Origin of the sequence: Streptomyces odontomachicola (genome assembly GCF_039605595.1) — a bacterium.
Classification (GTDB): domain Bacteria; phylum Actinomycetota; class Actinomycetes; order Streptomycetales; family Streptomycetaceae; genus Streptomyces.
On sequence record NZ_JBCFOK010000013.1, the window covers coordinates 1 to 57,155 of the forward strand.

General features: G+C 73.5%; 49 protein-coding genes. 17 read left to right on the forward strand and 32 right to left on the reverse strand.

Going from position 1 to position 57,155, the window contains the following annotated elements; all coding sequences use genetic code 11:
• Positions 1–148: 148 nt before the first annotated feature.
• The 4 genes from ABEE00_RS22975 to ABEE00_RS22990 all read right to left on the reverse strand — a co-directional run bounded on the left by ABEE00_RS22975 (position 149) and on the right by ABEE00_RS22990 (position 3,534).
• Entirely contained in the window at positions 149–1,252 is a 1,104-nt protein-coding gene (locus ABEE00_RS22975) for a YlbL family protein (protein ID WP_345747512.1), read from the reverse strand.
• 26 nt (positions 1,253–1,278) lie between these two features.
• Positions 1,279–1,566: a hypothetical protein gene (locus ABEE00_RS22980; RefSeq protein ID WP_345747513.1), complete on the reverse strand. Its 288-nt coding sequence runs from the start codon at positions 1,564–1,566 to the stop codon at positions 1,279–1,281.
• A 269-nt stretch (positions 1,567–1,835) separates the two neighbouring features.
• Positions 1,836–2,294 carry a molybdenum cofactor biosynthesis protein MoaE gene (locus ABEE00_RS22985; RefSeq protein WP_345747717.1) on the reverse strand — a complete coding sequence of 153 codons (459 nt, stop codon included), beginning with the start codon at positions 2,292–2,294 and terminating at the stop codon, positions 1,836–1,838.
• Positions 2,295–2,433: 139 nt separating this feature from the next.
• The gene (locus ABEE00_RS22990; RefSeq protein ID WP_345747514.1) at positions 2,434–3,534 is read right to left on the reverse strand and encodes an SDR family oxidoreductase; all 1,101 of its coding nucleotides are present in this window, start codon (positions 3,532–3,534) and stop codon (positions 2,434–2,436) included.
• Between the two features lie 182 nt (positions 3,535–3,716).
• Here ABEE00_RS22990 and ABEE00_RS22995 point away from each other — a divergent pair, with 182 nt between their 5' ends.
• Together ABEE00_RS22995 and ABEE00_RS23000 are read left to right on the forward strand one after the other, a co-directional pair.
• The gene (locus ABEE00_RS22995) at positions 3,717–5,315 is read left to right on the forward strand and encodes a zinc-dependent metalloprotease (RefSeq protein WP_345747515.1); all 1,599 of its coding nucleotides are present in this window, start codon (positions 3,717–3,719) and stop codon (positions 5,313–5,315) included.
• Positions 5,312–5,839 (forward strand): NUDIX hydrolase, encoded by a 528-nt coding sequence (locus tag ABEE00_RS23000; protein WP_345747516.1) that lies wholly within the window; start codon positions 5,312–5,314, stop codon positions 5,837–5,839. The genes ABEE00_RS22995 and ABEE00_RS23000 overlap by 4 nt, the downstream gene beginning before the upstream one ends.
• Positions 5,840–5,933: 94 nt before the next feature.
• Here ABEE00_RS23000 and ABEE00_RS23005 read toward each other — a convergent pair whose 3' ends face one another.
• The 4 genes from ABEE00_RS23005 to ABEE00_RS23020 all read right to left on the reverse strand — a co-directional run bounded on the left by ABEE00_RS23005 (position 5,934) and on the right by ABEE00_RS23020 (position 9,949).
• The gene (locus ABEE00_RS23005; protein ID WP_345747517.1) at positions 5,934–6,692 is read right to left on the reverse strand and encodes an AIM24 family protein; all 759 of its coding nucleotides are present in this window, start codon (positions 6,690–6,692) and stop codon (positions 5,934–5,936) included.
• 26 nt (positions 6,693–6,718) lie between these two features.
• A complete protein-coding gene (locus tag ABEE00_RS23010; protein WP_345747518.1) occupies positions 6,719–7,423 on the reverse strand; it encodes an AIM24 family protein in 705 nt (234 codons plus the stop codon).
• An 11-nt stretch (positions 7,424–7,434) separates the two neighbouring features.
• Entirely contained in the window at positions 7,435–9,204 is a 1,770-nt protein-coding gene (locus ABEE00_RS23015) for a TerD family protein (protein ID WP_345747519.1), read from the reverse strand.
• A 193-nt stretch (positions 9,205–9,397) separates the two neighbouring features.
• Positions 9,398–9,949, reverse strand: a complete 552-nt coding sequence (locus tag ABEE00_RS23020; RefSeq protein WP_345747520.1) for a M48 metallopeptidase family protein — start codon at positions 9,947–9,949, stop codon at positions 9,398–9,400.
• A 299-nt stretch (positions 9,950–10,248) separates the two neighbouring features.
• On the opposite strand from ABEE00_RS23020, the gene ABEE00_RS23025 reads away from it, so the two are divergent.
• Positions 10,249–11,346 (forward strand): ThiF family adenylyltransferase, encoded by a 1,098-nt coding sequence (locus ABEE00_RS23025; RefSeq protein ID WP_345747718.1) that lies wholly within the window; start codon positions 10,249–10,251, stop codon positions 11,344–11,346.
• An 80-nt stretch (positions 11,347–11,426) separates the two neighbouring features.
• Positions 11,427–12,833 carry an ABC1 kinase family protein gene (locus tag ABEE00_RS23030; RefSeq protein ID WP_345747521.1) on the forward strand — a complete coding sequence of 469 codons (1,407 nt, stop codon included), beginning with the start codon at positions 11,427–11,429 and terminating at the stop codon, positions 12,831–12,833.
• A gap of 22 nt (positions 12,834–12,855) precedes the next feature.
• On the opposite strand, the gene ABEE00_RS23035 is transcribed toward ABEE00_RS23030, so the two are convergent.
• From ABEE00_RS23035 to ABEE00_RS23055, 5 genes are all read right to left on the reverse strand, one after another.
• The gene (locus ABEE00_RS23035; RefSeq protein ID WP_345747522.1) at positions 12,856–13,032 is read right to left on the reverse strand and encodes a hypothetical protein; all 177 of its coding nucleotides are present in this window, start codon (positions 13,030–13,032) and stop codon (positions 12,856–12,858) included.
• Between the two features lie 65 nt (positions 13,033–13,097).
• Complete coding sequence (locus tag ABEE00_RS23040) at positions 13,098–13,442, reverse strand: hypothetical protein (protein ID WP_345747523.1); 345 nt, start codon at positions 13,440–13,442, stop codon at positions 13,098–13,100.
• Complete coding sequence (locus ABEE00_RS23045) at positions 13,439–13,789, reverse strand: WhiB family transcriptional regulator (protein WP_345747524.1); 351 nt, start codon at positions 13,787–13,789, stop codon at positions 13,439–13,441. Before ABEE00_RS23045 ends, ABEE00_RS23040 begins: the two co-directional genes overlap by 4 nt.
• A gap of 147 nt (positions 13,790–13,936) precedes the next feature.
• The gene (locus ABEE00_RS23050) at positions 13,937–14,227 is read right to left on the reverse strand and encodes a hypothetical protein (RefSeq protein ID WP_345747525.1); all 291 of its coding nucleotides are present in this window, start codon (positions 14,225–14,227) and stop codon (positions 13,937–13,939) included.
• 145 nt (positions 14,228–14,372) lie between these two features.
• A complete protein-coding gene (locus ABEE00_RS23055; RefSeq protein WP_345747526.1) occupies positions 14,373–16,748 on the reverse strand; it encodes an ATP-dependent DNA helicase UvrD2 in 2,376 nt (791 codons plus the stop codon).
• 113 nt (positions 16,749–16,861) lie between these two features.
• Here ABEE00_RS23055 and ABEE00_RS23060 point away from each other — a divergent pair, with 113 nt between their 5' ends.
• Complete coding sequence (locus tag ABEE00_RS23060) at positions 16,862–17,104, forward strand: mycoredoxin (RefSeq protein WP_345747527.1); 243 nt, start codon at positions 16,862–16,864, stop codon at positions 17,102–17,104.
• 183 nt (positions 17,105–17,287) lie between these two features.
• On the opposite strand, the gene nudC is transcribed toward ABEE00_RS23060, so the two are convergent.
• The 6 genes from nudC to ABEE00_RS23090 form a co-directional block, all read right to left on the reverse strand.
• The gene (gene nudC, locus ABEE00_RS23065) at positions 17,288–18,232 is read right to left on the reverse strand and encodes an NAD(+) diphosphatase (RefSeq protein ID WP_345747528.1); all 945 of its coding nucleotides are present in this window, start codon (positions 18,230–18,232) and stop codon (positions 17,288–17,290) included.
• A gap of 121 nt (positions 18,233–18,353) precedes the next feature.
• Positions 18,354–19,820, reverse strand: a complete 1,467-nt coding sequence (locus tag ABEE00_RS23070) for a dipeptidase (RefSeq protein WP_345747529.1) — start codon at positions 19,818–19,820, stop codon at positions 18,354–18,356.
• 74 nt (positions 19,821–19,894) lie between these two features.
• Positions 19,895–23,647 (reverse strand): ATP-dependent DNA helicase, encoded by a 3,753-nt coding sequence (locus tag ABEE00_RS23075; RefSeq protein ID WP_345747530.1) that lies wholly within the window; start codon positions 23,645–23,647, stop codon positions 19,895–19,897.
• Positions 23,648–23,842: 195 nt separating this feature from the next.
• Positions 23,843–24,706, reverse strand: coding sequence for a hypothetical protein (locus ABEE00_RS23080; protein ID WP_345747531.1), 864 nt, complete (start codon positions 24,704–24,706; stop codon positions 23,843–23,845).
• An 81-nt stretch (positions 24,707–24,787) separates the two neighbouring features.
• The gene (locus ABEE00_RS23085; RefSeq protein WP_345747532.1) at positions 24,788–28,276 is read right to left on the reverse strand and encodes an ATP-dependent helicase; all 3,489 of its coding nucleotides are present in this window, start codon (positions 28,274–28,276) and stop codon (positions 24,788–24,790) included.
• Between the two features lie 183 nt (positions 28,277–28,459).
• Positions 28,460–28,867 (reverse strand): MGMT family protein, encoded by a 408-nt coding sequence (locus tag ABEE00_RS23090; RefSeq protein WP_451918647.1) that lies wholly within the window; start codon positions 28,865–28,867, stop codon positions 28,460–28,462.
• A gap of 158 nt (positions 28,868–29,025) precedes the next feature.
• Here ABEE00_RS23090 and ABEE00_RS23095 point away from each other — a divergent pair, with 158 nt between their 5' ends.
• Complete coding sequence (locus tag ABEE00_RS23095; protein WP_345747534.1) at positions 29,026–31,926, forward strand: flippase-like domain-containing protein; 2,901 nt, start codon at positions 29,026–29,028, stop codon at positions 31,924–31,926.
• An 88-nt stretch (positions 31,927–32,014) separates the two neighbouring features.
• Here the strand turns inward: ABEE00_RS23095 and moeZ are convergent, their stop codons facing one another.
• The 7 genes from moeZ to ABEE00_RS23130 all read right to left on the reverse strand — a co-directional run bounded on the left by moeZ (position 32,015) and on the right by ABEE00_RS23130 (position 41,354).
• The gene (gene moeZ / locus ABEE00_RS23100; protein WP_345747535.1) at positions 32,015–33,193 is read right to left on the reverse strand and encodes an adenylyltransferase/sulfurtransferase MoeZ; all 1,179 of its coding nucleotides are present in this window, start codon (positions 33,191–33,193) and stop codon (positions 32,015–32,017) included.
• 61 nt (positions 33,194–33,254) lie between these two features.
• Positions 33,255–34,013: a spherulation-specific family 4 protein gene (locus ABEE00_RS23105; RefSeq protein WP_345747536.1), complete on the reverse strand. Its 759-nt coding sequence runs from the start codon at positions 34,011–34,013 to the stop codon at positions 33,255–33,257.
• On the reverse strand, positions 34,001–34,951 hold the full coding sequence (locus ABEE00_RS23110; protein WP_345747537.1) for an NAD-dependent epimerase/dehydratase family protein: 951 nt from the start codon (positions 34,949–34,951) through the stop codon (positions 34,001–34,003). The genes ABEE00_RS23105 and ABEE00_RS23110 overlap by 13 nt, the downstream gene beginning before the upstream one ends.
• Positions 34,952–35,262: 311 nt before the next feature.
• Positions 35,263–36,636, reverse strand: coding sequence for a hypothetical protein (locus ABEE00_RS23115; RefSeq protein ID WP_345747538.1), 1,374 nt, complete (start codon positions 36,634–36,636; stop codon positions 35,263–35,265).
• Positions 36,633–38,585, reverse strand: coding sequence for a DUF3492 domain-containing protein (locus tag ABEE00_RS23120; RefSeq protein ID WP_345747539.1), 1,953 nt, complete (start codon positions 38,583–38,585; stop codon positions 36,633–36,635). Before ABEE00_RS23120 ends, ABEE00_RS23115 begins: the two co-directional genes overlap by 4 nt.
• 250 nt (positions 38,586–38,835) lie before the next feature.
• Positions 38,836–40,287 carry a DUF3152 domain-containing protein gene (locus ABEE00_RS23125; RefSeq protein ID WP_345747540.1) on the reverse strand — a complete coding sequence of 484 codons (1,452 nt, stop codon included), beginning with the start codon at positions 40,285–40,287 and terminating at the stop codon, positions 38,836–38,838.
• Positions 40,288–40,292: 5 nt separating this feature from the next.
• The gene (locus ABEE00_RS23130) at positions 40,293–41,354 is read right to left on the reverse strand and encodes an alpha/beta fold hydrolase (RefSeq protein WP_345747541.1); all 1,062 of its coding nucleotides are present in this window, start codon (positions 41,352–41,354) and stop codon (positions 40,293–40,295) included.
• A gap of 205 nt (positions 41,355–41,559) precedes the next feature.
• Here ABEE00_RS23130 and ABEE00_RS23135 point away from each other — a divergent pair, with 205 nt between their 5' ends.
• From ABEE00_RS23135 to ABEE00_RS23150, 4 genes are all read left to right on the forward strand, one after another.
• The gene (locus ABEE00_RS23135; protein WP_345747542.1) at positions 41,560–41,790 is read left to right on the forward strand and encodes a hypothetical protein; all 231 of its coding nucleotides are present in this window, start codon (positions 41,560–41,562) and stop codon (positions 41,788–41,790) included.
• A gap of 129 nt (positions 41,791–41,919) precedes the next feature.
• Positions 41,920–42,543, forward strand: a complete 624-nt coding sequence (locus ABEE00_RS23140) for a TetR/AcrR family transcriptional regulator (protein WP_345747543.1) — start codon at positions 41,920–41,922, stop codon at positions 42,541–42,543.
• A 193-nt stretch (positions 42,544–42,736) separates the two neighbouring features.
• A complete protein-coding gene (locus ABEE00_RS23145) occupies positions 42,737–42,967 on the forward strand; it encodes a DUF3107 domain-containing protein (RefSeq protein WP_345747544.1) in 231 nt (76 codons plus the stop codon).
• A 218-nt stretch (positions 42,968–43,185) separates the two neighbouring features.
• The gene (locus ABEE00_RS23150; RefSeq protein WP_345747545.1) at positions 43,186–43,482 is read left to right on the forward strand and encodes a hypothetical protein; all 297 of its coding nucleotides are present in this window, start codon (positions 43,186–43,188) and stop codon (positions 43,480–43,482) included.
• Between the two features lie 63 nt (positions 43,483–43,545).
• Here ABEE00_RS23150 and ABEE00_RS23155 read toward each other — a convergent pair whose 3' ends face one another.
• Complete coding sequence (locus ABEE00_RS23155; RefSeq protein WP_345747546.1) at positions 43,546–44,283, reverse strand: ferritin-like fold-containing protein; 738 nt, start codon at positions 44,281–44,283, stop codon at positions 43,546–43,548.
• Between the two features lie 407 nt (positions 44,284–44,690).
• On the opposite strand from ABEE00_RS23155, the gene ABEE00_RS23160 reads away from it, so the two are divergent.
• Both ABEE00_RS23160 and ABEE00_RS23165 read left to right on the forward strand, forming a co-directional pair.
• Positions 44,691–46,436, forward strand: a complete 1,746-nt coding sequence (locus ABEE00_RS23160) for a DEAD/DEAH box helicase (RefSeq protein WP_451918656.1) — start codon at positions 44,691–44,693, stop codon at positions 46,434–46,436.
• A gap of 144 nt (positions 46,437–46,580) precedes the next feature.
• The gene (locus ABEE00_RS23165; RefSeq protein WP_345747548.1) at positions 46,581–47,483 is read left to right on the forward strand and encodes an alpha/beta fold hydrolase; all 903 of its coding nucleotides are present in this window, start codon (positions 46,581–46,583) and stop codon (positions 47,481–47,483) included.
• A 10-nt stretch (positions 47,484–47,493) separates the two neighbouring features.
• Here the strand turns inward: ABEE00_RS23165 and ABEE00_RS23170 are convergent, their stop codons facing one another.
• The 4 genes from ABEE00_RS23170 to ABEE00_RS23185 form a co-directional block, all read right to left on the reverse strand.
• Positions 47,494–48,102: a MarC family protein gene (locus ABEE00_RS23170; protein ID WP_345747549.1), complete on the reverse strand. Its 609-nt coding sequence runs from the start codon at positions 48,100–48,102 to the stop codon at positions 47,494–47,496.
• A 221-nt stretch (positions 48,103–48,323) separates the two neighbouring features.
• Positions 48,324–49,169 carry a PHP domain-containing protein gene (locus tag ABEE00_RS23175; RefSeq protein WP_345747550.1) on the reverse strand — a complete coding sequence of 282 codons (846 nt, stop codon included), beginning with the start codon at positions 49,167–49,169 and terminating at the stop codon, positions 48,324–48,326.
• Positions 49,170–49,326: 157 nt separating this feature from the next.
• Positions 49,327–49,965, reverse strand: a complete 639-nt coding sequence (locus ABEE00_RS23180; RefSeq protein WP_345747551.1) for a DUF6758 family protein — start codon at positions 49,963–49,965, stop codon at positions 49,327–49,329.
• Positions 49,966–50,098: 133 nt separating this feature from the next.
• Entirely contained in the window at positions 50,099–50,695 is a 597-nt protein-coding gene (locus ABEE00_RS23185; protein WP_345747552.1) for a suppressor of fused domain protein, read from the reverse strand.
• A 530-nt stretch (positions 50,696–51,225) separates the two neighbouring features.
• Between ABEE00_RS23185 and ABEE00_RS23190 the strand changes: the two genes are divergently transcribed.
• Both ABEE00_RS23190 and ABEE00_RS23195 read left to right on the forward strand, forming a co-directional pair.
• Complete coding sequence (locus ABEE00_RS23190) at positions 51,226–52,344, forward strand: magnesium and cobalt transport protein CorA (RefSeq protein ID WP_345747553.1); 1,119 nt, start codon at positions 51,226–51,228, stop codon at positions 52,342–52,344.
• A gap of 10 nt (positions 52,345–52,354) precedes the next feature.
• Positions 52,355–52,897, forward strand: a complete 543-nt coding sequence (locus tag ABEE00_RS23195; RefSeq protein WP_345747554.1) for a hypothetical protein — start codon at positions 52,355–52,357, stop codon at positions 52,895–52,897.
• Positions 52,898–52,964: 67 nt separating this feature from the next.
• On the opposite strand, the gene ABEE00_RS23200 is transcribed toward ABEE00_RS23195, so the two are convergent.
• The gene (locus ABEE00_RS23200) at positions 52,965–53,726 is read right to left on the reverse strand and encodes a hypothetical protein (RefSeq protein WP_345747555.1); all 762 of its coding nucleotides are present in this window, start codon (positions 53,724–53,726) and stop codon (positions 52,965–52,967) included.
• A gap of 268 nt (positions 53,727–53,994) precedes the next feature.
• Here ABEE00_RS23200 and ABEE00_RS23205 point away from each other — a divergent pair, with 268 nt between their 5' ends.
• From ABEE00_RS23205 to ABEE00_RS23215, 3 genes are read left to right on the forward strand one after another with little or no spacing between them, the layout of a single operon-like run.
• On the forward strand, positions 53,995–55,299 hold the full coding sequence (locus ABEE00_RS23205) for a magnesium transporter MgtE N-terminal domain-containing protein (RefSeq protein ID WP_345747556.1): 1,305 nt from the start codon (positions 53,995–53,997) through the stop codon (positions 55,297–55,299).
• Positions 55,289–55,903, forward strand: a complete 615-nt coding sequence (locus tag ABEE00_RS23210) for a DUF1003 domain-containing protein (RefSeq protein ID WP_345747557.1) — start codon at positions 55,289–55,291, stop codon at positions 55,901–55,903. The genes ABEE00_RS23205 and ABEE00_RS23210 overlap by 11 nt, the downstream gene beginning before the upstream one ends.
• Positions 55,904–55,953: 50 nt before the next feature.
• Positions 55,954–57,111, forward strand: coding sequence for an Mrp/NBP35 family ATP-binding protein (locus ABEE00_RS23215; protein ID WP_345747558.1), 1,158 nt, complete (start codon positions 55,954–55,956; stop codon positions 57,109–57,111).
• The last annotated feature ends 44 nt before the right edge of the window (positions 57,112–57,155 follow it).

The following is a 57,155-nucleotide window of genomic DNA, read 5'->3' on the forward strand; positions in this document are numbered from 1 at the left end:
GGGGGGGCCCCGGGCCGGGGGGGGGGCGGGGGCGGCCCGGGGGGGGCCCCCCCGGGGGGGGGGCGCCCGGGGGGGGGGGCCCCCCCCCCGCGCCGCCTCACTTCGCGCGCCGCCTCACGCCGGGCACGGCCTCACGTCGGGCACGGCCTCACTTCGAGCACTGCGGGAGCCCGGCCGTCTCGCCGGTGCGTATCTTCTGCAGGGCGTTCATCGCGTCGCTCATGGTGCGGGTCTTGACCAGGGTGAGCCCCTCGGGCTTGTCCTTGGCCGCCGTGGAGCAGTTGCCCGCCGGGGTGAGGAAGTATTTGGCGCCCTTGGCGCGCGCCGCGACCGTCTTCATCTGGATGCCGCCGATCGCGCCGACCTTGCCGGCGTCGTCGATCGTGCCGGTGCCCGCCACGAACTGACCGCCCGTCAGGTCCGTCTCGGTCAGCTTGTCCGCGATGCCGAGCGCGAACATCAGCCCGGCGCTGGGCCCCCCGACGTCCGCCAGCCTGATGTCGATCTGGAACGGGAAGGTGTGCCCCGTACCCGGCTGGATGCCGACGATCGCGCGGCCGTCGTCCGGCGCCTTCTTCGTCGTCAGCGTGACCTTCTTGGCGTCCGCCGGATCGGGCTTCTTCCCCTTCTTCTCCGCGGCCTCCGCCTTGGCCGCGGGGATCACCGTGAAGGTGACCTTCTGCCCCGGCTTGTGCCGGGTGACCGCCTTGGCGACCTGCTCCGGCTCCGTCATCGCCTTGCCGTCCACGGCGCGCACCACGTCACCCGCGTGCAACCGGCCCTGCGCCGGGCCGCCCTTGACGACCGAGGCCACGATGACGTGCGAACTGACCGGGATCTTCAGCGCCTTGAGCGCCGCGACCTTGGCGCTCTCCTGGGAGGCGCTGAACTCCTCGGCGTTCTGCTCGTCGACCTCCTGGGCCGACTTGTCGTCCGGATACAGCGTCTCGTGCGGGACCACCGCGCTGTCGTGGCGCAGCCAGCCGTAGACCGCCTCGGCGAGATTCATGCGGTAGTCCGAGGCGGTCACGCGGACCGTGGTCATGTTGAGGTGGCCCGAGGTCGGATACTCCCGGTGGCCCTTGCCGTCCGCCTTGATGTGGAGGACGGGCTCGCCGCCGTGGTCGCCCAGCGTGTTGACCGTCGGTCCCGGCGACATCTTGGCGTACGGCACCGGGATCAGCACCGCGGCGACGAGCAGCGCGATGAGGAGCAGTATCGAAGCGAGCAGGGTCCCGGTCCGGCGAGGCATGCCAACGACAGTACGGGACGGGTCTGTCAGTCAGCCGCTCGGGCCGGTCCTTCCGGGCGGGAGAGCGCGGGCGCGCGTCCTTCCTGCTCCGGCCGCTCCGCCGACTTGGCCGTGCGGAACGTCTTCTCCCCGGTCCCCTCGTCCTCGAACGTGACGTGCGGGCGGGGGCGCTCCATGGCCGCGCGGAACCGCTCGTACCCCTCGACACCGGCGGTGTCGGGCGTGACGTTCCGTCGTCGTCCGGCCCAACTGCCCCACACTCCCGCCGCCACGGCGGCGACGACCGGAATCAGCAACCAGGCGAGGGACGCCATGCAGACCTCCTGACTCCACGTGAGTGTGCCGTATCCAACCGGATAACCGGCAGATGAGCACATTAACCGTCGGAGTCTCAACGGTCTGGCGCGGGGCCCGGTTACGCAAGCGGTATCGCCCGCTCCTCCACAAGGAGTTGAGCACCTTCCGCGTACTTCCGCACGCCGGGCAACGGGAGGTCAGCGGGGTCGCGGGCGTAACGGGGCCGAAGGCTCTTAAGCCCCCACCCGCCCGCCCGTCGCCCGACCACCGCCCCTATAGGAAGGGGCTACGCCCCTACCCACTCTTCCGTGCCGTCGCTGAACGACTGATGCTTCCAGATCGGCACCTCGTGCTTGAGGTCGTCGATGAGGCGGCGGCAGGCGTCGAAGGCCTCGGCGCGGTGCGGGCAGGAGACGGCGACCACCACGGCCAGATCCCCCACCTCCAGATCCCCCACCCGGTGCACGGCGGCCAGTGCGCGTACCGGGAAGTCGGCCGCCACCTTCTCGGCGATCCTGCGGAGTTCGGCCTCGGCCGTGGGGTGCGCGGAGTAGCCGAGCCGGGCGACGTCGGCGCCGCCGTCGTGGTCGCGGACCGTGCCGACGAAGAGCGCGGTGCCGCCCGCTGCGTCGTCCCCGGCCGCCGCGAAGACCTCGTCGACGGAGAGCGGCGTCTCGCGGATGCCGAGCAGCCGGACCGGGTCGGCCGCGCCCTGCTCACCGGGGTGATCGTACGTCTGTGCCATGTCGCTCATGCTGCCCCACCTCCGAGGTCGAGGGAACACGGGCCGCTGCCGGTCGTGTCACGGCCGGTCCCCCGCACGCGGCGCGCTCCTCCCGCGTGCCGCCTCACCGTCCCGTACCGCCCCACCGTCGCGTACCGCCTCACAGGCCGCGGCGCTTGCGCGCCCTGCGGACCAGGGCCGCCGTGCCCAGCAGCGCGACCGTGGCGCCCGCCGCGCCGCCGGCCGCGACGGCCTCCGTACGGCCGAGGCGGCGGCCCGCGACGGTGTGCCGCCCGGAGACGTACTCCAGCAGCGCGGCCAGCACCTCTTCGTTGGTCCAGCGCGGGCGCCAGCCCGCCTCGTGCAGCCGGGAGCCGCTGACCACCCAGGGATGCATGGTGTACGCGAGGTCCCCGGCCGGCGACGGGGTCAGCCCGAGCCGGTGCAGGCGGGAGGCGGCGCCGAGGGCGACGGACGAGGGGAGCTCCATGCGGCGGATGCCGGTGAGCTCCTCGACCTCCTCCTGCTCGAGCCAGCCGTCGCAGCCGACCGCCAGCTCGCCCTCGACCTTCTCAAGCGCCGCGCACTCCAGCGCGCTGACCAGGTCCTCCGCGTGGCAGAACTGCCAGCAGGGCCGTGAGCCGTCCACCACCAGCAGGCGCGGCGACTCGAAATAGCGGGTCAGCGCCGTGTCCACGCCCGCGCCGACCAGCACGGCGGGCCGTACGACGGTGACGTTGAGGCCCGGGTGGGCGCGGGGCGCCCGGCGCGCGAGGCGCTCGATCTCCAGCAGATCGCCGACGCCGGTGCCCTCGGCTGTGGCCCGCAGCTCGGCGTCCTCGGCGAGCGGCACGTCGTTGTCCGGCAGCGCCCCGTAGACCATCGCCGAGGTGCACAGCACGACACGGCGCACCCCGGCAGCCGCGGCCGCGGTCAGCACGGTCTGGGTGCCGCGCACGTTGTAGGCCGTGCGCGCCGCGGGGTCGGACTCCAGGTCGAGGTCGAGCGCCAGGTGCACCACCACGTCCACCGGGTCGCCGTCGCCGCGCAGCTTGTCGGCGATGGCCGGGTCCCTTACGTCGAGGGTGTGCCACTGGGCCTCGGTCACGTCGCCCTGCCGCTCGTCCAGGGCGATCACGCGCTTGATCTCCTCCGAGGCCGCGAGCCGCTCGGTGAGCAGCGCGCCCACTCCCGAGGCGGCGCCGGTCACGGCGACGGTGGGGGTTCGCGCTGCGCGAACGTGGGTCTCGGAGGAACTCACCGGGCGTCTCCAGCGGTTGTTTCTGGTACGAGGTGCGCAGGCTCCATCCTGCCTGACAGGTGTCTAGGCTGGAGGCGAGCCCACCAGAACGACGCGGCATCTCCCGCGGACCCCACGATTCCGTGTACGTCCGCGGGCGCCGCTCCATGAACCGTCCGACGAGACAGAGCCGAGGGAAACCCGTGAGTGACACCCCATTCGGATTCGGCGTACCTCCTGAGGAGCCCGAGGACGGGGACGAGGGCAAGAAGGACCAGGACAAGAAGGGCGGCAGCGGGGACCAGGGCGAGTCCGGCGCGGGCTCCCAGGGCGACAAGGGCCAGAGCGGTCAGGGTCAGGGCGGCCAGGGCGGTCCGGCGAATCCGTTCGGCTTCGGATTCGGCGGCGGTCTGCCGGGCGGCGCGGGGCAGGGCGGCGCGGACAATCCGCTGGCCGCGATGTTCGGCTCGCTGGGCGGCGGCGCGGCCGGCGGCATGGACCCGAACGACCTGGGCGCCGCCTTCCAGAAGCTCGGCCAGATGCTCTCCTACGAGGGCGGCCCGGTGAACTGGGACATGGCCAAGGACATCGCCCGCCAGACCGTCGCCGCCGGGGCCCAGGACGGCTCCAAGGACGCGAGCGTCGGGCCGAACGAGAAGGCCGCCGTCGAGGAGGCCGTCCGCCTGGCCGACCTGTGGCTGGACGGCGTGACCTCGCTGCCCTCCGGTGCCAACACCGCCGAGGCGTGGAGCCGCGCCGAGTGGGTCGAGCAGACCCTGCCGGTGTGGAAGGACCTCGTCGACCCGGTCGCCGAGCGGGTCGGCGCCGCGATGGGCGACGTGCTGCCCGAGGAGATGCAGGCCATGGCGGGCCCGCTGCTCGGGATGATGCGCTCGATGGGCGGCGCGATGTTCGGCACCCAGATCGGGCAGGCGCTGGGCGTGCTGGCCGGCGAGGTGGTCGGCTCGACCGACATCGGGCTGCCGCTCGGCCCCGCGGGCAAGGCCGCGCTGCTGCCGAACAACATGTCCGCGCTCGGCGAGGGCCTCGGCGTCCCGCAGGAGGAGGTGCGGCTGTATCTCGCGCTGCGCGAGGCCGCCCACCAGCGCCTCTTCGTGCACGTGCCGTGGCTGCGCTCGCACCTGTTCGGCGCGGTCGAGGGCTATGCGCGGGGCATCAAGGTGGACACCTCCAAGCTGGAGGACGTGGTCGGCCAGATCGACCCGCAGCGCCCCGAGGAGCTGCAGGAGGCGCTCCAGCAGGGCATGTTCCAGCCCGAGGACACCCCGGAGCAGAAGGCCGCGCTGGCCCGCCTGGAGACCGCGCTCGCGCTGGTCGAGGGCTGGGTGGACGCGGTGGTGCACGCCGCGGCCGAGCCGCATCTGCCGTCCGCCTCGGCGCTGCGCGAGACGCTGCGCAGGCGGCGCGCGACCGGTGGTCCCGCCGAGCAGACCTTCGCGACCCTGATCGGTCTGGAGCTGCGGCCGCGCAGGCTGCGGGACGCCTCACGGCTGTGGGCCTCGCTGGCCGACGCGCGGGGCGGCGAGGGCCGGGACGCGCTGTGGGCGCACCCGGACATGCTGCCCACCGCCGAGGACCTGGACGATCCGGACGGCTTCGTGCACCGCGAGCAGCTCGACTTCTCCGAGCTGGACAAGATGCTGGGCGACGCGGCGCAGGGCGGTTCGCAGTCCGAGCCGGGTGAGTCGAAGTCCGGTGAGTCGAAGTCCGGGCAGGAAGGCGACGGCGGCACGGACGACTCCGGCGAGGGCCGCGGCGACTCCGGCGACGGGAAGCAGTGAGCCTGCACGCGGACGCGGCCCGGGTGCTCACCGAGTGGTCGGCGCCGGAGTCCGGGCAGGACCGGCTCCGCGCGGCCTATCTGGAGCACCTGTCCGCGCATCCGAACGGCATGTGGAAGGCCTGCTCCGACGGTCACCTCACCGCGAGCGCGCTGGTCATCGACCCGCCGCGGCAGCGGGTGCTGCTGACCCTCCACCGCAAGCTGCGGATGTGGCTGCAGATGGGCGGGCACTGCGAGCCGGAGGACGGCACCCTCGCGGACGCCGCGCTGCGCGAGGCCACCGAGGAGTCCGGGATCACGGGGCTCCGGCTCCTGCCCGGCGGCCCGGTCCGTCTCGACCGGCACCACACGCCGTGCGCCTGGCACCTGGACGTGCAGTACGCGGCACTCGCCCCGGAGGGCGCCGTGGAGGCGGTCAGCGACGAGTCGCTGGATGTGCGGTGGTACGGATACGACGAGGTGGCCGCGGTGGCCGACGACTCGGTCGTGGCGCTGACGGAGCGTGCCCGCGCCCTCGTATGAGGAGAGCGCGGGCACGTACCCCGTGCGCGGGGCCTGCCTCGTAAGCAGGCGGTCGGCCCCGTGAGCAGCCGGTCTGCTCCGTGAGCGGCGGGCCTCAGTTGGTGAAGATGTTGCCCTGGTTCTGCCCGCGGGCTCCCTGTGGGCCCATGCCGTACTGGGCGCGCAGGCCGGAACCTATCTGGGCGTTCTGCGGCGGCAGCAGCTCGCTGGGCTGCACCAGCGCGTAGCCGTTGCCCATGAAGCTGAGCTCCCAGCCCTCGCCGGTGTTCCCGCGGCGGCGCCACACTCCGGAGGCGCTGGTCTGGGACTGCATCTGCACCCGCAGCGAGGACGACCAGGCGACCACGGCGTCGGCGTCGGCGTTCGCGTACGCCTCCGGGGTCACCCGCATCATCAGCGGCTGGCCGGAGGTCATCAGCGCGACCTTGCCCTGCCCGGTGATGTGCAGCGTGTACTTGCCGGTCCCCGACACCCCGTACTGGCTGTCCACCGACACCACGTCGTAGTGAAGCTGCGAGTCGAGGGCCAGCACGTACGAACTGTCGACGGTCAGGCCCTCGGGCTCGACGTCCAGCAGGTGCACGTCCTGCGCGAGGTTGGCGAGGAAGACGGTGCCCTGGCCGGAGACGCGCATCAGGTCCAGGCCCTCGCCGGTCTGCCGGCGCGCCTGGCGCTGTCCCTGTGTCTGGTACTCGCCGTCGAATTCGAGCATGCCCTGATACGCGACCATGCTGCCCTGGCGGGCGAGCACGTCCTCGTGTCCTGTGAGGGCGATGCGCAGCAGCTTGGCGTTCTGCAGCGCGTAGCGGTCCTGGCTCTGGACCTCTGTGTGGGCGAAAAGCGGGCTCTGCATGGTGTTTTCGGTCCTCTCCCCCGTCGTCAGCCCCGGACCCGCAGCCGGTCCGCGCTGTCCTCGCTGGGCTGCACGACGACGAATCCCTGTCCTGAGAAGCCCAGTTGGTACGCCTCGCCGCTGCCGCGTCCGATCATCGAGGACGCCTTGAAGCTGCGCTTGCCCTTCATCTTCAGATGGGTGGACCAGGCGACGAGCGCGTCCGGGTCCACGTACGTCTCGTCGTCGCCGCGGCCGCAGTCCACCACGACGGGGGTGCCGCGGGTGGTCAGCGCCACCCATCCGGTCCCCTGTATCGCCACGTTGAACAGGCCCTGACCTGCGAACTTGGCCATCCCCTTGACCCGCTGCACGCCCCACTCCAGGTGCGCGTCGAAGGCGAGGACGTTGGTGCCGTTGACCGAGATGCTCTCCTCGTTGAGGTTGAGCACGACGACCTCGGCGCCGTAGTCCGCGAGGTAGAGCAGGCCGTCGCCGTGGGCCCGCATCAGCGGGGCGCCCTCGCCGGTCAGCCACTGCGAGGCGCGCTGACGGACGGCGGGCGGGTTGGGCTCGTACTGCACGAAGCCCTCGTACGCCACCATCGAGCCGACGCGTGCGAACAGGTCCTGGCCGCTCTGCATGGCGACCTTGAGCATGCTGGTGCCGTGGTTCTCCATCCGGGGGACGGGGCCGCCGGGCTGCGCCGACGGCTGTGCGGGAGCGGCGCCCGCGTAGAGGTGCTGATCCATGACGGGCTCCCTCACATCTCGTAGGGCTGGACGACGATGAAATTGCCGGGTGCGCCCCGGAATTGGAGGTTCACGGTCTCGCCGCTGCGGCCGCCTCCGTACGCGGGACGGCGCAGCCGCACCTGGCTGGAGACGATCACCTGGGCGGCGGCCGACCACGCGACGACGGAGTCCGCGTCGGCGAAGGTCGTCGGCGTGACCGGCAGCACCACGGGGTTGCCCTTGGTGGTGACCAGCACGGTGCCGGTGCCCTGGAACTGCATGGTGAACAGGGCGCCGCCCGGAATGCCGTGGCCCTCGATCCTGCGCACCTCGTGCTGGATGCTCTCGTCGAAGGCGAGGACGTGCTCGGCCGAGACGCAGATCGCGTCGCCCTGGAGCTCGACCGGGTGCACGTACGCCGCCTCTTCGGCGAGGAAGACCTGGCCGCTGCCGGAGCAGCGCATGAGCTGCATCTCCTGGCCCGTGGCGTTGCCGACGACGCGGCCCTTGAAGCCGGCGCCCTTGTAACCGAAGTCGACCTTGCCCTGGTAGAGCACCATGCTGCCCTGGCGTGCGAGGACCGGCTGGCCGTCGACGCCGAGGTCGACGCGGGCGAGCTGGCCGTTCTGCAGCGTCCAGCGCTGGCCTGTGGGCTGCTCCTTGTACTTGTCGAGCGTCACGCCCATGCCGAGCGCCGGACCCTGCGCGATCTGCGGGGCCTGCGGCGCGTGGCCGGGCGCCGGGGCGCCGGGCGGCTGCATCCCGCCGGGTGCGCCGGGCGGGCCCGGGGGCTGCGCGAAGGGGTTGGGCACCGCCTGGCCCGGCGCGGGGGCGGGTGCGGGCGCCGGAGCGGGCGGGGGTGGGGCCTGACCTGGCATGGCGCCCTGGCTGGGCATCGCGGTCTGGGTGGGCTGCGCGTGCTGAGGGGGCTGCGGTTGCGGCGCCTGCGGTTGCTGCGGCGCTTGCGGTTGTTGGGGCGCCGGGGGCGGGGGCGGGGGCGCCTGCTCCGCGATGGTGGGCTGCGCGTGCTGCGGCGGCTGCGGCTGCTGTTGCGGTGCTTGCGGTTGCGCTTGCGGCTGCGGCTGCGCGGGAGCCGGTGGGGCGCCGAACTGGGGCGCGGGCTGGGCCGGTTGTACGGGCTGCTGCGCCGGGGCCGCGGGGGTGCCGCCGCCGGGCGGACCGAAGCCCGGCGCGGGCGCGGCCTCGGCCGGGGGCGCGAAACCGGGGGCGGCGGACTGCTCGGGCTGCGCGTGCTGCTCGGGCGCCTGCTCCTCGGCGACCTCGCCGCCGAAGTTCTTGAGCAGCGCGTCCAGGCCGCCGTCGAAGCCCTGCCCGACCGCCGCGAACCGCCACACGTCCTTGACGTAGAAGTCGCCCAGCATCACGGCGCGCTCGGTGCTGAACTCGGAGCCGTCGAACGCGTACCTGGCGACCTCCTCGCCGCCCGCGACGATCCTGATCCAGCCGGGCCCGACCTGGGACATCTGCCCCGGTCCGTCCAGCGTCGCGGTGAACGAGAGCTTCTTGATCTGCTCGGGTATGCGGTCCAGCGTCACCCGGAACGACTGGGTGTCGCCCGCCTGCTCGCCGAGCTGCTGCAGCGCCTCCTCGGGGGACTTCGGCTGGTTGAAGAAGATGAAGTACCGGTCGTCGGAGAGCCGTTCGTCGGCGTCGAGGCCGAAACAGCTGATGTCGAAGGTCAGCCCGGGGCCCTCGATCCGCACGCCCACGTACAGATCCGTCCCGGCGGTCAGATCACTGATCCTGGCCTTGTGGCCGCGTTGGAATTCCCTGGCCATACGTAACGACCGTCCCCCATCCATGGCTTGCGCTCGGCGGAGCATCACCCGGCGCGGATCGGCGGAGCACGGCCCGGCGCGACCCGGCTGAGCATGAGCTGAGCAACTGCGGTGCTGACTTTGGCCGAAAGGCTATCTGGTGGGTCCGACAGCACGGTCCCGGAGTGCGCGGAAGCCCGCTTCCGCTCCCCGTCTACTCCCCGCGGGTGGCCGGAACGTGCGGCAGCCGCTCCGCCGCGACGACGCCCTCGAGATAGCCGCGGGCGCGCTCGGTGCGCGGATACGGGTCCAGCAGCTCCCAGAACCGCTGCCCGTGCCCCGGCACCAGCAGATGCGCCAGCTCGTGCAGCAGCACGTAGTCGATCACGTAGTCCGGCATGCCCTGGAGCCGGTGCGAGAGCCGGATGCTGCCCTCGGCCGGGGTGCAGGAGCCCCAGCGGGTGTTCTGGTTGGTCACCCAGCGGACCGACGAGGGCCGGGCCCTGCCCTCCAGATACTGCTCGGAGAGCCGCTCCGCGCGCTCGGCCAGCTCGCCGTCGCCCAGTCTGCGCCTGCTCTCCTGCGCGGCCAGCTTGTCCAGCATCACGCCGACCCAGCGCTCCTCCTCGGCCGCCGACATGCGCGCCGGGATGAGCACGACGGTGCGATCCCCCTCGCGGTAGGCGGAGACCGTGCGCCGTCGGCGCGCGCTGCGGCGCACTTCGACCGCGCTCGGTCCTGCGGTGTTCAGCGGGTCGGCGGCCACGCCAAGACGGTACCCGGTGCCCCCGGCCGAAGTCCCGTTTCCAGGGCCCTGCCCCGCCGTGACGCCGGTCGTACGGACCACGGCGGGCCGCCCCGCGCACGGAACCGAGCCGTCGGCCTCCCCTTCCGCGCGCCTCCACAGCCCCTCCGTACCGGTATGACTAATGCCGGGCACTGTGGATAAGTCTCGGCACGGGAACCCGCCGTTCCCGCATGCTGTCTGTCGTCACGACGGCACCGCCGGTCGCCATCCCAGGCGGCCTCCGCGTGCCACCGGCGAAGGGGGACGCTGTGCATCCGATGATCAAACCCGCGCTGCGACGGGCCTGGCGCGACCGCGAGACGGTGCAGTACGGGGCGGCCCCCGCACACGCGGTGCTGCTCGGCCCCATCGACAACCCGACGGCGGGGTTCCTCGACCTGCTGGACGGCACCCGCGGCCTGGAGCAACTGCGCAGGGACGCGCGGGCGCTCGGGCTCGGCGAAGGGGCGGCCGACCGGCTCACGCAGCGGCTCGCCGCGGCCGGCGTGCTGGACGACGCCACGGCGGAGCGCGCCGCGTGCTCCGGGATCGGCGACCGGCTGCGCCCCGACATGTCCTCGCTCTCGGCCGTCCACCGCGAGCAGGGCGCGGGGCCGCGCAGACTGGCGGCCCGCCGCGAGACCTGCGTGCAGGTGCGGGGCGCGGGGCGGGTGGGCGCGACGATCGCGACGACGCTGTCCGCCGCGGGGGTGGGGCGCGTCGAGGTGCGGGACGGCGGCGAGGTCCAGCCCTGGGACACCTCGCCGGGCGGCCTGCCGGCGGGCAGCGTCGGGGAGCGCCGCCGCGAGGCGGCCGAGAAGGCGGTGAACGCCGTGCGGCCGTGGAGCGCGGGCCCGGAGGTGCGCGGCGGCCCGCGCCTGGTGGTGCTGGCACCCCGCGACGGCCTGGGCGCCTACGCCCCTGACCCGGACTCCGTGGAAGGACTTCTGGAATCCGGGACTCCCCATCTGTACGCGGGAGTCGTGGAGGGCACGGGCGTGCTGGGGCCGCTGGTGCTTCCGGGGCGCACGCCGTGCGCGGACTGCATGATGCGCTGCCGTGCGGAGCGCGAGCCCGGCTGGCCCCTGGTGGTGGGCCAGTGGCGCACCGGGGCGCGGCGGCGCTCGGGGGTCCCGGCCTGCGACACGGCCCTGGCGACGGTGGTCGCGGGCATGGCCGCCTCCTATGCGCTGGGCTTCCTGGACGGCGACGGGGGCTGCACCGCCGGATACAGGGTCCGTGTGACGCTGCCCCATCTCCTGCCGGACACCGAGGCGTTGACTCCCCATTCCGCGTGTCCGTGCGGTGCCGCTTCGGTGCCCGGCGGGCGCCCGCCCTCGGCGGATCCCGGTCCGCAGTCCACAATGGCCGGGTAGCTGCCGCGCTCGGTCCCCGGTGCCGCACAGGGCGGAACGCCGGTGCTGTTCGGTTGAGCTGTATGGGAGTTGGAGGACGCATGTCGGATCTGCCCCGTAAGGCGGTCACCCGCACCGCCAAGCTGGCCGCACTGCCGCTGGGCTTCGCCGGGCGCTCCGCCTGGGGCATCGGCAAGAGAATCGGCGGCTATTCGGCCGACCTCGTGGGACACGAGCTCCAGCAGCGCACGGCCGACCAGCTCTTCCGCGTCCTGGGGGAGTTGAAGGGCGGCGCGATGAAGTTCGGCCAGGCGCTCTCCGTCTTCGAATCGGCGCTCCCCGAAGACCTCGCCAAGCCGTATCGGGCCACCCTCACCAAGCTCCAGGAGGCCGCCCCTCCGATGCCCGCCGGCACGGTGCACTCGGTGCTCGACGAGCAGCTCGGCGAGGACTGGCGGGAGCTGTTCACGGAGTTCGACGACTCCCCGGCGGCCGCGGCCTCGATCGGCCAGGTGCACCGCGCCACCTGGCACGACGGCCGCGAGGTCGCGGTCAAGGTGCAGTATCCGGGCGCGGGTGAAGCGCTGATCTCCGACCTCACCCAACTGGGCAGGTTCGCCCGGCTGTTGGGCCCCCTGGTGCCGGGCGTGGACGTGAAGCCGCTGATAGCCGAGCTCCGGGACCGGGTCACCGAGGAGCTGGACTACGCCCTGGAGGCACAGGCTCAGCGGGCCTATGCGGAGGAGTTCGCCGACGACCCCGACGTGCTGATCCCCGATGTGGTGCACCAGGCCGAACGCGTCCTGGTGACCGAGTGGCTGGACGGGGTGCCGCTCGCCCAGGTGATAGCGGACGGCGACGCCGCGGAGCGGGACGGCGCGGGGCAGTTGCTGGCCCGCTTCCTGTTCTCGGGCACCGCGCGTACGGGGCTGCTGCACGCGGACCCGCACCCGGGCAACTTCCGGCTGGTCACGGAGGACTCCCCGGCGGGCGAGCCCCGTTGGCGGCTCGGTGTGCTGGACTTCGGCACCGTGGACCGGCTGCCCGAGGGCCTGCCCCCGATGATCGGCACCACTCTGCGGATGGTGCTCTCGGGGGAGGCCGACGCGGTGTATGAGCTGCTGTGCCAGGAGGGCTTCATCGGGGAGTCGGTCGACCTCGATCCGGCCGAGGTGCTCGACTATCTGCTGCCGATCATAGAGCCGGCGCAGGTGGAGACCTTCGAGTTCACCCGGGAGTGGATGCGGGACCAGGCGGCCCGGCTGGCCGATCCGCGCTCCCCGGCCCACCAGTTGGGCAGGCGGCTCAATCTGCCTCCCTCGTATCTGCTGATACACCGCGTGACGCTGAGCACCATCGGCGTGCTCTGCCAGCTCGGCGCGCGGGTGCGCATGCAGGAGGAGATGGCGGCTTGGGTGCCCGGTTTCGCCGCGGAGGAGACCGCCGCCGGGCAGGGGGAGTTCAGGGGTGCTGAGGAGGCCGCCCCGGACGAGGAGACCTCCGCCTGACCGCCCGCGGGAGCCGGCCGCCTCACCACCAGGAGGAGTCGAGACGGCCTTCGATGGCGCGGATGTTGGCGCGGGAGCAGTGCTCGCAGAAGTACCGCCGGGCGCCGTTCTCCACGGAGCACACCCAGGTAACCGGCGGCCGTTCGGCGGTCGTTCCGCATCGGGCGCAGACCGTCTTGTCGGTCTTCTTCTCTTCCACCCGCCCGAAGATAGCCCCGAAAACGGCCGGGAGCCGGGGCGCAACGCCCCGGCTCCCGGATCGCTCTACTGCATGACGGCCATCGCCAGCGCGCGACGGGCGCGCAGCGTGGCGCGCTCCGCCTTGCGCTGGAGCCGGCGGGCGGACGCGAGCCGGAGCGCCCGGTTCTCCGCCTCGGCGTCGCGCAGCCGTTGCCGCATATGGGCTCGGGCCATGGTTTCTGGCATGAGTTGCATCTGACGGGTCCTGTTCTGGCGCGTGCCGCTCGCCGCAGTGCGGGAACGGCCGTCCGCGCCGTACGTGTTGAGGTTTTCGGAAGTGGGCTGTGCCATGGCGAGGTCCTGCTTCGGAAGGTGACGCGGCACGGGGCCGTGCGTCGCGGGGTGGTCGATCGTGCCGGCGGTGTTCATGCCGTGACCGGGTTCTTGCGCGGACGGCCGCGGGGCCGCTTGCGGGGAACGACGACACCCTGCACGAACAGCTCGCCGCCCCAGACGCCCCAGGGCTCGCGGCGGTCCTTGGCGCCCGCGAGGCAGGCCTCGCGCAGCGGACAGGTCTGGCAGAGCGACTTGGCGTACTCGACGTCCGCCGGGTCCTCGGCGAAGAAGACCTCCGGGTCGTAGGACCGGCAGGGAACGGTGACACCAAGACGCTCGATCGCGTCGTCGAGCTCGGTGAGAGTGATGAGCGGGGCGGTCAAGGAGTCCTCCGTGGCGTGGGGCTTGATCAGGTCGGTGCGCGATGACGGTGCGTGCATCTCGGGAGGCACTGTCGGTTCTTCCTCGTCTGTCGGTGTCTGTTGTCTGTTCGTTCCGGCTGGTGGCCGGGCGGGTGGCAAACAGAAGGGCCGCGGATCCCGGTGTGGGTTCCGCGGCCCTGGAAGGTGCCGACCTGATCGCTCCGATCAGGCTGGATATCTCCAGGGATCAGGCCCACGGAAGGCCCACATGTGGTGCTGCTGCGTCAGGGTCTGCGTCTTCTGGCTGTCCACGCCGGCACCCGCGAGCGCGCAGTCGGCGGCATACGCCTGCTCCTGAGCAGGTGCCATCGCTACTGCCGCGAGTGCCTTGGTCGGTCGCTCATTGCCGCCGAGGACGACTCCGGGCAGACCGGTGCCGCGCAGGCGGGAGCCGAGCAGGCAGGAGGCAACGACCGAGTGGTCGGTCATTTTGGTGGTGGTAATGAAGCTGATCACTGGTCTCGCCTCCTCTCGGCGTATCGGGGAGCTGAGGGACAGCTCCGAAGATGTGCAGGATTCAGTACAGCATGGATGGGGCAGAAGAAGAACCCCCGCCTCTCCACGTCCGGAAGGCTATGGGGGCCCGGACTGCGGGCGCAAACTATTTTTCCGGGCTCGGCGTAACAGCTTCTGTGACATCCTCCGGAGCTGCCTCCTCCGGTTCCTCACCTGCGCAGAGCGCCAGGACGTCGGCGCCGAAGCGGCGCAGCTTGGTGCCGCTCACTCCCGGAATCCCGCACAGCGTGTGCTCGTCGTCCGGCACCGTCTCGGCGATGGCCATCAGCGTCTTGTCGGTGAAAACGCAGAAGGCGGGCTGGCCGAGGGTGCGGGCCTGGACGGCGCGCCAGTCGCGGAGCCGTTCATACAGCTCCTCGTCCAGCTCCGAGGGGCAGTCCTCGCAGCGCATCAGCTTCATCTCGCCCGGGTCGGTCAGGGTGCGGCCGCACACCCGGCAGCGCACCGGGGCGCGCCGCTTCCGCGGCCGCTCCCCCACCGGGCCGCCCCCGGTGCCCCGCTCGATGCCGCCGGGGCCGGCGGCGCCCGCCGCGCGGTGCCCGGAGCCCGCCGAGCCGGGGCGCAGGCCGTCCAGGAAGCGGCTGGGGCGGCGTCCCGCGCGGCCGCCGGGCGAACGGGACAGCGCCCACGAGAGCGTGAGGTGGCGGCGGGCACGGGTGACCCCGACATACAGCAGCCGCCGCTCCTCCTCGATCTGCTCGTCGGTCCTGGCGTACGTGATCGGCAGCATGCCCTCGGTGAGCCCGGACAGGAACACCGCGTCCCACTCCAGGCCCTTGGCCGCGTGCAGCGAGGCGAGGGTGACGCCCTGGACGGTGGGGGCGTGCTGGGCGTTGGCGCGCTCGTCCAGCTCGGCCACCAGATCGCCGAGGGTCGCCGAGGGGCGGGCGGCGGAGAAGTCCTCGGCGAGGCGGACGAGCGCCGCCAGCGACTCCCAGCGGTCGCGCGCGGCGCCGGAGCCCGCGGGGGGCTCGGGGCTCCAGCCCGTTCCGCTGAGGACCGCGCGCACCTGCGAGGTCAGGCCCTCGGCGCCGTCCAGCAGGGTGTCGTTCTCACCGAAGCGGGCGGCGCTGCGCAGGGCCACCCCGGCCTCGCGCACCTCGGGGCGCTCGAAGAACCGCTCGGCGCCCCGGAGTTGATAGGGGACGTCGGCGTCGGCGAGTGCCTGCTCATACACCTCGGACTGGGCGTTGATGCGGTAGAGCACGGCGATCTCGCTCGCGGGGACGCCGGAGTCGAGGAGCTTGCGGATGCGGCGGGCGGTGCCCTCGGCCTCTGCGGGCTCGTCGGCATACTCCGTATAGACAGGCTCGGGGCCCGCCTCGCGCTGGGCGCGCAGCTCCAGGCGGTGGTCGGCGGCGCGGCCGCTGGCCTGCGCAAGCAGGCCGTTGGCGAGGTGGACGACCTGGGGCGAGGAGCGGTAGTCCCGCACGAGCTTGACCACCGTGGCGCCGGGGTGCCGGGTGCGGAAGTCGAGCAGGTGGTCGGGGGTGGCGCCGGTGAAGGAGTAGATGGTCTGGCTGGCGTCGCCGACCACGCACAGATTCTCCCGGTCGCCGACCCACAGCTCCAGAAGGCGCTGCTGGAGGGGGCTGACGTCCTGATACTCGTCCACGACGAAGTGCTGATACTGCGAGCGGACGGTCTCGGCGATGTCCGGGCGGTCCTGGAGCACGCCCACGGTGAGCAGCAGCACGTCCTCGAAGTCGATGACCGAGCGCTCGCGCTTGAGCTGCTCGTACATCTCGTAGACCCGGGTGATCTCGGCGGTGTCCCTGGGGGCGGCGCGGCCGGCTCTCGCGGCCGCTGCGCGGTAGTCCTCGGGGACGGTCCTGGTGACCTTGGACCACTCGATCTCGCCCGTGACGTCGCGGATCTCGGAGCGGTCGAGGCGCAGTCCCGTGCGGGCCGCGGCCTCGGCGACCAGCTGGGCCTTGCGCTCCAGCAGGCGGGGCAGCTCGCCGCCGACGGCCTTGGGCCAGAAATACTGGAGCTGGCGCAGCGCGGCCGAGTGGAAGGTGCGGGCCTGCACCCCGTGGGCGCCGAGCGCGCGCAGCCGGCCGCGCATCTCGCCCGCGGCGCGGCTGGTGAAGGTGACCGCGAGCACGCTCGCGGGCGGGAGTATCCCGGCGCGCACGCCGTAGGCGATGCGGTGGGTGATCGCGCGGGTCTTGCCGGTGCCCGCTCCCGCCAGCACGCAGACCGGACCGTGCAGCGCGGTGGCCACCTCGCGCTGCTCGGGGTCCAGCCCCTCCAGCACCGCGTCGGCGTCCTGCGGCGGCGGCGCGAACTCGGCGGAGTGCTCGCCCGTGCCGTGCGCGGATGCCTGCGGGAAGAGAGTGGGGTCCGTTGCTGATGTCACCCCGCCATGCTGCCAGGTCGCCCGGGACGGGTCGGCCGGTTGTCCACAGCAGGGGCGGGTTAGTCGTACGAATCCCCGCGGGGCGCGCGCCGACCGCACGCCGGGAGACGCGGCGAGCCGCGCCTCAGCCCCGTACCCCGGGCGGGAATGGTCCCGGCCGGCCGGGCGTTCCCTCTGTGCGCAATCACCGATCACGAAGGAGCGCGGAAGCCATGGCAGGCACAGTGACGATGTACAGCACCACGTGGTGCGGGTACTGCCGCCGTCTGAAGGGCCAGATGGACCGCGAGGGCATCGCCTACACCGAGGTCAACATCGAGCACGACCCGGAGTCCGCGGAATTCGTGGAGAAGGTCAACGACGGCAATCAGCTCGTGCCGACGGTCCTCTTCCCGGACGGCTCCGCGCTGCCCAACCCGACGATCGCGCAGGTCAAGCAGAAGGTCGGCGCCTGACCCGAGCGGTCGGCGGCAGTCATCACGTGTGACGAGCGCGGCCCGGCCGCGCTCGTCACACGTGTCAGTGCGAGGGCTGTCTCAACGCACGGGCTGTCGCAGCGCACGGGCTGTCGCAGCGCACGGGCTGTCGCAGCGCACGGGCCGTGTCCGTGCGAGGACTGCGTCAGTGCGAGGACTGCGTCAGTGCGACGGCTTGGGCAGCGGTTCTCCGTACCAGCGCTCGACCAGGCGTGCCGCGATGGAGATCCCGGACGGGGGCAGCACCTCGCCGGTCTCGATCGCGGAGCGCAGGTCCTCGCGGGAGAACCAGCGGGCCTCGCCGATCTCGTCCCCGTCCACCTGGATCTCCGGCGACGTGGCGCGGGCCATGAAGCCGAGCATCAGGCTGGAGGGGAAGGGCCAGGGCTGGCTCGCGACGTACTCGACGGGGCCGACGGTGACGCCCGCCTCCTCGGCGACCTCGCGTACGACCGCGGCCTCGATCGACTCGCCGGGCTCCACGAAGCCCGCCAGCGTCGAGAAGCGGCCCTCCGGCCAGTGCACCTGGCGGCCCAGGAGCGCCCGGTCCTTCTCGTCGGTGACCAGCATGATCACCGCGGGGTCGGTGCGCGGGTAGTGCTCGGCGCCGCAGGCCGGGCAGCGGCGTACGTGTCCGGCGGCGGCGATGTTGGTGCGCTCCCCGCAGCGGGAGCAGAAGCGGTGCGTGCGCTGCCAGTTCTCCAGGCCGACGGCGTGCGTGAGGAGTTCGGCGTCGCGCTCGGAGAGGAGGACGCCCGCCTCGCGGAGGCCGGCGGCGCGCGCGACGTCGTCCCAGCGCCCGGGCAGCGCGTCCTTCTGGAGGGCGAAGTAGCGCACGCCGTCCTCGTCGATGCCCAGGAAGTAGCGGTGCGCCTCGGTGAAGGGGGCGTCGAAGGACGGCATCATCACCAGCTCGGTGCGGCCGTCGTCGGTGTCCTCGATCAGCGCCTGCCCACCGGAGACCACGAAGACGCGCGTCGTCGGGTGGCTCCACGCGGCCGCGAGCCATGCCTCGTCCAGCCGGTGGTGTGCGGCGCGGTCGATGCCGCCGGTCCCGGCGAGGGTGACGATGCGGTCGGCTCCGGTGCGGTCGGTCCAGGTGGTCACTGCGGCTTCCTACTCCCCCTGTGTGCGGTGGTCTTCGGACGGTTCGTGCGGGGTGGTGCCTGCGGGCGGCGGCCGTACGGCGCGAAGCGGAACGGTCGCGGCGCCCTCACCCTGTGCCGGATCAGCCGGAGGCGTCGCCGGAAGCACCCGGGGTGACGGGAGAACCGGAGGCGCCGGGAGTCCCGGGCCGCCAGTGCTCGGCGAGGTCGCCCCACAGGTAGGCGGCGGTCTCCACGCCCTTCATCAGCAGGTCGAGCTCCACCTTCTCGTTCGGCGCGTGCCAGCCGTCCGACGGGATGGAGATGCCCAGGAACAGCACCGGCACACCGAGCACGTCCTGCAGATCCGCCGCGGGACCCGAGCCGCCCTCCCTGGTGAAGCGGACGGTGCGCCCGAAGGCCCGCTCCATCGACCGTACGACCGAGCGCAGCGCGGGGTGGCCGAGCGGGGTGAGGCAGGGGCGGGTGGCGCCCCAGAAGGTGATCTCGTGGCGGATGCCGTCGGGCAGGGCGTGGGCCGCCCATTCGCGCACCGACTGCTGGACCTTCTCCGGGTCCTGGCCCTCGACCAGCCGGAAGGAGAGCTTGAGCTGCGCGGCCGACGGGACGACGGTCTTGCCGCCGGGGCCCTGATAGCCGCCGGAGATGCCGTTCACCTCGGCGGTCGGGCGGGCCCACACGCGCTCCAGCGTGGTGTAGCCGGCCTCGCCGAGCGCGCCGTGCGAGTGCGCGGTGCGCAGCCAGGAGTCCTCGTCGAAGGGGAGCTCGGCGAAGAGCGCGCGCTCCTCCTCGGTGAGCTCCACCACCCCGTCGTAGAAGCCGGGCAGCGCGACGCGGCGGTCCGCGTCGTGCAGCGAGGCGGCGAGGCGGGCGGCCTCGGTGGCCGGGTTGGGCACCGCGCCGCCGAAGGAACCGGAGTGGATGTCCTGGTCAGGGCCGTACAGATCGATCTGGCAGTCCGTCAGTCCGCGCATGCCCGTGCACACGGTCGGGGTCTCGCCCGACCACATGCCGGTGTCGGAGACGATCACCGCGTCGCAGCCGAGCCGCTCCGCGCGCTCCCGCAGCAGGGCCGGGAAGTGCGGCGAACCCGACTCCTCCTCGCCCTCGATCAGCAGCTTCAGATGCACGGCCGGCGCCGTGCGCCCCGTCGCCGCCAGGTGCGCCTCGACGCCGAGGGTGTGGAAGAAGACCTGGCCCTTGTCGTCGGCGGCGCCGCGTCCGTACAGCCTGCCGTCCCGCTCGACCGGCTCGAACGGGTCGGTGTGCCAGCCGTCTTCGCGGGCCGCGGGCTGTACGTCGTGGTGGCCGTAGACCAGCACGGTCGGCGCCATCGGGTCGTCCGAGGGCCACTCGGCGAAGACCGCGGGCGCTCCCGGGGTCTCCCAGATCTCGGCGACCGGGAAGCCGGTCGCGGCCAGCTTGTCCGCGAGCCACTGAGCACTGCGGCGCACCTCGCCCGCGCTCTCCGGGTCGGCGGAGACGGAGGGGATGCGCACCCACTCCCGGAGCTCGTCGAGGAACGCTGCGCGCCGGTCTGCGATGTGGGCCCGTACGTCGCTGTCCGGGGCCTCCGGGGTGGTGCTCATGCCTCCGAGCCTAATCCGTCGCCGGTGATCGCAGTGCGGCAGGGGCGGTGTACTGCGGGTGCACGCGGGCTCCCCTAGGGGGACTCCGGGTCCGGATCCTCCTGCTCCGGAGGTGACCCTGATGTCCGCTCGGGGTCCTGCCCCGAGTGCTGGCCCTGGCCCGGGTCCTGGTCCTGCTCCGGGTCCGGGCCCGGGTCCTCCTCGCCCAGGAGGAGGCGTTCCAGTGCGGGGCGGTCCGGGAGGGAGGGCGGGCGTACGACCTCGCCGCTGCGGACGAAGAGGAACGCGGCGTCCACCCGGGACGGCGGGACGCCGTGGCGCTCGGCCCAGGCCAGGCGGTAGACGGCGAGCTGGAGCGGGTCGGCGGTGCGGCCGCGGCCCGTCTTCCAGTCGACGATCTCGTACCGCTCCCCGCCGTCCTCGGCCGTCTCCCGGTACACCGCGTCGATGCGGCCGCGCACCGTGCGGCCGGCCAGCCGGAGCTGGAAGGGCTCCTCGACGCGGTACGGGGTGCGGTGGGCGTACGGGGTGCGCTCGAACGCCTCCTTGAGCGCCGTCAGGTCGCGCTCGTCCGCGATCTCCGGGGGCTCCTCGCCGAACTCGCCGCCCCCGCCGGGCAGTTCGCCCGGGCCGAGCATCGGCAGGGTCAGCTCCTCGAAGCGGGACTCCACCCAGGCGTGGAAGCGGGTGCCGCGACGCGCGGCCGCGGGTCTCGGCGGCCGCGGCATGGGCCGGGCCAGCTCGCGCGCGAACCCGTCCGGGTCCTCGGCGAGGCGCATCATCTGCGTGGCGGAGAGCGAGGCGGGCAGCGGCACGTCGCGGACCGTGGCGCGGGATCTGCGCAGCTCACCGGCGAGCGCGTCCAGGTCGCGGTCCCAGGAGGCGGCCAGTCTGGCTTCCTCGGGGGTGAGTTCGAGGGGGCCCGGGTCCGCAGCGGGGGTCGAGCGCTCGGCGTCGGCGTGCGCGCCGTCCGCGAGCGCGTGCGGCTCGGGTTGTTCGTGCGGCCCGGGCTCCTCGGGCTCCTCGGGGGCCGGCCCAGGCGCAGGTTCGGGCTCGTGTTCCGCGGGCTCCCGGTCACGCTCGGGCTCCAGCCCGGGCACAGGGTCCGGCTCGCGCTCGGGCCCGGGCTCGCGCTCCGACTCCCCCTCCTCCCCCGGATGTTCGCGCGCCAGGTGCTCCAACACCGCCTCGGCCGCCGCCCGGCGGTGGGTCATGGCGGTCTCGTCCAGGGGGAGGGGCCAGGCGCGTTCCTCGGCGGCCTCGGCGAGGAGGGGGTTCTCCGAGCCCTCCTCCGGCCGTTCCGCCCAGTGCTCCACCTCGCCGTGGCCCGGGCCCTGTTCGCAGTGGTCGCGCAGGGCGTCCAGGAACGGGGACGGGCCGCGCGGGCGCTTCTGCGACGGGCCCCACCAGTGGCCCGAGCCGAGCAGCAGGGAACGGGGGCGGGTGAACGTCACATAGCCCAGGCGGAGTTCCTCGGTGGCCGTGTGGTCGGCCATGGCCGTCTTGTACGCCTTGAGCCCCTTCGCGCTCCACTCCCCCATCTCCGGCAGGGTCTCCGCGTCGCCGCGCAGCGCATGCGGCAGCACCTCGGGCCGTACGAGCCAGGACTCGCGCGGCGTGGTGCTGGGGAAGGTCCCGGAGACCAGCCCCGGCACGGCGACCACGTCCCACTCCAGGCCCTTGGACTTGTGCGCGGTGAGCACCTTCACGGTGTCCTCGCCGCCGGGGAGCGAGCTGTCGAGCCCCTTCTCGTACTGCTCAGCGGTGCGCAGGAACGCAAGGAACGCGGGCAGCGTCGCCTCGCCGTCCAGCGCGGCGAACCCGGCGGCCACGTCCAGGAAACCGCTCAGCGTCTCGCGGCGCCGGGCGGCCACCGCGTGCGGCGAGGCGGCGAGTTCGACCTCGAGCCCCGTGGCGGCGAGCACCCGGTGCAGCACGTCCATCAGCGGGTCGGCGAGGGAGCGGCGCAGGTCGCGTATCTCCCGGGCCAGGCGCGCGAAGCGGACGCGGGCCTCGGGCGAGAAGGGCAGCCCGTCCTCGTACGCCTCCTCGTGGGCGGTGTGGGAGTGGCCCGCGCCGGAGTGGCCAGCGCCTTCCTGACCGGCTTCGGCCCCCGTACCGACGCCCGGAACCGCCCCCGTACCCGCGCTCGCCCCCGTACCCGCGTCCAGGAACGTGTCCAGCGCGTCCGCGAGGGAGATGATCTCGGCGGGGTCGACGCCCTCGACCGCGGCGGCGAGGCGGAGTTCGGGATCGTCCCCCGGGTCGGCGTCGCGGTGCTGGACCAGCAGCCGGGCGCGGCGTCCCAGCAGCGCGAGGTCGCGCGGGCCGATGCGCCAGCGCGGTCCGGTGAGCAGCCGTACGAGGGAGGCGTTGGCCGTGGGGTCATGCAGGACCTCGCACATGGCGACCAGGTCGGCGACCTCGGGCAGATGGAGCAGCCCGGACAGGCCGACGACCTCGACCGGCACGTCGCGCTCGACCAACGCGCCCTGGATCTCGGCGAATCCGGCCGCGCCGCGGCACAGCACGGCGATCTCGCCGGGCGGCGTGCCGGTGCGCACCAGGTGCGCTATGGAGTCGGCGAGCCACTCCAACTCGTCCGCATACGTGTCGAACAGGGCGCAGCGGACCAGCCCTTCGTCCTCGGCGCCGGGCGCTGAGCGCAGCGGCTCGACGCCCTCGTGGCGCTCGCGCAGCGGCTCGGCCAGGCCGTTGGCGAGGGAGAGGAGGCGGCCGCCGCTGCGGCGGTTCTCCCCCAGCGCATACCGCTCGGCAGGGGTGCCGTCCCCGCGCGGGAAGTGCTCGGGGAAGTCGTCGAGGTTGGCGACGGAGGCGCCGCGCCAGCCGTAGATGGCCTGGCAGGGGTCGCCGACGGCGGTGACGGCGTGCCCCGTGCCGTGGCCGAACAGGCCCGCGAGGAGGACGCGTTGGGCGACGGACGTGTCCTGGTACTCATCGAGCAGCACCACGGGGAACTGCTCGCGCAGCACCCTCCCCACCTCGGGCACATCGCGCGCGAGCTTGGCGGCGAAGGCTATGCGGTCGCCGAAGTCGATGAGGTCGCGGGAGCGTTTGCGGGAGCGGTAGTCCTCGACCAAGCCGAGGAGTTCGCCGCGGCCGACGGCGGCGCGCGGGATCCTGCGCAGCTCCTCGTTGGTCAGCCGGACGCCGTCCAGGGTGGCGCGCAGCTCCGCGTCGTGCGCCCGCAGCACGCGCGGCTCCACCAGGTGCTCCGACAGCTCGGCGTCCAGCGCGAGCAGGTCGCTGACGTGCGTGGACAGGGACTTGGTCAGCCCCTCGAAGGGACCGGAGGCGGAGTGCAGCACCTTCGCGGCGAGCTGGAAGCGGGTGGCGTCGGCGAGCAGCCGGGCGCCGGGCTCCAGGCCGATGCGCAGTCCGTGCTCGGTCAGCAGGCGGCCGGCGAAGGCGTGATACGTGGAGATCTGCGGCTCGCCGCCGGCCTGATCGGCGTCCGAGGAGCCCCCGGGACCTGCGGAGCCCGCGGCGCCGGCCGGCTCGGGCGCCGGGTCCGGGTCGGTGACCCCCGCCTGCAACAGGGCCTTGCGCACCCGCTCGGTCAGCTCGCCCGCCGCCTTGTTGGTGAAGGTGAGGCCGAGCACGCCCTCGGGGGGCACCTGGCCCGTGCCGACCAGCCAGACGACGCGGGCCGCCATCACCGTGGTCTTGCCCGAACCCGCGCCGGCCACGATCACCTGCGGGGCGGGCGGCGCGGTGATGCAGGCCGTCTGCTCCGGGGTGAACGGGATGCCGAGGAGCTCCTTGAGCTGCTCGGGATCGCTGAGTCGTGCGGGTCGTGCGGACACTCTGGAGACGCTAACGCGTCCCGCTGACAGCCGGGGGCGGCGGGCGCCACGGGACGGATGCGCCCCGCGCCGCCCACCGCACGCCCCTCAAGGGCCGCCCCTTAGGGCCCGGCCGCCTCTTGGGGCCCACCGCTCAGAGCTCGCCCAGCACTCGCCCGAAGCTCGCCCGGCACGCACCCGCCGCTCGCCCGCCGCTCAGAGCGCGCTGCCGCCGCCCTTCGCGAGTTCGCCCAGGTCGACGGTGCCGTCCTTGGGCGGCGCCGCGACCTTCAGCGGCTTGCCGTAGTCGCCGAAGGTCATGGAGCCCGGCTCCTTGCCGCCGGTCTTCTCCAGCTTCAGCAGGTACGGCTCGCCCTCCATGGCGATGTACGAGGTCTCGGTGCCGCCGTTCTTCTTCTCCACCAGCGGCAGCGCCTTGCGGCCCGCGACGGTGGTCGGCTTCCCCTTCTCCGCCTTCTCCGCGTCGGACGCCTTCATCCCGCTGGTCAGGGTGCTGAGCTTGCAGAAGGTGCCGGGGTCCGACATGGCCTCGGCACCCGGACCCGACCCCGAGGCGGACCCCGGGCCCTGCGACATGCCCTCGGCGGGGAGCTTGATCCAGCGGCCCTTGAGCATCTGGCCCACGAACGCGGCCTTCGGGTCCTCCTTGCCGAGCGCCTTGAAGAAGCCGGAGTCCGCCTTCACGTAGGTGGCCGCGCTCTTCTTGCGCAGCTCGGCCTCGCCGCCGCCGACGCCGAAGGTGCCCGAGCAGTCGCCGCTCTTCGCCAGCGCGAGGTCGATCGCGACGCGCCCCTTCTCCGTGGCCAGCGCCCCCTTCATGCGCAGCGCCGAGGCGGAGCGCATCGCCTCGACCGTCCGCTCGGCCACCTTCTTCACCGGCTGCTTCTCGATGCCGTTGGCCTGCTCGTCCTGCTTGCCGGCCGCACCGCCGCCGCTCGCGCGGTCCGCGCCGGCCTTGCCGCCGTCCTTGCCGCCGCCGACGCCCATGCACCCCGTCGCGCCCGTGGCGACCGCCGCGCACAGCGCCACGGCCGCGAGGGTCCTGCGGCCCGGGGCCATGCGCCTCCGGGACTCCTTCTGCACCAACGTTCTCCCCGTTTCCGTACGTACGGAGACGCCCTCCCCTTAAGGGAACGCGCCCTATTCGACGATCTGGCGGCCCTCGGGCCTGGCCGAGCACGCGCCGCGGAAGGCGCAGTGCGTGCAGTGCTGTCCCGGCGTCGGCGTGAACCGCTCGTCCAGCACCCGGCCCGCTGCGCGGGCCAGAAGATCACCGATCCATTCACCGGTCCCTGACGCGCCCTCGGGGTCCCCCGGTTCCCCCGCGGACTCCGTCGCCCCCGCCGAGTCGGGGTCCCCCAGGGGGTCCTGGCGCTGCACGGCGGGCAGCGTGTCGCCGCCGTCCCGTACGGGTGCGCCCTGACGCAGGTGCACCAGCTCGGCGCCGCCGGGCTCCGGGGTGCGGCCGCCGAACAGCCCGTCGGCGGCGCCGGCGCGCACGGCGAGCTGGTACACCGCGAGCTGGGGGTGCTGCTCGACCTCGCGCGCCGTGGGCTTGGAGGACTTCCCGGTCTTGAAGTCGACGACGTACGCGCGGCCCTCGGCGTCCCGCTCGACCCGGTCCATGCTGCCGCGGATCCGGATCTCGTACTCCCCGGCCTTCAGCGTCACGTCGAACTCGTGCTCGCTGCCCGCCACTTCGCGGCCCTCGCCGCGCTCCATGACGTGCCAGCGCAGGAACCGCTCCAGCGCGTCCCGCGCCTCCCGCTTCTCCTGCCGGGACTTCCACGGCGCGTCGAAGGCCAGCCCGTCCCACACCGTGTCGAGCCGCTCCATCAGCACGGCGAGGTCGGCCGGCGTGCCGCCGGAGGCGACCTCGTCGGCGAGTACGTGGAGGACGTTGCCGAACCCCTGTGCCGCCGTTGCCGGGCTGTCCGCCTTCACCTCGCGCCCCAGGAACCACTGGAGCGAGCAGGTCGTGGCGAGCTGCTCCAGCGCGCTGCCCGACAGCCTGACCGGCGACTCCCGGTCGCGCAGCGGCACTTCGGACCTGGTCTGCTCGTGCAGCCCCCACCAGCGGTGCGGGTGCGCGGCCGGCACGAGCGGGTGGCCCTCCTCGTCGCGCAGCCCCGCGAGCCGCGCGAGCCTGCGGGCCGCCGCGTCCCGCAGCGCGGGCGAGGCCGCCGGGTCGACGGTCGTCGCGCGCAGCTCCGCCACCAGCGCGGCCACCGCCAGCGGGCGCCGGGGGCGGCTGGTCACCGTGCGCTGCTCCACGCCGAGTTCGCCGAGGAAGCGCGAGGGCTGGTCGCCATCGTCGGCCGGTGCCTGGACGGCGGTGACCACCAGGCGCTCCCTGGCCCGGGTGGCCGCCACGTAGAACAGCCGGCGCTCCTCGGCCAGCAGGGCGCCGGGCGGCAGCGGTTCGGCGAGCCCGTCCCTGCCGATCCTGTCGGCCTCCAGCAGCGAGCCCCGTCGCCGCAGGTCGGGCCAGAGCCCCTCCTGCACCCCCGCCACCACGACGAGCCGCCACTCCAGTCCCTTGGAGCGGTGCGCCGTCATCAGCCGCACGGCGTCCTGGCGCACGGCGCGGCCCGCCAGGGTGTCGGCCGCGATGTCCTGCGCGTCCAGCTCTTCGAGGAAGTTGAGGGCGCCGCGGCCGCCGCTGCGCTCCTCGGCGCGGGCCGCCACCGCGAACAGGGCGCACACCGCGTCCAGGTCGCGGTCCGCGTTGCGGCCTCCGGGGCCGCCTCGCAGGGCCGCGCGCTCCAGCCGCTGCGGCCAGGGCGTGCCGTCCCAGAGCTGCCACAGCGCCTCCTCCGCCGTACCGCCGCCGGCCAGGAGTTCGCGTGCCTTGCGGAGCAGCAGGCCGAGCCGCTGGGCGCCGTGCGCGTACGCGGGGTCGTGCGCCACCAGGCGCTCGGGCTCCGCGAGCGCCTCGGCGAGCAGGTCGTCGGAGGGCCGCGGCACGTTCTCGCCCGCGGCGCGCTCCTCCTCGCGCAGCGCCCGCCCCAGTTTCCGCAGGTCGGCGGCGTCCATGCCGCCGAGCGGCGAGGAGAGGAGGGTGAGGGCTGTGTCGGTGTCGAGCCAGGGGGCGGGGGCCTCGGAGGTCTGCGCGGACTCGGAGCCCTCCGCGTCCGCGTCCTCCTCGCCGCTCCGCGCCTGACCGGTGCCGGCCTCGTCCTCGTCGCCCTCCGCGCTCTCCCTCGTACCGCGCGCCTCCACCACGCTGCGGGCCACCGCGCGCAGTGCCGTCAGCAGCGGGGCGACCGCGGGCTCCTGGCGCAGCGGCACGTCGGCGCCGTCCACGTCGAGCGGGACCCCGGCCGAGGTGAGCGCGCGCCGCACCGCGGGGATGCTGCGGCCGCCCGCGCGCACCAGCACCGCCATCTCGCCCCAGGGGACGCCGTCCTCCAGGTGGGCGCGGCGCAGGATGTCGGCGATGTTGTCCAGCTCGGCGCCGGCGGTCGGGTACGTGCACACCTCCACGGCGCCGCCCTCCCGCACCGGGGTGAGCGCGCGGTGCGCCCGTACGGCCTCGGCGGGCAGCCGCGGCGCGGGCAGCCTGCGGGCCAGCTCGCGGGTGGCGGCCAGCAGCCGGTCGCCGGAGCGGCGGCTCGTGCCCAGCACCTCGACCGGAGCGGGCGAGCCGTCCGTACGCGGGAAGGCGTGCGGGAAGTCGAGGATGCCGTTCACATCGGCGCCCCGGAACGCGTAGATGGACTGGTCCGGGTCGCCGAAGGCCACCAGGGTGCGACCCTGTCCCGCGATCTGCTGGAGCAGCCTGACCTGCGCGGGGTCGGTGTCCTGGTATTCGTCGACGAACACCACGTCATAGGCGTCCCGCAGCTCGGCGGCCACCTCCTCGCGCTCGGCGAGCAGGACCGCGCGGTGCACCAGCTCCGCGTAGTCGAGGACGCCCTGCGCGTCCATCACGTCCAGGTACTCCGCGAGGAAGGCCGCCGCCGCGCGCCAGTCGGGCCGCCCGGTGCGCCGCGCGAACGTGCCGACCTCGGCGGGGCCCAGCCCCAGCTCCCTGCTGCGCGCGACCACCGCGCGCATCTCGTCGGCGAAGCCGCGGGTGGTCAGGCAGGAGCGCAGCTCGTCGGGCCACTCCACCCGGCCGCGGCCCTCCGCCTCCAGCTCCAGCTCGCCTTCGAGGAGTTCGCGTACGTACAGGTCCTGCTCGGGGCCCGTCAGCAGCCGCAGGGGCTCGGCGAACAGCTCGGCGTCCTGGTGCGCGCGCAGCAGCGCGTAGCAGTACGAGTGGAAGGTGGTGGCCTGCGGCGCGCTCGCACCCGGTCCCTCACCCGCGCCCCCGAGCCGCGCGGCCATCCTGTCGCGCAGCTCCACCGCTGCCTTGCGGCTGAAGGTGAGCACCAGGATCCGCTCGGGGTCCGTGCCGCCGCGCACCCGCTCGGCGACGGCCTCGACGAGCGTGGTGGTCTTGCCCGTGCCCGGACCTGCGAGGACCAGCAGCGGTCCGCGCCCGTGGTCAACCACCGCGCGCTGCCGTGCGTCCAAGGCAGGGGGGCCCGCAGGCTCCGGAGGAGTGCGCACCAGCCGGTACGCGCCGGCCGCACCCGGGGCGGGCGACGGCGGACGCGCATCGGACAGGTCGGAGGAGCTCACGGTGATCGCCTCGGGGGAGGTTCGGTGCTGCGGGTGCTGCGGGGGTGGTGTGCGGCTCCCGACGCTACGCCAGCCGTCTCACGGGACGCAGTGCGTTCCTCCTGTACTCCGTACGGACGGCTGCACGCATGGGGCGCGCGGCCGTGGCGGAAGGTGGTAGGCGTGTTCAGCCGCAGCAGGTGGTCAGCCGCCCTCCCCGTCCCACCTGGCACGGCGCATGTCGAGCCGCGGTATGTGCCCGTCGGAGGCGCCGGGGGCCTCGCGGAGCGGGGTGCCCTCCTCGCGGTAGTGCTCCAGGGCGCGGAGCTCGCCGCCCGGGAGCAGCCGCCCGTCAGCGCGCACCACGCGCCACCAGGGCACGGCGCCGCCCCAGAGCGCCATCACGCGGCCGACCTGGCGGGGTCCTCCTTCTTCCAGGAACTCCGCTATGTCCCCGTACGTCATCACGCACCCCGGCGGGATGCGCTCCGTGAGATCGAGCACCCGCTCCGCGTACTCCGGGATCTCCGGCGCCTCGGGAGGTGCCGTGGATCCGGATCCGGCCCCGGACTCGGCGGGGCCTGCGGGCCCCTCGGAACTGTTCCCCTGCATGCGGGCCATCGTGCCGCACGCCACCGACAACGCGGTTCCGCTCGGGGCGGAGCCGAACCGTTCTTCTCCTGGTATGCCGGATATGGGGTGGCTCCGGAATGCCCCCTCGTGCCCCCATGTGCCACCCCCTCGTGCCACCATCTTCCGGGCGGTGACGAGTGATACGAGACCAAGACGGAACGACGACCGGGCGGCGGCAGCATGAACGGCCTCACGAGGAGGAACCCTCTGCCGCGCACGGGGCTGCCCCGGTGACCGGCGACCGCGCACGCGAGGACGCCGGCGCCGCGCACGGGGAGAGTGACGCCGTGCCCGGGGGGAACACCGCCGTACCCGGGGAGGACGCCGTACCGCAGAAGACCCGACCCGGAGGGGCCGTGCCGGAGGAGACCGTGCCGGACGAGGCGCTCACCGAGGACGGGCGCATCGAGGACCGCGTCGGGGAACGGCCCGACGAGCGGATCGAGAGCGACGAGCCGCTGCTGGCCGCGCGGGTGCACCGCCCGTCCGACCTGCTGCGCACCGTCCTCGGGCTGCTCGGCATCACGATCGTGATCGTGATCGCGAACTTCGCGCACAACACCACGGCGGGGCTGGAAGACGACATCAACAAGGGCACCCAGCAGGCGCCCCCGCTGCTGATCAGCCTCACCGGGCTGGCCTCCAGCATCGCGGTGCTGCTCGTGCCCGTGGCCTTCGCCATCGAGCGGCTGATCAAGCGGGACGGGCTGCGCATCGCGGACGGGGTGCTGGCCGCCGTGCTGGCCCACGGCGCGTCGCTGGCCACCGATCTGTGGGTCGCCGAGGCGGCCCCCGGCTCGGTGCGGGACGCGCTCACGAAGCAGATCACCGACACCGATCTGACCACCCCCGTGCACAGCTATCTGGCGCCCGTCTTCGCCTACATGACGGCCGTCGGCATGGCCCGCAGACCGCGCTGGCGCGTGCTGCTGTGGGCGGTGCTGCTGCTGAACGCGTTCGCCGTACTGATCCCCGGCTACTCCACGCCGTTCTCCATCGTGGTCACGCTGCTGATCGGCTGGACGGTCGCGTACGCCACGCTCTACACGGTCGGCACCCCCAACGTCCGCCCCACGGGCCAGACCCTGCTGGCAGGGCTGCGGCACGTGGGCTTCTCGCCGGTCGCCGCCGTACGCGTCGAGGAGCCCGAGCCCAGCCGCACCGACAAGCGCGACCCGGGCTACCGGGAGGCCGGCCGCCGCTACCGGGTCACGCTGGAGGACGGCCCGCCCATCGACGTCACCGTCGTGGACCGCGAACAGCAGGCGCAGGGCTTCTTCTACCGGCTCTGGCGCCGCCTCACCCTGCGCGGCATCACCCAGCGGCGCAGCCTCCAGACGCTGCGGCAGGCGCTGGAGCAGGAGGCCCTGCTCGCCTACGCGGCGATCGCGGCCGGGGCGAACGCGCCCAAGCTGATCGCCACCTCGGAGCTGGGCCCCGACGCGGTGATGCTGGTGTACGAGCACATCGAGGCCGCCTCGCTGGACTCCGTACCGGACGAGGAGATCACCGACGAGCTGATGCGCGCCTCCTGGCAGCAGGTGGAGGCGCTCCAGTCGCGGCGGATCGCCCACCGGAGGCTGGTCGGCGACGCGCTCCTGGTGGATCGTTCCGGCAGCGTCTACCTCACGGATCTGCGCGGCGGCGAGATCGCGGCGGGCGACCTGGTGCTGCGCATGGACGTGGCCCAGCTCATGACCACCTTCGGGCTGCGGGTCGGCGCCGAGCGCGCGGTCGCGGCCGCCGTTGACGTGCTCGGTCCCGACGCGGTCGCCGACTCCCTGCCGCTGCTCCAGCCCATCGCGCTGAGCCGCAGCACCCGCTTCTCGCTGCGGAAGCTGGCGAAGGAGCGGGCGCAGCGCGAGCGCGAGGCGGTGCTGGAGGCCTCCCGCGCCGACAAGCAGGCGCGCGAGGCCCAGCACGCCGAGGGCAGGACCATCGAGGGCAAGCCCATCGACCGCAAGGCGCTGCGGGCGGAGAAGTCGGCGGAGAAGCGGGCCATCGACGAGGCGCTGGAGGAGGCCAGGGAGGAGGACCTCCTGGTCCAGATCCGCCAGCAGGTGCTGCGTATCAGACCCCAGGCGCCGATAGAACCGGCCCGTCTGGAGCGGATCAGGCCGCGCACCCTGGTCAGCTTCATCGCGGGCGCCCTCGCCGCGTACTTCCTGCTCACCCAGCTCAGCGCGGTCCCCCTCAGCAAGGTCGTGGAGGCCAACTGGGCGTGGGTCGGCAGCGCCGTGCTCTTCTCCGCGCTCACCTATGTCGCCGCGGCGATGTCGCTGCTCGGCTTCGTGCCGGAGAAGGTCCCCTTCGTACGGACCGTCGTGGCGCAGGTCGCGGGGTCCTTCGTGAAGCTGGTGGCGCCCGCCGCGGTCGGCGGCGTGGCGCTCAACACCCGCTTCCTGCAGCGCCAGGGGGTGCGCCCCGGGCACGCGGTGGCCAGCGTCGGAGCGTCCCAGCTCTTCGGCCTGGGCAGCCACATCCTGCTGCTGCTCTTCTTCGGCTATCTGACCGGGACCGAGCACACACCGACCCTGTCGCCGTCCCGCACGGTGATCGCGGGGCTGCTGACGGCCGCGGTGCTGGTGCTGATCGTGACGGCGGTGCCGGGGCTGCGGCGGTTCGCCTCCTCGCGGCTGCGGTCGCTGTTCGCCGGCGTGGTGCCGCGGATGCTGGACGTGGTGCAGCGCCCGCAGAAGCTGCTCATCGGCATCGGCGGGCAGCTCCTGCTGACCCTGCTGTTCGTGCTCTGCCTGGACTCCTGCGTCCGCGCCTTCGGGCAGACCGGGTACGAGGCGGCCAGCTACGCGAGCCTCGCCGTGGTGTTCCTCGCGGGCAACGCGCTGGGCTCGGCGGCGCCGACGCCGGGCGGCCTGGGCGCCGTGGAGACCGCGCTGATCGCGGGTCTGATCGCCTTCGGGGTGCCGAAGGAGGTGGCCACGCCTGCGGTGCTGCTGTTCCGGCTGATGACGCTGTGGCTGCCGGTGCTGCCCGGCTGGTTCTCCTTCACCGCCCTCACGAAGCGGGGGTCGCTCTAGCTCCGGCGCTCCGTCGCGCGTGGCACACACGCGAACGGCCCGCTCCCAGCGAGGGAGCGGGCCGTTTCTGCGTACGGCGTGAGGCTGGTCAGTAGACCGGCTTGTCCGGCTCGATCTGGTTGACCCAGCCGATGACGCCGCCGCCGACGTGCACGGCGTTGGAGAAGCCCGCGCTCTTCACGGCGGCGAGGACCTCGGCGGAGCGCTGGCCCGACTTGCAGTGCAGGACGATCTTCTTGTCCTGCGGCAGGTCCTGGAGCGCGTTGCCCATGAGGAACTCGTTCTTCGGGATCAGCTTGGCGCCGGGGATCGAGACGATCTCGTACTCGTTCTGCTCGCGGACGTCGATGATCTCGATGTTCTCGCCCTCGTCGATCCACTCCTTGAGCTGCTTGGGAGTGATCGTCGAGTCGGCCGCGGCCGCCTGCGCCTCGTCGGAGACGACGCCGCAGAACGCCTCGTAGTCGATGAGCTCGGTGACCGTCGCGTTCGGGCCGCAGACCGCGCAGTCGGGGTCCTTGCGGACCTTCACCGTGCGGTAGCTCATCTCCAGCGCGTCGTAGATCATCAGGCGGCCGACCAGCGGCTCGCCGAAGCCGGCCAGCAGCTTGAGTGCCTCGTTCACCTGGATCGAGCCGATCGAAGCGCACAGCACGCCGAGCACGCCGCCCTCCGCGCAGCTCGGCACCATGCCGGGCGGCGGGGGCTCGGGGTACAGGCAGCGGTAGCACGGACCGTGCTCGCTCCAGAACACCGAGGCCTGCCCGTCGAAGCGGTAGATCGAGCCCCAGACGTACGGCTTGTTGAGCAGCACGCAGGCGTCGTTGACCAGATAGCGGGTGGCGAAGTTGTCGGTGCCGTCCACGATCAGGTCGTACTCGGCGAAGATGTCCATCACGTTCGAGGAGTCGAGACGCTCCTCGTGGATGTTCACCTGCGTGTACGGGTTGATGCCGAGGATCGTGTCCTTCGCGGACTCGGCCTTCGGGCGGCCGATGTCGGCCTGGCTGTGGATGATCTGGCGCTGCAGATTCGACTCGTCGACCTCGTCGAACTCGACGATGCCGAGGGTTCCCACGCCCGCCGCGGCCATGTACATCAGCGCGGGCGAGCCCAGGCCGCCGGCACCCACGGCGAGCACCTTGGCGTTCTTCAGCCGCTTCTGCCCGTCCATCCCGACGTCCGGGATGATCAGGTGGCGGGAGTACCTGCGGACCTCGTCGACGGTGAGCTCGGAAGCCGGCTCGACCAGGGGTGGCAGCGACACGGAGTCTCCGATGGTCGGTGGAAGTACGGTCGTTCTGCTCGTAACACTGCCACGCGCTCCTTCATTCCGAGACACCAGGTCCGAGACGCGAGACGAGGTCGTCCCAGTAGCCGGGCAGGATCTCCCAGGGGCTCTGGTCGGAGCGCGCCGTCCTGTCGGTGAACCACACCGTCCCCGCGCCCTGCCAGCGCGCCAGCCGCAGCGCCTCGTCGAGGTGCGTGCCGGGCAGCCCGTGCACCAAGTGGCAGAAGCGCCAGGGCGGATGGTCGGCCGTCCACTCCTCCACCTGCGCCCAGCGGTACTCCGACCAGGACCCGTTGAAGGTCACCAACTGGTCTCCCACCTCGGCGTATGCGGGGTCGGGGTGGGCGCCGTGACCGAGCACGATGTGACCCTCGGCACTCAGCGCGCGCAGTGTCGAGGCCACCCTGTTCGTCTCGGTGATGCGCCCGAGGTCCCCGGGGCAGCGGTCCAGATAGAAGCCGTCCACGCGGTACCAGTCGAGGTGGCGGTGCGCGTCCGAGATCAGTTCGCCGAATGTCCGCGTACCGTCCCACATGTCGAGACAGCCGAGGACGCCGGTGCCCGCCTCGTGCAGCGCGGCCGCCGCCTGGAGCCAGTACGGATCGGGGCGGCTGCCGGGTCCGCCGCCCGCGATGTCCAGCACGGCCCAGTCCAACGGGACGCCGGGGCGGGCGAGTTCGCCCCATTCGCCGGGCGCGAGCATCGGGTGGGCGCAGCCCGGCGCCCCCATGCCGAGGCGGCGCACGGCGCTGCCCGGGCGCTGCCGCGGGTCGCCCGGCCTCGTCAGATGCGGCATGCCGCCTCCATCCAGATGTCGGCGAGCGACTCCTCCAGGCCGATGCGGGGCCGCCAGCCGAGCCGGTCGCGTGCCGTGCGGACGTCCGCCTGCTGCCAGTTGCCGCAGCCGTCCGGATACGGCTGCTGGGGCGGGGGCGCCGGTGCGCCGCCGGGCCCGTGCGCGGGCTGCGGCACCTGGTGGTGCGGGTCCATCTCGTGGACGGCGCCGGTGTATCCGGCCGCGCGCGCCAGCACACCGGCCGCGTCACGCAGCCGCACGGCGCGCCCCGTGCCGATGTTGACCACGCCCTGCGCGGCGGAGAGCGAGGCGGCGTGCACGGCCCGCGCCACATCCCGTACGTCCACGAAGTCCCGCTGCACGCCCAGCCCTCCGAGCTTCAGCTCGTGGTCGCCCTGCTGCATCGCGCGGCGCATCGCCTCGGCCAGCCGCCCGAGCGGGGACCCGGCGGGAGTGCCGGGCCCGGCCGGCGAGAACACCCGCAGCACCACGGCGTCGAGCCCCGAGGACAGCACCAGCTCGGTCGCGGCGAGCTTGCTCACGCCGTACGGGCCCCCGGGCCGCGGCACGGCGTCCTCGCTGGTGGAGGAGCCGGCCGGCGAAGGTCCGTACTCCGCGGCGCAGCCGATGTGCACCAGCCGCGCCCCGCACCCGCTGCGCCGGAGCGACTCGCAGACGGTGGCCGTCGACACGGTGTTGTGCCGGGTCAGATCGCGGGCCGAACCGCGGATGGCGCCCGCGCAGTTGATCACCACCCCGGGGTGCACCGCGTCCAGGAAGCGGGTCAGCGCCCCGGGGCTGCCCGAGGACAGGTCGAACCTGACGTCGGAGTCGTCACTCCGGCCCAGCGCGGTGAGCTGGACGGCGGGGTCGGCCAGCAGCCGGTCGGCGACGAAGCGCCCCAGATATCCGCTGGCACCGAGCAGCAGCACCCTCATCGCGCCTCCTCCCCGACCGGAACGGTGCGGCGGCTGCCCGCCGCCCGTGCCCCTGCCTCCGGCGGTGTGACCGGCCGGGCCGGCCGTGGCTGCTGTGTGGTGGTCATCGGGTGTTGCTCCTTCTCGAAGTGCACGGGTACGTGAGGTGCACGGATTCCTGAGGTGCGAGGGGTTCGCGGGGTGCACGGCGTGCGTGCGGGGAATGGGGTGCGTTCAGGACGTGGGGTACGTGCGGGACGTGAAGTACGTGGGGTGTGAGCGGTACGGATGGTGCGCGGGGCACGCAGGGGTTCACGCCACGTGCCGCGGCCTCATCCGGCCGCCCGGGGCCGGTGCGCCGAGGCGCGGGCGAGAGCACGGAACGCGTACGTCAGCAGCACGGCCGCCGCGCCGCCGCACACCACGGCGGGCACCAGCGCGGGCACCGGGGAACCGCCGCCGGGCAGCGCGTGCGCCGGGACCGCGAGCCCCGCGGCCAGCGCCACCGCCTCGGCCGCGCCCGCGGCGCCGATGCCCCAGGCCGCGGCCCTGCGGTAGCCGTGCGCCGCGAGCAGCAGCGCGAGGTAGAGCAGCACGCCGAGCGCCGTGCCGCCGAGCACCGGCAGCGGGGCCAACGGCGCCCCGGCGCCGAGCACATGGACGGCGGGCCTGGCCACGGCCTGCGCCCCGGCCAGCGCGAGCGCGAACAAGGCCAGCGCCGCGGCGAACAGCGGCCGCACACCGGCGGCGAACTCCCCGAGCCCGCGGCTCTCGTGCAGAGCCCGCCGCGCCCGCACGGAGAACCAGCGCGCGCTCCACACCGCGGGCGCCACCCCGCAGGCCAGCCCGAGCGCCAACTCCCGCGCGCCGGCCGCGCCTTCACCGGGGCCGGCGGCGCCGAGCAGCCCGATGCCGCAGAGCCAGCACGCGACGAGCACCTGCGTGCGGCTGCCCGCGCCGCGCGGGAGCACGAGGCGCACGACGGCCAGCCGCGCGGCCGCGCCGACCGCCGCCGCGCCGGCCGCCGCGACGGCGGGCCGCAGCAGGGAAGGGGGGCCCGGCGCTTGGGCCAGCGCGGAGAGCGCGAGCAGCACAGCGGCGCACAGGGCGGCGGGCAGCAGGGGCACCAGCAGCCGCGCGAGCCGGTCGCCTGCGGGCACCGGGGCCTCCTCGTGCGCGGCGTGCGGGGCCGGGGCCTCGTCCTCGCCCGCGTCTGCGCGGGGCACGCGCGCGTACAACTCCTCGGCGAGGCCGAAGACATCGCGGTGCCGATACCGCGCGGCGGTCCTGTCGGTCACGCCGTGCGCCTCCAGCCCTGCCGCGATCTCCAGCGGGTCGACCGCGCGCTCGCACAGCTCCCTGTGCCGGTGCAGCAGCCCCCGTACGGGATCGGCCGTGCCGCTCCGCCAGGCGGCGCCCGGCCACCCGGGGTCCTCGCCCTCGCGCCGCCCCGGCTCCCCCGCGGTGCCGGGGCCCGGGACGTCGCGCGCGGCGAACTCCGGTGCGTGCGCGCTCCCTTGGCGGCGTACGGCCGGCATCGGCACCTCGGGCGGCAGCGGCACATGCAGCGCGGCCGCCTCGGCCGCGCCGTCACCGAACACGCCGCCCTCGGCCGCGCGGTCGCCGCTCACGCCCTCGCCACCTGCGCGTACGCCGTCGTTGCGTACGCCATCGTCACGTACGCCGTCCTCACGCTCAGCGCTCATGCCCGCTCCTCCTCTCCGGGGGTGCCGGGTCCGGCGCCGACGGCCACCGGGTCGCGGCGCTCCCCCTCCGCACCGGGCGGGCCCGTCTCCCGCGGCCCGCCCTCCGGCTCGTGTCCGCGACGGCGCACCCCGGGGAACAGGCCGCTGAGTCGCCCGCCCGCGCGGCGCCCGGCCGCCTCGGACCGCTCCTGGCCCGTGCCCACCCAGCGGCCGGGCACATGGGACTCGGCGGGACGCGCGAAGGGCAGCGCTCCCCCGGCGCCGTCCAGCGGGGCTCGGCCGTGCCGGACCGGGTGGTGCGACATCAGCTCCAGGTAGATGCCGTGAAATGCCGCGATGTTCTGCTCGACGGTGAAGAGCTCGAGAGCGCGGGCCCGTGCCGCGGCGCCCAGCCGGGCCCGCCGCTCCGGGTCGCGCAGCAGCGCCACGCACGCGTCGGCGAGCGCGCGCGGATTGCGCGCGGGCACCACAAGACCGGTGCCGCCGATGACCTCGCACACCGCACCCGCGTCGGTGGACACCGTCGCGCTGCCGCAGAGCATCGCCTCGGCGAGCGGCACGGGGAAGCCCTCCACGACGCTGGAGAGCACGACCACGGAGGCGTCCGCGTACGCCTCGGCCACGGTCGGCGCCTCGGGGCTGCCCGCCTCCTCGAAGGAGACCGGGCACTCGCCCACCGCGTGCGGCCCGGCCGCCTCGTCGGGGAAGAGCTGCGCGGCCAGCGCGCGGCAGTGCGCCGCGTACGCCTCGGCGTCCTGGCCTCTCCCGGGGGCGTTCCGCACGAGCCGCAGCCGCGCGCCCGGCACACGCTCGCGCACCCTGGCGAACGCGTGGAGCAGCGCGATCAGGTCCTTCGCGGGCTCAACCCGCCCCACCCACACCAGAGTCGGCGGCGAGTGCCCCGCCTCCCGCGCGGGTTCCTCCCCCGCGCGCTCGCCCGCCTCGGCGAAAGGGGCGGCGTCCATCCCCGGGTAGACGGTGCGCAGTTGCTCGCGCCGCGCCCCGCACCGCTCCTGCCAGCGCCGTACGTGGGTGCTGCCGGGGGTGATCAACTGCGCCTGGCGGTACGTCTCCCGGGCCAGCCGCCCCTGGAACGAGGCGAGCAGCGCGCGGACCGGAGCGCGGGCGGCCGCGGGCGCCACCGCGTCGGCCGCCCCCGCGAGATAGTGCTCGCGCAGCCGCACGGTGTACTCCGTGACCAGCAGCGGCGTCCCGTGCAGCCGCTTGGCCAGCAGCCCGGGCAGCGCGGCGGCGCCGCTGCCGACCACATGGCACAGATCGGCCGAGGCCAGGCCCCCTGTCCAAGATGCGGCGCCGGTTTCGGACACCCCGGCGCCGTCAGCGGAGGAGGACCCGTCGGCGGCGGCGCCCTCGCCCCTGTACCAGTCGAGGGAGAGCGGGCGCAGCGCGCGCTCCAGCCGCTCGGCGACCGCGAGCAGGTCGGTCACCCTGGCCCCGTGCGCGGCGCGGAGCGCGCCCGGCTCGCGGCAGGCGGACTCCAGGATGCGCAGGGCCTGTTCGGAGCGGAGCGCTGCGGCGAGGCCGCCGCGGCACTCGGCCGCGAGCTCGGCGAGCCCGTAGAGACCGGTGGCGAAACGGTCCGCCAGGTGTTTTCCGGCGGGCGCGCCCTCCTCCGGGTCCGGGGTGCACACGGCCTGCGCGAGCTGCCCGAAGCACTCGGCGAAGCGCCGCCGCGCCCGCCGCCCGAGCGCCGCCGGACCGCCCGGCGCGGTGGCACCGGGGTCGGCGCCCCACAGCCGCGCGGTGCGCACGGGGCCGACGTGCGACGGGAGTTCGCACCAGCCGCCGGCCTCCTGGCGCGCGCTTCGGCTGAGCGCGTAGATCTCGAACTCGTGGCCCTCCAGGCCGCGCAGCAAACGGTCGCACCACACCACCGATTCACCGCGCGCGTAGGGGTAACCACCCTCTGTAAGCAGTGCGATGCGCACGGACGCACCCCCGATCGATCTCCGCATGGGGCCACTGACCGTCGGACTGCGCGCCGTACGGCCGGTGCTCGACTGCCGTACGACTGACAGAAGTTCAGTGGCGTGACGCAGACGACGCTATGCGCGCCCCCGGTGCGCGGTGGACGGTTGTCCATCGCGCCACCGGAAGGGGTGAACGCCCGTGACTTACCGGAGGGTCCGCCGTTCGCGTGCCATCACGGCACCCGCGGCCGCTTTCCAGGGGTATGCCCTAGGGGTACGGCCAGGCGTTGGGGCGGCACTTCCTGCCGTCCGTGGACAGGTACTTGGTCTGCTGCATCATCACCGGCGCGAGCTCGCCCTGCTTGGCGCAGCCCACGTGGTTGTGCCCGAGCCGGTGCCCGACCTCGTGGTTGATGAGCATCTGCCGGTACTGGTGCATCCGGTCCTTGCCGTACGTCGCCGCGCCCTCGGCCCACCGGTAGCCGTTGATCATGACGCGCTCGGTGGCGGCCGAATCGCAGGAGACGTTCTGCTCGCTGGTGTCCAGCCCCGACTTCGCACACCACACGTCCGTGGTCTTCGGGCTGGCCAGCGTGATGACGAAGTCCGGCTTGCCCGAGGAGACCCGCTCGAAGCTGCGCTCCCCGCCGTGCGCCCAACTGCGCTTGTCGTTCAGGGTCTTCTGCACCGCCTGCGCGAACAGCCCGCCCTGGAGGTCGAGTCCCTTCTCGACATCCACGCGGTACTTGAGCACCTGCTTCCCCTTGGGGCCCTTCTGGTGCCCGCTGACCGTGCGGAAGTCCCCCGAGCCCTCGGCCGTCCTGCCGACCGGGAAGGCCCTGGCCATCTTGTCGTCGTACGAGAGCGGTTTGCTGCGCGGCGCCGTGCCCGCGCCGTCCTCGTGCCGCCCCGCGCCCCCGGCCTGGTCGCCCTCGGCCGCGGTGCGCGTGTCCTCGGCGCCGTTCTTCCGGCCGTCGGCGACATGTCCGGCGATGACCACGGCGAGCACGGTGGTGACCGCGGCGGCCGCGACGCCGGTGATCGTGCGCCCCTTGCCGCCCGCTCTGCGGCGGTCGCCCTCGGGGGCCTCGGCCGCTTCCGGTTCGCCTTCCGGTTCCGTGGCGGGCGGAGCCCCCTCGCCGGCCGGCGGCGCTCCCGTACCGCTGCCCTGGGTGGTCTCCGGCGCAGCGGCAGGCGCGGCCGCCTCCGCGTGCCCCGGCCTCCTGTGCCCCGGCGCCCCCGCCGCGAACACGTCGTCGTCGAAGGCGTCCAGATACTCCTGCCGGGGTCCGCCCTGCTGCCTGCCGGGCGCGACCGCCCCTACGACGGGCCCTGCCGCCGTGGCACCGGCGCCGCCGCGCCAGGGCTGGGCGCCCCAGCCGCCGCCGGGCTCGCGCTGCTCGGGATGGCCGCCGCGCACCTCGCGCGCGTCCGCCGCCTCGCGGGCCTGCGGGATCCCGCCGGGCGGCGTCGCCTGGCCATATCCGTACTCGTGCCCGGATACGCGCCCACCGGGGCCGCGGCGCCCGCGCGCCGCCGCCTCCTCATGCGCGTCGTATCCGGCATGCCCGGTGTGCCCGCTCCCGGGGTCGTACGGCTCGGCATACGGAGAGCCGTACGGTTCGTCCCCGTACGACTCCGGTTGCGGCGCCCCGTGTGCCGTGCGTATCCCGGCGGTGTCGCGGGGGTTCCCGCGTCCCTTCCGGCTGTGACGTCCCACTAGGACTAGGCCCCTTTCCGCAGCCCGGCCGGCTCCTGTTCGCCGTTCCGGCTCGTGTCATGCTGCGGCAATTCTCCGATATCCGCGAGCAGTTCACGAAAGGCCCCTGCCACCACGTCCGGATACTCCATCATCGCGACGTGTCCCGCCTCGGGGAGCGAGAGGAGCCGGGAGTCGCGGAAGGCGCCCGCGGCGCGCCGCGCCATGCGGAAGCCGACCAGCCGGTCGCGGCCGCCGTACACCAGCAGCGTCGGCGCGAGCACGCGCTCGGCCTGCCGCCACAGCGAGTGCTGCCCGCCCATGGTGTAGGCGTCCACGATGCCGCGGGCCGAACGCGTCAGCGCGTCCCAGAAATACGGGAGCCGCAGCCTGCGTTCGTACTCCTCCACCGCGGCGTCGAAGCCCTCCTGGGTGACCCGCGCGGGGTCGCCGTAACACAGCGCCAGCACGTCCCTGGTGCGCCGCTCGGCCGGCCAGTCCTTGGTCAGCCGCCCGAACAGGGCGCCCACCCCGGGCACCGCCAGCAGCGCGGTCGGCCACGCCGAGCGCTGCACCCGCAGCTCCGGCAGCGCGGGCGAGACCAGCGTGAGGCTGCGCACGAGATCGGGGCGTACGGCCGCGACGCGGGTGGAGACGGCGCCGCCCAGCGAATTGCCCACGAGGTGCACGGGCCCGCGGCCGGCGGCCTCCAGATGGCGGATCACCGCGCGGGCGTGCCCCGACACGGAGTAGTCCCCGTCGTCGGGCGGCGGGGAGTCGCCGAAGCCCGGCAGGTCGACGGCCTCGCCGTCGACGTCGGCGGCGAGCTCGCGCATGAGCGCGGTCCAGTTCTGCGAGGAACCGCCCAGGCCGTGCACGAAGACCGCGGGCGGCAGCCCCTCGCGCTCGGGCACGCGCGAGCGCACCGTGAGCGTCGCTCCCGCAAGCCGCACCGAGCGCAGCCGCTCGCCCTCACCTGCGCGCGGACCGCCGGGCCCGCCCGGGCCGCCCGCAGGCGGCACCGTCTCGGGGGCCAGCGCCTCGGGCGTGGTGGCGGTGCTGATTCCCGGTTGCCCGTTCGACGACATGGGGGCAATGTTACGAGACGATCACGCTGCGGCTCCTGTGTTCGCCGTCACAGCCGCCGCCTGTTTTCCCGGAGTTCCCTTCAGGTACAGGGACCCCGCCCTCGGCCACCGGGCCTCCGCCCCGCTCCGTACGCCGGGAGACGTGCTCACCGGGGTGACCTCCTACCCTCGTAAGGAGGCCATCCGCACTGGAAAGGGGAGCAGCATGACAGTGGACCCGACCGACCCGGACACCTTCGAGGACGTCTATGAGGAGGAGCCCGACGCCGTGGCCGATCCCGAGGCGCCGGCGGAGGACGCGGCCGAGCAGCAGACGGGGCTCCTGCGCCAGCACGAGCACCCGATCACGGGGCGCGGCGCCGACCGCGAGGTGGACCCGGCGGACGCGGCCGACCAGGAGCGCGAGGTGGAACTGGAGGAGGACGAGTACCGATAAAAGCGGACCAACCGCCTCGGGTACTGTCCGGCCGGTGAAATTCTCGCTCCACGGCGGGGCATCCGCTGTTACCCAAAAGTACGATGGCGGCCCAGCGCAGACTGCGCGAGAGAGAACCAGGGAGGCGGCGTGACAGCGACCGAGCAGACGGAGGCGCGACCACGCGGCACGCGCCTGCCACGCCGGGCACGGCGCAATCAGCTCCTGGGCGCGGCCCAGGAGGTCTTCGTGGCGCAGGGGTATCACGCGGCGGCGATGGACGACATCGCGGACCGCGCGGGCGTCAGCAAGCCGGTGCTCTACCAGCACTTCCCGGGCAAGCTCGACCTCTACCTCGCCCTGCTCGACCAGCACTGCGACTCCCTGCTCCAGGCGGTGCGCAAGGCGCTGGCCTCGACCACGGACAACAAGCAGCGGGTCGCGGCCACGATGGACGCCTACTTCGCGTACGTCGAGGACGAGGGCGGCGCCTTCCGGCTGGTCTTCGAGTCCGACCTCACCAACGAGCCGGCCGTGCGCGAGCGCGTGGACAAGGTGAGCCTGGACTGCGCCGAGGCCGTCAGCGAGGTCATCGCCGAGGACACCAAGCTCCCGCAGGACCAGGCGATGCTGCTCGCCGTCGGGCTGTGCGGAATGGCCCAGATCACCGCGAGGTACTGGCTCAGCGCAGGCCAGAAGATCCCCAGGGACGCGGCGGCCAAGCTCATCTCCTCGCTCTCCTGGCGCGGCATCGCGGGCTTCCCGATGCAGTGATCCGCGCTGCGCGACGCAGGCCCGGGGCGGCCCGCGGTGACCGGCGGTGATCCGCCGCGGTCCTGCGGGCCGCCCCGGTGTTCGCTCCCGGCGTGCGGAGGGGATGCGCCCGGCCTGCTCCGATGCGGCTAATCTGTGCTCCGTACAGCGCGGCTGACCGCGTACCCAACCTGACCGTCGGAGGGACATAGCCGTGGAGGTCAAGATCGGCGTGCAGCACGCGCCCCGCGAGATCGTCTTCGAGAGCAAGCAGACTCCCGATGAGGTTCAGACCGCGGTGTCGGCGGCGCTTGCCGGCAGCGGTTCGGAGCTTCTGAGCCTGGAGGACGAGCACGGCCGCAAGATCCTGGTCCCGTCCGACCGGGTCGCGTACGTGGAGATCGGCGAGCACACCGGCCGCAAGGTGGGCTTCGGCGCCATCTGAGCGCCCGCCGGAACGACGGCGAGATGAAGGGCGGTTCCCCGGAGGTCCGGGGAACCGCCCTTTCTCATGCCCGCGATACGCCCGTCACCCGGCGCGTTACGGCATCCGCACACGGATGCTCCCGCACGGTTTTGCACGGCGGTCACAAGGGGAGGACGGGTGGCGAACGCCCCCGCACCACAGGCCGGGCACCGGCCCCGCACCCCGAGGAGGTTGCCGTGATCCTGGAGGCACTCGGCGCCGCAGCCCTTGGTCTCGGCCTCGCCTACGCCGCGGCGCACCGCCTGCCCGCACGCTTCGCCCACCGCGGCCTCGTGCTGGGCACGGGACCCGCCGCCGCCCTGCTCGGCTGCATCGTGAGCCGCGTCGTGCTGGGCCCCGGCTATGCGGCGGTGACCCTGGCGGTGGCCGCCGCGGTGAGCATCGCGATCCTGTCGCTGCTGCTCCGCGACGCCCGCCCGCACCCCTCCTCCACCGGCCTCCCGGCGAACGTGGCCGGCCCGCCCCGGGTGTGAGCGCTGCCGGGCACGGCACCGGCCGGCTCGGCCGCGTACGGCTGGGTCCCGTACGGCGCAGTCTCAGGCGGCCAGGCCCAGCGCGGCCATCCGCTTCGTGTGCGCCTCGGTGATGCGCGAGAACATCTTGCCGACCTCCGCCAGGTCGAAGCCGTCGGCGATGCCGCCGACCAGCATCGTGGACAGCGAGTCGCGGTCGGCGACCACGCGCTGCGCCTGGGACAGCGCCTCGCCCATCAGCCGCCGCGCCCAGAGCGCGAGCCTGCCGCCCACACGCGGGTCGGCCTCGATGGCGGCGCGCACCTTCTCCACGGCGAAGCTGGAGTGCCCCGTGTCGTCCAGCACGCTGAGCACGAGGGCGCTGGTGTCCGAATCCAGCCGGGCCGCGACCTCGCGGTAGAAGTCCGAGGCGATGGAGTCGCCGACGTACGCCTTGATCAGGCCCTCCAGCCAGTCCGACGGCGCCGTCTGGCGGTGGAACTCATCCAGCGCCTCGGCGAACGGCTCCATGGCCGAGGTCGGCTCCTCGTCGATCTCCGCCAGCCGCTTGCGCAGCCGCTCGAAGTGCTGGAACTCGGCGGACGCCATCGAGGCCAGCTCCGCCTTGTCGGCCAGCGAGGGCGCCAGCTTCGCGTCCTCGGCCAGCCGCTCGAAGGCCGCCAGCTCGCCGTACGCCAGCGCTCCCAGCAGGTCCACGACCGCGGCGCGGTACGTGGGGTCGGCGGAGGCGGTGGCCCAGTCCTGGGTGGCGGTCCCGGTGTGCTCGCCGCCGTCGTCGGGGGTCTTGTCAGGCGTCTGCATGCCCTGCACCATAGCCCGCCCCACCAGGCGTGAAAGCCCCCAGTCCCGGCCTGGAACGGCACAGTGAACTCGTACACAACAATTGCCCCGGTACACATGCGCGGATCCGGGGTACAGTGATATTGGCGCCCGCCGGAGACGGTGGGCTCCATGCATGCAGCTCTGTCCGGGGGCCTCCCCGGACGCGCACTTGGATGCCCGGTCGGTGGCCCGATCGGCTCCGACCCGACAGCCCTCAGGCGGGCCGTGAAGACCACGTTCCGCGGCAAGAGGGACCGCTCGCGTGTGACGAGCGCTTGAGCGAGAGACAGTGGTCCCGCACCCCGGCGGCCGGCCGCAAGGCCCCGGCCCCGGCGCGGTGCGACCCTCCTCGCCTCCTCGTCCCGCGTCACACAGAAGAGGCAAGCATCCTGTCCACCACGACCTTCCGCGAACTCGGAATCCTCTCCGAGACCGCCGAGGCCCTCGAAGCCGTCGGCATCACGTCCCCGTTCCCCATCCAGGAGATGACCCTCCCGGTCGCCCTCTCCGGCACCGACGTCATCGGCCAGGCCAAGACCGGCACCGGCAAGACGCTGGGCTTCGGCCTCCCCCTGCTGGACGCCGTCACCGTCCCCGCGGACGTCGAGCTCGGCCGGGCCAAGCCCGAGGAGCTCGCCGACGCGCCGCAGGCGCTCGTCGTCGTCCCCACCCGCGAGCTGTGCCAGCAGGTCACCAACGACCTGCTGACCGCCGGCAAGGTCCGCAACGTCCGGGTCCTCTCCATCTACGGCGGCCGCGCGTACGAGCCGCAGGTCGAGGCCCTGCAGAAGGGCGTCGACGTGGTCGTCGGCACCCCCGGCCGCCTCCTGGACCTGGCGGGCCAGAAGAAGCTCCGGCTCTCCCAGGTCAAGGCCCTGGTCCTGGACGAGGCCGACGAGATGCTCGACCTGGGCTTCCTGCCCGACGTCGAGAAGATCATCCAGATGCTCCCGACCCGGCGCCAGACGATGCTGTTCTCGGCGACCATGCCGGGCCAGGTCATCTCCCTCGCCCGGCGGTACATGAACCAGCCCACCCACATCCGGGCCACCGCCCCGGACGACGAGGGCCAGACCGTCGCCAACACCACGCAGCACGTCTACCGCGCGCACAGCATGGACAAGCCGGAGATGGTCTCCCGCATCCTCCAGGCCGAGAGCCGCGGCCTCGCGATGATCTTCTGCCGTACGAAGCGGACCGCGGCCGACGTCGCCGACCAGCTCTCCCGGCGCGGCTTCGCCTCCGGCGCGGTGCACGGCGACCTCGGGCAGGGGGCGCGCGAGCAGGCGCTGCGCGCGTTCCGCAACGGCAAGATCGACGTGCTGGTCTGCACCGACGTCGCGGCCCGCGGCATCGACGTCGACGATGTGACGCACGTCATCAACTACCAGTCCCCCGAGGACGAGAAGACCTATCTGCACCGCATCGGCCGCACCGGCCGCGCCGGCAAGTCCGGCGTCGCGGTCACGCTGGTCGACTGGGACGACATCCCGCGCTGGCAGCTCATCAACAAGGCGCTGGAGCTCGACTTCGACGACCCGCCCGAGACGTACTCCACCTCCCCGCACCTCTATGAGGAGCTGGGCATCCCGCAGGGCACCAAGGGCGTGCTGCCGCGCGCCGAGCGCACCCGCGCCGGGCTGTCAGCCGAGGAGGTCGAGGACCTGGGCGAGACCGGCGCCTCGGGCGGCCGCGGCGGTCCCAAGGGCCGCGGCGGCAAGGGCGGCCAGGCCAAGGAGCAGCGCGAGGAGCGCCCCCAGCGCGAGCGCACCCAGCGCAGCCGCCGCCGCACCCGCGGCGGCCGTCCGGTGAGCGCCGAGGCGGGCGCCGAGGGCAAGGCGGCCGAGGCCGCCGACACCGCCGAGGGCAAGCAGGCCGCCGAGGGCGCGTCCGCCGACGGCGAGGCCCGCAAGCCGCGCCGCCGCCGTCGTACGAGGAGCGGCGCGGGAGCCTCCGGCTCCGGCAACACCAACACCAACGCCGACGCCAAGTCGGAGTCCGGTGCCGCCAAGGCGGAGTCCGGCGCTGACGCCGCGTCCTCCGAGGGCGAGGCCCGCAAGCCCCGCCGCCGTCGCCGCACCCGCAGCGGTGCCGGCCAGGCCCAGGGCGCCAAGGAGCAGTCCGAGGGCTGAGCCCCCGGGCGCTCCGGGTTTCCCGGGCTCCCCGGTCGCTCAGGGCACGGTTTGCGCCGGGGCCCGGCTTCCCCGTACGTCCCTCGCGGAGGTACGCGGAAGCCGGGCCCCGGCGTGTTTTCCGCGGGCGGTAGCGTCCTGCGCATGAGCAAGCCGCCCTTCCTCGACCTGCCTCCCTCGGCCCGCGCACGCCGCATCCGCACGGCGCGCGGGGAGTTCGCCGCGCACGAGGCGGGCAGGGGCGAGCGCGGGACCGCGCTGCTGGTGCCCGGGTTCACCGGCAGCAAGGAGGACTTCATCGGGCTGCTGGAGCCGCTGGCTGCGGCGGGGTTCCGGGTGGTCGCGGTCGACGGGCGCGGGCAGTGGGAGACCGGCGGCCCGCGCACCGAGGGAGCGTACGCGCGTACGGAGCTGGCACGGGACGTCCACGCGCTGGCCACGGCGCTCGGAGACGTCCCCGGGCCGGACGGTCGCGGCTCCACGCCCCTGCATCTGCTCGGGCATTCGCTGGGCGGCCTGGTGTGCCGGGCCGCCGTGCTGCGGGACCCGGCGCCCTTCGCCTCGCTGACCCTGCTGAGCAGCGGCCCCGCTGCGGTCTCCCCCTCCCAGCAGCAGCGCGTGAAGATGCTGATGGGAGCCCTGCCCACGATGTCGATGGAGCAGATCTGGCAGGCCATGCGGGAGCTGGACCCGCCGGAGGCCGCCTCGGAGGAGACCCCGGACGCGGTCGCGGAGTTCCTGCGCCGCCGGTGGCTGGCGAACGTGCCCGAGCAGCTCACCGAGTCCGGCCGCATCCTCACCGGCGAGCCCGACCGGGTCGCCGAGCTGGCACGGGTGCCGCTCCCCTTCCACGTACTCTCCGGCGAGGTCGACTACGCCTGGCCGGTGCCGCAGCTCGACGGGATGGCCGAGCGCCTGGGCGCCCGCCGCACCGTCGTACGCGAGGCCGGCCACTCCCCCAACGCGGAGCGCCCCGAGGAGACGGCCGCCGCGCTCGCGGACTTCTGGCGGTACGCGGCTCCGGCGGCCGGCGCGGGGTCCGGCTAGCGGCGAGGGCTCAGCCCTTGCCGTCGATGAACTGCATGACCCCGTTCGCGATCTGCTGGACCGCGATGGCCGAGAGCAGCATCCCGGAGAGCCGGGTCACCAGGACGACGCCGCCGTCCTTGATGATCCGGATGATCAGGAGCGAGTAGCGCATCACGAGCCAGAGCACGATGTGGATGGCCAGGATGGCGGCCCACACCGAGAGTTGGGACGTGATCCCGTTCGCGTGCTGCACCGCGAGGATGACCGAGACGATCGCGCCGGGGCCGGCCAGCAGCGGCATGCCGAGCGGCACCAGGGCCGCGTTGACGTCCTTGGTCTGGGTGGGCTCCTCGGTCTTGCCGGTCAGCAGGTCGAGCGCGACCAGCAGCAGGAGCAGCCCGCCGGCGACCATCAGCGCCGGTACGGAGACGTGCAGGTAGTCCAGGATCTGCTGGCCCAGCACGCCGAACACCGCGATGACGCCGAAGGCCACGGCGGTCGCCTGGAGCGCCATCTTGCGCTGCACCTTGGCGGGACGCCCGGACGTCAGGGCGAGGAAGATCGGCATGATGCCCGGCGGGTCCATGATGACGAACAGGGTGACGAAGACGGAGCCGAACAGGGCGAAGTCAATCATGGTGCGGTGCTGCCTCGGGACGTGAAGTGATGCGTACGGAAAGGGAGTTGGGGGAGAGCCACGCGCGGCAGGGGTACCCGCGTCCGCGCGGAGGAAAGCGGCCGAGCCGAAAGCGACAGGAGAAAAGCAGGGGCGCGGGCGCCACGACACGTCGCGGCACGACCCGCAGGTCCGGTACGGAGACCCGCACGTCCGGTACGGAGCCCCGTACGCGCCCTCGCTCAGCCCGTGACGGGCGCCGCGCCTGACCCGCGCGCGGCGATCTCCGCGTAGACCTCGGGCGCCGTGGTGTGCTCGCCGAGCGCGCAGGTCTTGCGGCTGCCGTGGTAGTCGCTCGACCCGGTGGCCAGCACGCCGAGGTCGGCGGCGAGGCCGTGCAGCCGCTCCCGGGTCTCCGGGGCGTGGTCCATGTGGTCCGCCTCGATGCCGTCGAGGCCGGCCGCGGCGAGCTCGGCTATCGCGCTCTCCGGCACGCACTGGCCGCGCTTGGCGGCGAGCGGGTGCGCGAACACGGCGACGCCGCCCGCGCCCTTGATCAGCCGCAGCGCGTCGAAGGGGTCGAACTCGTGCTTGTCCACGTACGCGCGGCCGTCGTTGGCCAGCCACTCCGTGGTGAACGCGTCCGAGACGGTGGGCACCACACCGGCCTCGACCATGGCGGTCGCGATGTGCGGGCGGCCCACGGAGCCGTCCCCGGCGATCTCGGCGACCCGCTCCCAGGTGACCGGCACCCCGAGCTCCTGGAGCTTGGCCACCATGCCCTGCGCGCGCGGCACGCGGTCGTCGCGCACCAGCTCGCGCTCCCGGGAGAGCTCGGGCTCCTCGGGGTCGAAGAGATAGCCGAGCATGTGCAGGCTGATGCCATCCAGACGGCAGGAGAACTCGGCGCCTGTGACGAGGGTGAGCCCGGACGGCAGCGCCCGGATCGCCTCGGCATACCCGCCCACCGTGTCGTGATCGGTCAGCGCGACCACGTCGAGCCCGGCTTCGCGCGCGTTGCGCACCAGCTCGGCCGGGGAGTCGGTGCCGTCCGACGCGGTCGAGTGTGTGTGCAGGTCGATGCGCACGGGACGGTGCTCCAAGCGGGGGTACGGGCTGCGGGGGCCGCTCCAGGATAGCCCGGCAGCGGACCGGCCCAGGATGCGCACGTACGGACCGGGACGCGCGTACGCAGAGGCCCGCGGGCTCGTGGGCTCGGGGCTCGCGGGCTCGGGGCTCGCGGGCTCAGCCCAGGATGCGCGGGGAGAGCGCCCCGCACGGCAGCAGGTCGACCTCGGCGCCCGCGTCCCGCAGGTCGGTGAGGACCAGCTCGTCGTAGAGCATCAGCCCGGCGCGCTCGGGCCAGACGATCGCCCACAGCCACAGCCCGCACGCCTCGCCGGCGAACACCGCGCGGTCGGAGGGCGGGCCGTCCACGTGCCACAGCGGGGTGGGCCGCCCGGCCGCCAGCACCTTGGCGTGCGGGGGCTGGTCCGTACGCATCGAGGGGCCGGGGTCGGGGCCGTCCATGCCGGCGTAGCGGGCGCCGAGGCCGACGCCCAGCTCCTCGGCGACCAGGAGGAGTTCGCCCGGGCCTCCCAGGGGGCCCGGGCCCGAGCAGGCGACGGCCGTCGCGCGGCCGCCGCTGCGGTCGTCCCCCGCGCAGGCGACTCCGGTGAACAGCCAGCCCACCGGCAGTGGCCAGGGCATCCACACCGGCACCTGGGTGCGGCCGACGACGACGGCGAGCGCTTCCACGCTGGGCGGGATGACCGGCTGGAGCGGGTGCACGGTGCCGTGCACGTCGCACTGCCAGGTGTCGGCGAAGAGACCGGGCGCCCTGACCCGGCCACCGCACTTCGGGCAACTGGGTTCGCCCCTCATGAGGCACAACGGTCCTACCCGGCCGACCCCGCGTCAAGGACGATCACCCGTGCGAGTGCCGCTCACAGACGCCCTTCGCAGCAGCGCCCGTCGGTCCCGTACGCGGGCGCTCCGAGCACCGGGCGGCGCGGGCTCAGTCCGTCAGCGACACCGGACCCCGCAGTGGATCGCGCAGGTCCGTGCCCGCCTTGAGCCACCGCTCCTCCAGGGCCGCGGCGCCGTGCACCCGCTTCCACGCGGCCTCGGTCGGCGCCATCGGCAGCAGCGGCAGGAAGCGCACCGGCTCCATGGGCTCGTCGAGCTCCAGGTCCTCCACCAGGCCGCCGGACTCGGCGACGAGGACGGAGGTGAACGGGGCGCCGGGCCACAGCGGTTCGCCCACGTCCAGCGAGGCGCCCGGGGACACCACCACGCCCTCCACCTGGGGCGAAGCGGCGAGCACAGCCAGGGGGCGCAGCACCTTGTCGGTTTCGGCCACTCCCCCGCGCACCGAGAGCAAGAGCTCGGCGCGCGGCCCGCGTTGGGGGTCGGCGAGGCTGTCGGTGGGGTCGGTCATGGGGGAAGCCGACATGCCGAGCGTGGCGTAGCGCACGACCCCCGCCTCGCGTTCCAGGAAGCGCAGCACCTCGATGCGCTCCGTGCCGAGGAAGGTCACGGAGGCGCGCGCGTCGGGCTCGCCCAGCGCGGTGCGCAGCCGGGACTCGACAAGGGGGGTCACGTCAGCAGCCATGCCGCGAGCATAGGACGCGGCTCACACCGCGCTCTTGGCGGGAACCGGCCCACCCGTGCACGACGTGGGAAAGGGCGGGCAAAGACCCGCTCTGCATGGCCCGAAAGCGACGACTGAACGGTTCTGCCGGTGTTAACGTTGGCTGCTGGTCAAGGCATGTATGAGGAACGTCCCCTCCGGGGGACCGGCCGGAGGAGGTGGGACCTGACATGGATCCGAGTCGACCGTGCAGTACCAACCGCTCTTCCGTCCGGAATCCGCGTCCCCGCTCCTGAGGCCCTTCATCCCCAGCCGCATCGCGGCGAAACCTCCGAACCGGCCTCGTTTTCCTCCGGGTTCGCACAACGGAAGAGCGTTTGGGATTCGCCCGTCCCCGTCCCGTAAGCGAACGCCGTCATCCGCGGACCCGCGCGGTGCCCGCTTTGCGAACCTCCGGCGCCGGCCTCCACAGGCCACCGTAGGTCCCCATTCCGGGCAGCGCTGCGCCCCCACCAGCGGCCGACGGCTCGGCATCGCCAAAGGAGCCCAGCATGTCGATGATCCGAGACCTGCGTGAAGCCGTACGACCCACCCTGCGCAAGAGCGCGGGGCACCCCTACGCCTACGACGGCTCCGGCGCGTCGTCGACCACCAGCAGCGCGGTGGTGGACTGCGCGGTGTACCGCGAAGGGCGGCGCGTGGGGCGGCACTTGAGCCCCGCCGAGGCACTGCGCACGGTGCGCGAGGGAGACGGCGGGGACTTCGTGTGGATCGGCCTGCACGAGCCGTCGGAGCAGGAGTTCTCCGGGATCGCCACGGACTACGGACTGCACCCGCTGGCGGTCGAGGACGCGGTGCACGCGCACCAGCGGCCGAAGCTGGAGCGGTACGACGACAGCGTGTTCACCGTCTTCAAGACCATCCACTACGTGGAGCACGCCGAACTCACCTCCAACAGCGAGGTGGTGGAGACCGGCGAGGTGATGTGCTTCACCGGGCGGCACTACATCATCACCGTCCGGCACGGCGGCCAGGGCTCGCTGCGCGCGCTGCGGCACCGCCTGGAGGACGACCCGGAGCTGCTGTCCAAGGGGCCGTCGGCCGTGCTGCACGCGATCGCCGACCAGACCGTGGACGGGTACATGGCGGTGGCCGACGCCGTGCAGGACGACATCGACGAGGTCGAGATCGACGTCTTCTCCGACGGCGCGGGCAAGAGCAGCCGCGGCGGCGACGCCTCGCGGATCTACCAGATGAAGCGCGAGGTGCTGGAGTTCAAGCGCGCGGTCTCCCCGCTGCTGCGGCCGATGCAGCTGCTGAGCGAGCGGCCGATGCGGCTGATCGACCCGGACATCCAGAAGTACTTCCGCGACGTGGCCGACCACCTGGCGCGGGTGAACGAGCAGGTGCTCGGCTTCGACGACCTGCTCAACTCGATCCTGCAGGCGAACCTCGCGCAGGCCACGGTCGCGCAGAACGAGGACATGCGGAAGATCACCTCATGGGCGGCGATCTTCGCGGTGCCCACGATGATCGCGGGCATCTACGGCATGAACTTCGACTACATGCCCGAGCTGCACTGGAAGTACAGCTATCCCACGGTGCTCCTGCTGACGGTGGCCATCTGCTTCGGCATCCACCGGGGCTTCAAGCGGAACGGCTGGCTGTAGCCTGCCGCGTATGGATCAGTCCGCCGCCCCCGACCAGACCGTGCTCGACCAGGCCCTGGTGGAGGAGAGCAGCAAGAAGTCCGGGCTCGTGTGGGTGCGGGGTCCGCAGGGGCCCTCGCGCGCGCTGTGGCACGTGTGGCACGAGGGCGCCGTGTGCCTGGTCGGCGGCCCCGGCGAACAGCCGCTGGACGGCATGGCCCTGGCCGACGGCGCCTCAGCCACCGTGACCGCGCGCAGCAAGGAGAAGGGCGGGCGGCTGGTGGCCTGGCCGGCGCGCGTACGGGTGCTGGAGCCGCACGGCGAGCAATGGGAGGCCGCCGTGGGCGAGTTGAAGGGCAAGCGGCTCAACGCGCCCGACGCGGGCACCCTCACCGAGCGCTGGGCCCGCGAGTGCGCGGTGCTGCGCCTGGAGCCCGACGGCGAGCCGGACCAGAAGCCGGGCGCGATGCCGGACGACTCGCACGCGGCGGTCCCCCTGGGGAGCCCGGCCACGACCCGCGAGCCGCGCCCGGGCGGCCTGCCCCGGCTGCTGTTCCGGAGGCGTCGCAAGTAGGGCGGGGCGTCGCAAGCAGGACCCGGCCTGGGACGCGCGACGGCCGCCGGGGCCCGGCGCGCCGGGGCTAGTCGCCGGAGGCGGAGATCCGCTTTCCGTAGTCCACGACCTCGTTCTTCAGCGGGGTCTGGATGGTGAACTGCTTGTTCCAGTCGCTGAGTTGGAGCGTCCCCGCGCCGCCGCCGCGCTGCATGCGCAGGGGGTACGGGGTGCCCTTCAGGGAGACGTCCATGATGCCGCCCGAGCCCTGGCCCGCGCGTACCTGGATCGTGCGCACGCCGCCGGTCTCGCGCCGGTCGCCGGTCTCCCGCTTGCCGTCCAGGACCAGCAGCGAGGAGAGCATCACCTTCATGTCGGTGAAGCCGCTGAGCTGCTGGTACGCGGGGTCGCTGTGCGGGACCTTGACGTACTTGCCCTTCAGCTTGCCCGCCGCGGCCGTGTCCCCCTGAGTGGGGTGCTTGCCGTGCTTCTCCTGCTTGGCCCAGAAACCGGTGTCCGCCTTGAGGTAGAGGTCCTGCCCGCTGCGCAGCAGCTCGATGGTGTCCCCGCCGGCCGTGGAGACCTCGCCGGACCCCGCGTCCTGCTTGAGGCGCATGTCGAGCTTGTAGGTGCGGCCCTGGCTCACCACGCTCCCGGAGAGCTTCACGGAGCTCGCCCGCTCGGCGGCGCTCCGCGCCTGCGTCTCGATCTTGGCCGGCGACTTCCTGCCGATGCCGTTGGTGCCCTTGTCGGGATCCTCGCTCCCGCACCCCGCCAACGACGCCGCGAGCCCCGCGCAGACGACTGCCGCCAGTGCTGTGCTCCGTGCGGTGCGGGCTCGTCGAGTCACGTCGGATTCCTCCTGGCGGTCGGCTTCGACGGCACCTTACCCGTGGTCAGATCCCCCGGAGGACGCCCCCGAGCACGGCAGTCGTCCGGAGCACGCCACGGCGCGCGGGCAGCTCGGGGCACGTTAGTGTGATCACGGCAAAGCGGGCATTCCGCCCGGCAGCCCGGCGGTCGCCACCGGCGCGGAACGTCGCCGAGGACCGCCCGGCTGCCGCGCGTACCGCATCCGCACCCGTACCCGGCGGACACCGATGGGAGGAGGGCCGGCCATGGCGGCAGGCGCCTCGCGGGTCTTCGTCTCGCACCTCTCCGGCATCGCCGTCTTCGACCCGAACGGCGACCAGGTCGGCCGCGTACGCGACATCGTCGTGATGCTGCGGCTCGGCGGCCGGCCGCCCGGCGTGCTCGGCCTGGTGGTCGAGGTGGCCAGCAGGCGGCGGGTGTTCCTCCCGATGACCCGGGTGACCGGCGTGGAGTCGGGCCAGGTCATCACGACCGGGGTGCTCAACATGCGGCGCTTCGAGCAGCGCCCCGCCGAGACCCTCGTGCTCGCCGAGCTGCTGGACCGGCGGGTCACCCTGGTGGAGACCGGCGAGCAGGTCACCGTTCTCGACGTGGGCATGCGCCAGCTCCCGGCCCGCCGCGACTGGGAGATCGACAAGCTCTTCGTACGCCGTGGCAGGGGCGGACCGCTGCGCCGCCGCGCCGACACCCGCACCGTCGAATGGGGCGCCGTCTCCGGCTTCGGCCTGGAGGAGAAGGGGCAGGGCGCGGCCCAGCTCCTGGCGACCTTCGGCCCGATGCGCCCCGCCGACCTGGCCAATGTGCTGCACCACCTGCCGGAGAAGCGGCGCGAGGAGGTGGTGGCCGCGCTCGGCGACGAGCGGCTGGCCGACGTGCTGGGAGAGCTGCCCGAGGACGACCAGACCGAGGTGCTGGGCAAGCTCCCCGACGAGCGGGCGGCCGACGTGCTGGAGTCGATGGACCCCGACGACGCCGCCGACCTGCTGGCCGCGCTGCCCGAGGCGGGCAGGGAGCGCCTGCTGGAGCTGATGCGCCCGCAGGACGCCGCCGGGGTGCGCCGGCTGCTCTCGTACGAGGAGGGCACCGCGGGCGCCCTGATGACCTCGGAGCCGATCGTGCTGCGGCCCGACGCGACGGTGGCCGAGGCGCTGGCGCGGGTGCGCTACGAGGAGGTGTCCACGCCGCTGGCCTCGCAGGTCTATGTGTGCAGGCCGCCCGATGAGACGCCCACCGGACGGTATCTGGGGGTCATCCACTTCCAGAGGCTGCTGCGGGAGCCGCCGTTCGCGCTGGTCGGTTCGGCCGTGGACACCGATCTCCAGCCGCTGCCGCCGGAGAGCACGCTGTCCGCCGTCGCCGGCTACATGGCCACGTACAACATCGTCTCGGCGCCCGTCGTGGACGAGGGCGGCCACCTGCTGGGCACGGTCACCGTGGACGACGTGCTCGACCACCTGCTGCCCCCGGACTGGCGCGAGGCGGCGGCGCACGGCCTGGAGGAAGTCGGGGAGCTGCACGGCGCGGAGGGAGCGGTCGACCGTGGCCGATGAGCGCGAGGAGCGGGAACGGGAGCGCGAGCGGGACCGTGACCAGCGCGAACGCGAACAGCGCGAACGCGAGCAGCGGGAGCGCGAGCGGGACGAGCGGCCCGCGCGGATGCGGCTGGACCTGCCGCGTGCGCCGCGCCGCAGGCTGCTGCCGGAGTACGACCCGGACGCGTTCGGGCGGCTGTCGGAGGAGATCGCGCGCTTCCTGGGCACCGGGCGGTTCATCGTCTGGATGACGGTGGTGATCGTCGCCTGGGTCGGCTGGAACGTGCTGCTCCCCGACTCGCTGCGCTTCGACCCGTACCCCTTCATCTTCCTGACCCTGATGCTCTCGCTGCAGGCCTCGTACGCGGCCCCGCTGATCCTCCTCGCGCAGAACCGGCAGGACGACCGGGACCGGGTGAACCTGGAGCAGGACCGAAAGCGGAACGAACGGAGCATCGCGGACACCGAGTTCCTGACCCGGGAGATCGCGGCGCTGCGCATGGGGCTCGGCGAGGTGGCCACCAGGGACTGGCTGCGCTCGGAACTCCAGGAGCTGGTCAAGGAGTTGGACCAGCGCGGACACCCCGAGCGGGCCCCCGCGCGGGACGGGCGCGAGCGCTGAGCGGGAGCCTGCCCTTCGGTTTCACGCGCCAGGCGCCGTACCATTTCCGCATGGCTACCGAGGCGTACGAATCCACCCCCACCGAAGACGCGGTGCGCGAGGCGCTCGCCACGGTGAACGACCCGGAGATCCACCGGCCGATCACCGATCTGGGGATGGTCAAATCCATCGACATCCAGCCCGACGGCGCCGTCGACGTGGGCGTCTATCTGACCGTCGCCGGATGTCCGCTTCGGGAGACCATCACCTCGAATGTCACCGAGGCCGTGCAGGGTGTGGCGGGAGTCACCCGGGTCTCGGTCGAGCTCGACGTGATGAGCGACGAGCAGCGCCGCGAGCTGGCCTCCAGCCTGCGCGGCGGGCAGGCCGAGCGTGAGGTCCCGTTCGCGCAGCCCAACTCCCTCACCCGGGTCTACTGCGTGGCCTCCGGCAAGGGCGGCGTCGGCAAGTCCTCGGTCACCGTCAACCTCGCCGCCTCGATGGCCGCCGACGGCCTCAAGGTCGGCGTCGTGGACGCGGACATCTACGGCCACTCGGTGCCCAGGATGCTGGGAGCGGACGGCCGTCCCACCCAGGTCGAGGACATGATCATGCCGCCGCAGGCGAACGGCGTGAAGGTCATCTCGATCGGGATGTTCACCCCGGGCAACGCCCCGGTGGTGTGGCGCGGTCCGATGCTGCACCGGGCACTCCAGCAGTTCCTCGCCGATGTCTACTGGGGCGACCTGGACGTGCTCCTCCTCGACCTGCCGCCCGGCACCGGCGACATCGCGATCTCGGTGGCCCAGCTCATCCCGAACGCCGAGATCCTGGTGGTCACCACCCCGCAGCAGGCCGCGGCCGAGGTCGCCGAGCGCGCCGGGTCGATCGCGGTGCAGACCCACCAGAAGATCACCGGCGTGATCGAGAACATGTCGGGCATGCCCTGCCCGCACTGCGACGAGATGATCGACGTCTTCGGCACCGGTGGCGGCAAGCAGGTCGCCGAGGGCCTGACCAAGACCACGGGCGCCGAGGTCCCGGTGCTCGGCGGCATCCCGATCGACGTGCGCCTCCGCGAGGGCGGCGACGAGGGCAAGCCGCTCGTCCTCACCGAGCCCGACTCGCCTGCCGGCTCCGCGATCCGCGGCATCGCCGACAAGCTGGTCAAGCAGCAGCGCGGCCTGCAGGGCATGTCGCTGGGGCTGACGCCGAGCAACAAGTTCTGAGCGACGAAGTCTGAGGTTCTGAAGCCCGGGAGACCGGGAGCCCG

Bases quoted from the DNA above. Each gene is read 5' to 3' on its own strand.
- ABEE00_RS22975 (WP_345747512.1), bottom strand. From the start codon at position 1,252: ATGCCTCGCCGGACCGGGACCCTGCTCGCTTCGATACTGCTCCTCATC.
- ABEE00_RS22980 (WP_345747513.1), bottom strand. From the start codon at position 1,566: ATGGCGTCCCTCGCCTGGTTGCTGATTCCGGTCGTCGCCGCCGTGGCG.
- ABEE00_RS22985 (WP_345747717.1), bottom strand. From the start codon at position 2,294: ATGGCACAGACGTACGATCACCCCGGTGAGCAGGGCGCGGCCGACCCG.
- ABEE00_RS23005 (WP_345747517.1), bottom strand. From the start codon at position 6,692: ATGCAGAGCCCGCTTTTCGCCCACACAGAGGTCCAGAGCCAGGACCGC.
- ABEE00_RS23010 (WP_345747518.1), bottom strand. From the start codon at position 7,423: ATGGATCAGCACCTCTACGCGGGCGCCGCTCCCGCACAGCCGTCGGCG.
- ABEE00_RS23015 (WP_345747519.1), bottom strand. From the start codon at position 9,204: ATGGCCAGGGAATTCCAACGCGGCCACAAGGCCAGGATCAGTGATCTG.
- ABEE00_RS23025 (WP_345747718.1), top strand. From the start codon at position 10,249: ATGATCAAACCCGCGCTGCGACGGGCCTGGCGCGACCGCGAGACGGTG.
- ABEE00_RS23030 (WP_345747521.1), top strand. From the start codon at position 11,427: ATGTCGGATCTGCCCCGTAAGGCGGTCACCCGCACCGCCAAGCTGGCC.
- ABEE00_RS23040 (WP_345747523.1), bottom strand. From the start codon at position 13,442: ATGAACACCGCCGGCACGATCGACCACCCCGCGACGCACGGCCCCGTG.
- ABEE00_RS23045 (WP_345747524.1), bottom strand. From the start codon at position 13,789: ATGCACGCACCGTCATCGCGCACCGACCTGATCAAGCCCCACGCCACG.
- ABEE00_RS23060 (WP_345747527.1), top strand. From the start codon at position 16,862: ATGGCAGGCACAGTGACGATGTACAGCACCACGTGGTGCGGGTACTGC.
- ABEE00_RS23070 (WP_345747529.1), bottom strand. From the start codon at position 19,820: ATGAGCACCACCCCGGAGGCCCCGGACAGCGACGTACGGGCCCACATC.
- ABEE00_RS23080 (WP_345747531.1), bottom strand. From the start codon at position 24,706: ATGGCCCCGGGCCGCAGGACCCTCGCGGCCGTGGCGCTGTGCGCGGCG.
- ABEE00_RS23090 (WP_451918647.1), bottom strand. From the start codon at position 28,867: ATGCAGGGGAACAGTTCCGAGGGGCCCGCAGGCCCCGCCGAGTCCGGG.
- ABEE00_RS23105 (WP_345747536.1), bottom strand. From the start codon at position 34,013: ATGCCGCATCTGACGAGGCCGGGCGACCCGCGGCAGCGCCCGGGCAGC.
- ABEE00_RS23110 (WP_345747537.1), bottom strand. From the start codon at position 34,951: ATGAGGGTGCTGCTGCTCGGTGCCAGCGGATATCTGGGGCGCTTCGTC.
- ABEE00_RS23115 (WP_345747538.1), bottom strand. From the start codon at position 36,636: ATGAGCGCTGAGCGTGAGGACGGCGTACGTGACGATGGCGTACGCAAC.
- ABEE00_RS23130 (WP_345747541.1), bottom strand. From the start codon at position 41,354: ATGTCGTCGAACGGGCAACCGGGAATCAGCACCGCCACCACGCCCGAG.
- ABEE00_RS23135 (WP_345747542.1), top strand. From the start codon at position 41,560: ATGACAGTGGACCCGACCGACCCGGACACCTTCGAGGACGTCTATGAG.
- ABEE00_RS23155 (WP_345747546.1), bottom strand. From the start codon at position 44,283: ATGCAGACGCCTGACAAGACCCCCGACGACGGCGGCGAGCACACCGGG.
- ABEE00_RS23165 (WP_345747548.1), top strand. From the start codon at position 46,581: ATGAGCAAGCCGCCCTTCCTCGACCTGCCTCCCTCGGCCCGCGCACGC.
- ABEE00_RS23170 (WP_345747549.1), bottom strand. From the start codon at position 48,102: ATGATTGACTTCGCCCTGTTCGGCTCCGTCTTCGTCACCCTGTTCGTC.
- ABEE00_RS23180 (WP_345747551.1), bottom strand. From the start codon at position 49,965: ATGAGGGGCGAACCCAGTTGCCCGAAGTGCGGTGGCCGGGTCAGGGCG.
- ABEE00_RS23185 (WP_345747552.1), bottom strand. From the start codon at position 50,695: ATGGCTGCTGACGTGACCCCCCTTGTCGAGTCCCGGCTGCGCACCGCG.
- ABEE00_RS23190 (WP_345747553.1), top strand. From the start codon at position 51,226: ATGTCGATGATCCGAGACCTGCGTGAAGCCGTACGACCCACCCTGCGC.
- ABEE00_RS23195 (WP_345747554.1), top strand. From the start codon at position 52,355: ATGGATCAGTCCGCCGCCCCCGACCAGACCGTGCTCGACCAGGCCCTG.
- ABEE00_RS23205 (WP_345747556.1), top strand. From the start codon at position 53,995: ATGGCGGCAGGCGCCTCGCGGGTCTTCGTCTCGCACCTCTCCGGCATC.
- ABEE00_RS23215 (WP_345747558.1), top strand. From the start codon at position 55,954: ATGGCTACCGAGGCGTACGAATCCACCCCCACCGAAGACGCGGTGCGC.